General features: G+C 75.6%; 44 protein-coding genes. 18 read left to right on the top strand and 26 right to left on the bottom strand.

What is annotated here, in order from left to right; translation table 11 throughout:
• Window positions 1-250 precede the first annotated feature (250 nt).
• The 12 genes from tyrS to pheS form a co-directional block, all read right to left on the bottom strand.
• Window positions 251-1,534 carry a tyrosine--tRNA ligase gene (tyrS, locus tag MY520_RS21525; protein WP_436694614.1) on the bottom strand — a complete coding sequence of 428 codons (1,284 nt, stop codon included), beginning with the start codon at window positions 1,532-1,534 and terminating at the stop codon, window positions 251-253.
• 52 nt (window positions 1,535-1,586) lie between these two features.
• The gene (locus tag MY520_RS21520) at window positions 1,587-2,285 is read right to left on the bottom strand and encodes a DNA-3-methyladenine glycosylase (protein WP_436694613.1); all 699 of its coding nucleotides are present in this window, start codon (window positions 2,283-2,285) and stop codon (window positions 1,587-1,589) included.
• Window positions 2,249-3,685 (bottom strand): argininosuccinate lyase, encoded by a 1,437-nt coding sequence (argH, locus tag MY520_RS21515; RefSeq protein WP_436694612.1) that lies wholly within the window; start codon window positions 3,683-3,685, stop codon window positions 2,249-2,251. The genes MY520_RS21520 and argH overlap by 37 nt, the downstream gene beginning before the upstream one ends.
• Before the next feature lie 3 nt (window positions 3,686-3,688).
• A complete protein-coding gene (locus MY520_RS21510; protein WP_436694611.1) occupies window positions 3,689-4,219 on the bottom strand; it encodes an arginine repressor in 531 nt (176 codons plus the stop codon).
• Entirely contained in the window at window positions 4,216-5,157 is a 942-nt protein-coding gene (argF, locus tag MY520_RS21505) for an ornithine carbamoyltransferase (protein ID WP_436694610.1), read from the bottom strand. Before argF ends, MY520_RS21510 begins: the two co-directional genes overlap by 4 nt.
• Window positions 5,154-6,338, bottom strand: coding sequence for an acetylornithine transaminase (locus tag MY520_RS21500; protein WP_436694609.1), 1,185 nt, complete (start codon window positions 6,336-6,338; stop codon window positions 5,154-5,156). Before MY520_RS21500 ends, argF begins: the two co-directional genes overlap by 4 nt.
• Window positions 6,335-7,339 carry an acetylglutamate kinase gene (gene argB / locus MY520_RS21495; RefSeq protein ID WP_436694608.1) on the bottom strand — a complete coding sequence of 335 codons (1,005 nt, stop codon included), beginning with the start codon at window positions 7,337-7,339 and terminating at the stop codon, window positions 6,335-6,337. Before argB ends, MY520_RS21500 begins: the two co-directional genes overlap by 4 nt.
• A 23-nt stretch (window positions 7,340-7,362) precedes the next feature.
• Window positions 7,363-8,514 (bottom strand): bifunctional glutamate N-acetyltransferase/amino-acid acetyltransferase ArgJ, encoded by a 1,152-nt coding sequence (argJ, locus tag MY520_RS21490; protein WP_436694607.1) that lies wholly within the window; start codon window positions 8,512-8,514, stop codon window positions 7,363-7,365.
• A complete protein-coding gene (gene argC, locus MY520_RS21485) occupies window positions 8,511-9,551 on the bottom strand; it encodes an N-acetyl-gamma-glutamyl-phosphate reductase (protein ID WP_436694606.1) in 1,041 nt (346 codons plus the stop codon). Before argC ends, argJ begins: the two co-directional genes overlap by 4 nt.
• Window positions 9,552-9,683: 132 nt before the next feature.
• Entirely contained in the window at window positions 9,684-10,496 is an 813-nt protein-coding gene (locus MY520_RS21480; RefSeq protein WP_436694605.1) for an SDR family NAD(P)-dependent oxidoreductase, read from the bottom strand.
• Window positions 10,489-12,951, bottom strand: a complete 2,463-nt coding sequence (gene pheT, locus MY520_RS21475) for a phenylalanine--tRNA ligase subunit beta (protein ID WP_436694604.1) — start codon at window positions 12,949-12,951, stop codon at window positions 10,489-10,491. The genes MY520_RS21480 and pheT overlap by 8 nt, the downstream gene beginning before the upstream one ends.
• Window positions 12,948-14,015 (bottom strand): phenylalanine--tRNA ligase subunit alpha, encoded by a 1,068-nt coding sequence (gene pheS / locus MY520_RS21470; protein ID WP_436694603.1) that lies wholly within the window; start codon window positions 14,013-14,015, stop codon window positions 12,948-12,950. The genes pheT and pheS overlap by 4 nt, the downstream gene beginning before the upstream one ends.
• Window positions 14,016-14,197: 182 nt before the next feature.
• Between pheS and MY520_RS21465 the strand changes: the two genes are divergently transcribed.
• Together MY520_RS21465 and MY520_RS21460 are read left to right on the top strand one after the other, a co-directional pair.
• The gene (locus MY520_RS21465) at window positions 14,198-15,037 is read left to right on the top strand and encodes an EamA family transporter (protein ID WP_436694602.1); all 840 of its coding nucleotides are present in this window, start codon (window positions 14,198-14,200) and stop codon (window positions 15,035-15,037) included.
• Between the two features lie 72 nt (window positions 15,038-15,109).
• Window positions 15,110-16,855, top strand: a complete 1,746-nt coding sequence (locus tag MY520_RS21460) for an EAL domain-containing protein (RefSeq protein WP_436694601.1) — start codon at window positions 15,110-15,112, stop codon at window positions 16,853-16,855.
• Window positions 16,856-16,868: 13 nt separating this feature from the next.
• On the opposite strand, the gene MY520_RS21455 is transcribed toward MY520_RS21460, so the two are convergent.
• The 5 genes from MY520_RS21455 to MY520_RS21435 form a co-directional block, all read right to left on the bottom strand.
• Window positions 16,869-17,663: a TrmH family RNA methyltransferase gene (locus MY520_RS21455; protein ID WP_436694600.1), complete on the bottom strand. Its 795-nt coding sequence runs from the start codon at window positions 17,661-17,663 to the stop codon at window positions 16,869-16,871.
• An 85-nt stretch (window positions 17,664-17,748) separates the two neighbouring features.
• Window positions 17,749-18,132, bottom strand: coding sequence for a 50S ribosomal protein L20 (rplT, locus tag MY520_RS21450; RefSeq protein WP_091156068.1), 384 nt, complete (start codon window positions 18,130-18,132; stop codon window positions 17,749-17,751).
• A gap of 33 nt (window positions 18,133-18,165) precedes the next feature.
• Entirely contained in the window at window positions 18,166-18,360 is a 195-nt protein-coding gene (rpmI, locus tag MY520_RS21445) for a 50S ribosomal protein L35 (RefSeq protein ID WP_436694599.1), read from the bottom strand.
• A gap of 102 nt (window positions 18,361-18,462) precedes the next feature.
• A complete protein-coding gene (gene infC, locus MY520_RS21440; protein ID WP_436694598.1) occupies window positions 18,463-19,083 on the bottom strand; it encodes a translation initiation factor IF-3 in 621 nt (206 codons plus the stop codon).
• Window positions 19,084-19,344: 261 nt separating this feature from the next.
• Window positions 19,345-19,836, bottom strand: coding sequence for a PH domain-containing protein (locus MY520_RS21435; RefSeq protein WP_436694597.1), 492 nt, complete (start codon window positions 19,834-19,836; stop codon window positions 19,345-19,347).
• A 53-nt stretch (window positions 19,837-19,889) separates the two neighbouring features.
• Between MY520_RS21435 and MY520_RS21430 the strand changes: the two genes are divergently transcribed.
• The 3 genes from MY520_RS21430 (at window position 19,890) to MY520_RS21420 (ending at window position 22,729) form a co-directional block, all read left to right on the top strand.
• Window positions 19,890-20,939 (top strand): MBL fold metallo-hydrolase, encoded by a 1,050-nt coding sequence (locus MY520_RS21430; RefSeq protein WP_436694596.1) that lies wholly within the window; start codon window positions 19,890-19,892, stop codon window positions 20,937-20,939.
• Window positions 20,918-21,487: a uridine kinase family protein gene (locus MY520_RS21425; protein WP_436694595.1), complete on the top strand. Its 570-nt coding sequence runs from the start codon at window positions 20,918-20,920 to the stop codon at window positions 21,485-21,487. Before MY520_RS21430 ends, MY520_RS21425 begins: the two co-directional genes overlap by 22 nt.
• Window positions 21,488-21,607: 120 nt before the next feature.
• The gene (locus MY520_RS21420; RefSeq protein WP_436694594.1) at window positions 21,608-22,729 is read left to right on the top strand and encodes a uroporphyrinogen-III synthase; all 1,122 of its coding nucleotides are present in this window, start codon (window positions 21,608-21,610) and stop codon (window positions 22,727-22,729) included.
• Between the two features lie 104 nt (window positions 22,730-22,833).
• Here MY520_RS21420 and MY520_RS21415 read toward each other — a convergent pair whose 3' ends face one another.
• Window positions 22,834-24,222: a nitrate/nitrite transporter gene (locus MY520_RS21415; protein WP_436694593.1), complete on the bottom strand. Its 1,389-nt coding sequence runs from the start codon at window positions 24,220-24,222 to the stop codon at window positions 22,834-22,836.
• A gap of 146 nt (window positions 24,223-24,368) precedes the next feature.
• Here MY520_RS21415 and MY520_RS21410 point away from each other — a divergent pair, with 146 nt between their 5' ends.
• Window positions 24,369-25,157 carry a hypothetical protein gene (locus MY520_RS21410; RefSeq protein ID WP_436694592.1) on the top strand — a complete coding sequence of 263 codons (789 nt, stop codon included), beginning with the start codon at window positions 24,369-24,371 and terminating at the stop codon, window positions 25,155-25,157.
• Here MY520_RS21410 and MY520_RS21405 read toward each other — a convergent pair.
• Together MY520_RS21405 and MY520_RS21400 are read right to left on the bottom strand one after the other, a co-directional pair.
• Window positions 25,154-25,828, bottom strand: coding sequence for a class I SAM-dependent methyltransferase (locus MY520_RS21405; RefSeq protein ID WP_436694591.1), 675 nt, complete (start codon window positions 25,826-25,828; stop codon window positions 25,154-25,156). The two genes, MY520_RS21410 and MY520_RS21405, sit on opposite strands and share 4 nt — an antisense overlap.
• The gene (locus MY520_RS21400; protein WP_436694590.1) at window positions 25,825-26,784 is read right to left on the bottom strand and encodes an NAD(P)/FAD-dependent oxidoreductase; all 960 of its coding nucleotides are present in this window, start codon (window positions 26,782-26,784) and stop codon (window positions 25,825-25,827) included. Before MY520_RS21400 ends, MY520_RS21405 begins: the two co-directional genes overlap by 4 nt.
• 50 nt (window positions 26,785-26,834) lie before the next feature.
• On the opposite strand from MY520_RS21400, the gene MY520_RS21395 reads away from it, so the two are divergent.
• Both MY520_RS21395 and MY520_RS21390 read left to right on the top strand, forming a co-directional pair.
• Window positions 26,835-27,431 carry a helix-turn-helix domain-containing protein gene (locus MY520_RS21395; protein ID WP_436694589.1) on the top strand — a complete coding sequence of 199 codons (597 nt, stop codon included), beginning with the start codon at window positions 26,835-26,837 and terminating at the stop codon, window positions 27,429-27,431.
• A 45-nt stretch (window positions 27,432-27,476) separates the two neighbouring features.
• On the top strand, window positions 27,477-28,451 hold the full coding sequence (locus MY520_RS21390) for a methyltransferase (RefSeq protein ID WP_436694588.1): 975 nt from the start codon (window positions 27,477-27,479) through the stop codon (window positions 28,449-28,451).
• A 95-nt stretch (window positions 28,452-28,546) separates the two neighbouring features.
• On the opposite strand, the gene MY520_RS21385 is transcribed toward MY520_RS21390, so the two are convergent.
• The 3 genes from MY520_RS21385 to MY520_RS21375 are packed head-to-tail and all read right to left on the bottom strand — an operon-like array spanning window position 28,547 to window position 34,001.
• Window positions 28,547-28,873: a Rieske (2Fe-2S) protein gene (locus MY520_RS21385; RefSeq protein ID WP_436694587.1), complete on the bottom strand. Its 327-nt coding sequence runs from the start codon at window positions 28,871-28,873 to the stop codon at window positions 28,547-28,549.
• Window positions 28,870-31,401 (bottom strand): nitrite reductase large subunit NirB, encoded by a 2,532-nt coding sequence (gene nirB / locus MY520_RS21380; protein ID WP_436694586.1) that lies wholly within the window; start codon window positions 31,399-31,401, stop codon window positions 28,870-28,872. Before nirB ends, MY520_RS21385 begins: the two co-directional genes overlap by 4 nt.
• Window positions 31,401-34,001, bottom strand: a complete 2,601-nt coding sequence (locus tag MY520_RS21375) for a molybdopterin oxidoreductase family protein (protein WP_436694585.1) — start codon at window positions 33,999-34,001, stop codon at window positions 31,401-31,403. The genes nirB and MY520_RS21375 overlap by 1 nt, the downstream gene beginning before the upstream one ends.
• 181 nt (window positions 34,002-34,182) lie before the next feature.
• Between MY520_RS21375 and MY520_RS21370 the strand changes: the two genes are divergently transcribed.
• The 4 genes from MY520_RS21370 to MY520_RS21355 all read left to right on the top strand — a co-directional run bounded on the left by MY520_RS21370 (window position 34,183) and on the right by MY520_RS21355 (window position 37,530).
• The gene (locus MY520_RS21370) at window positions 34,183-35,112 is read left to right on the top strand and encodes an alpha/beta hydrolase (protein ID WP_436694584.1); all 930 of its coding nucleotides are present in this window, start codon (window positions 34,183-34,185) and stop codon (window positions 35,110-35,112) included.
• 67 nt (window positions 35,113-35,179) lie between these two features.
• Window positions 35,180-35,818 (top strand): GNAT family N-acetyltransferase, encoded by a 639-nt coding sequence (locus MY520_RS21365; protein ID WP_436694583.1) that lies wholly within the window; start codon window positions 35,180-35,182, stop codon window positions 35,816-35,818.
• 90 nt (window positions 35,819-35,908) lie between these two features.
• Window positions 35,909-36,277, top strand: coding sequence for a YciI family protein (locus MY520_RS21360; RefSeq protein WP_436694582.1), 369 nt, complete (start codon window positions 35,909-35,911; stop codon window positions 36,275-36,277).
• A complete protein-coding gene (locus MY520_RS21355; protein WP_436694581.1) occupies window positions 36,274-37,530 on the top strand; it encodes an RNA polymerase sigma factor in 1,257 nt (418 codons plus the stop codon). The genes MY520_RS21360 and MY520_RS21355 overlap by 4 nt, the downstream gene beginning before the upstream one ends.
• Here MY520_RS21355 and arfB read toward each other — a convergent pair.
• Window positions 37,502-37,942, bottom strand: coding sequence for an alternative ribosome rescue aminoacyl-tRNA hydrolase ArfB (arfB, locus tag MY520_RS21350; RefSeq protein ID WP_436694580.1), 441 nt, complete (start codon window positions 37,940-37,942; stop codon window positions 37,502-37,504). The two genes, MY520_RS21355 and arfB, sit on opposite strands and share 29 nt — an antisense overlap.
• 143 nt (window positions 37,943-38,085) lie before the next feature.
• On the opposite strand from arfB, the gene MY520_RS21345 reads away from it, so the two are divergent.
• On the top strand, window positions 38,086-38,718 hold the full coding sequence (locus tag MY520_RS21345; RefSeq protein ID WP_436694579.1) for a hypothetical protein: 633 nt from the start codon (window positions 38,086-38,088) through the stop codon (window positions 38,716-38,718).
• Window positions 38,715-39,629, top strand: coding sequence for a homocysteine S-methyltransferase (mmuM, locus tag MY520_RS21340; RefSeq protein ID WP_436694578.1), 915 nt, complete (start codon window positions 38,715-38,717; stop codon window positions 39,627-39,629). Before MY520_RS21345 ends, mmuM begins: the two co-directional genes overlap by 4 nt.
• A gap of 64 nt (window positions 39,630-39,693) precedes the next feature.
• On the opposite strand, the gene MY520_RS21335 is transcribed toward mmuM, so the two are convergent.
• Window positions 39,694-40,551, bottom strand: coding sequence for an SDR family oxidoreductase (locus MY520_RS21335; RefSeq protein WP_436694577.1), 858 nt, complete (start codon window positions 40,549-40,551; stop codon window positions 39,694-39,696).
• A 234-nt stretch (window positions 40,552-40,785) separates the two neighbouring features.
• Between MY520_RS21335 and MY520_RS21330 the strand changes: the two genes are divergently transcribed.
• The 4 genes from MY520_RS21330 to MY520_RS21315 all read left to right on the top strand — a co-directional run bounded on the left by MY520_RS21330 (window position 40,786) and on the right by MY520_RS21315 (window position 45,779).
• Entirely contained in the window at window positions 40,786-43,332 is a 2,547-nt protein-coding gene (locus tag MY520_RS21330; RefSeq protein WP_436694576.1) for a DEAD/DEAH box helicase, read from the top strand.
• 127 nt (window positions 43,333-43,459) lie between these two features.
• Window positions 43,460-44,227: a sulfite exporter TauE/SafE family protein gene (locus tag MY520_RS21325; protein ID WP_436694575.1), complete on the top strand. Its 768-nt coding sequence runs from the start codon at window positions 43,460-43,462 to the stop codon at window positions 44,225-44,227.
• Between the two features lie 47 nt (window positions 44,228-44,274).
• Window positions 44,275-45,015, top strand: a complete 741-nt coding sequence (locus MY520_RS21320) for a hypothetical protein (RefSeq protein ID WP_436694574.1) — start codon at window positions 44,275-44,277, stop codon at window positions 45,013-45,015.
• A complete protein-coding gene (locus tag MY520_RS21315) occupies window positions 45,012-45,779 on the top strand; it encodes a sulfite exporter TauE/SafE family protein (RefSeq protein WP_436694573.1) in 768 nt (255 codons plus the stop codon). Before MY520_RS21320 ends, MY520_RS21315 begins: the two co-directional genes overlap by 4 nt.
• A gap of 27 nt (window positions 45,780-45,806) precedes the next feature.
• On the opposite strand, the gene MY520_RS21310 is transcribed toward MY520_RS21315, so the two are convergent.
• Window positions 45,807-46,328: hypothetical protein (locus MY520_RS21310; protein ID WP_436694572.1), on the bottom strand; the 522-nt coding region annotated here is incomplete at its 5' end.

Here is a 46,328-nt window from a genome sequence, read left to right as displayed (position 1 = left end):
AAAGGGGTTGTTACTTGGCACTGACTTTCGGCACGCTGTTGAGTTCTCAAGGAGCGGACGCGCGGAGAACCAGGCCTCCCGGCCGTCGTCTTCGGCTTGTTGTGTCGCACTCTGGCGCCCGGGCCCGGCCTCGCGGTCGTTCCCGGCGCAGAGAGAAAGTTACGTGGGCCTGCTGGCCGTGTCAAACCAGTACCCGGTGACGCCGGACACCCCGCCGGAACCGGCATGTCACACGCCGTTCACATGCAGGTCAGGGCGTCGTGCCGCGCTGCACGCCGGCCACCGCGCGCTTGCCGCGCCGGAGCACCAGCCACCCGCCGGGCAGCCACGCGTCCTCCCCCGGCGCGGCGTCGGCGTCGGTCACCCGTTCGTTGTTCAGGTAGGCGCCGCCCTCCTTCACCGTCCGTCGGGCCTCGGAGAGGCTGCCCACGAGCCCGGTGAGCTGGAGCAGCTGGGCGACGGTGGGCGTGTCGCCGTCCACGGTGACGCTGCCGGCCTCCCGCAGGGCCGCACCGAGGGCCTGCTCGCCGAGGGCGGTGAGGTCCTCCCGGCCGAAGAGCGCGCGCCCGGCGGCCTCTGCCTGGCGCAGCTCGTCCGGCCCGTGCACGAGCAGGGTCAGCTCCTCGGCCAGTGCCCGCTGCGCCGTCCGCGCCGCCGGGCGTTCCACGCTCTCGGCGACCAGGGCGTCGACCTCCTCGGCCGGGCGCTCGGAGTACAGCGGCAACCAGGCGCGGACGTCGGCGTCCTCGGCGTTGAGCCAGAACTGGAAGAAGGCGTAGGGCGAGGTGAGTGCCGGGTCGAGCCAGACGGCACCACCCTCGGACTTGCCGAACTTGGTGCCGTCGGACTTCGTCACCAGCGGGGTCGACAGGGCGTGCACGCGGGCGCCCTCGGTGCGGCGCACGAGGTCGATGCCCGCGGTGAGGTTGCCCCACTGGTCGGAGCCACCGGTCTGCAGCGTCACCCCGTGCCGGCGGTGCAGCTCGCGGTAGTCGTTGGCCTGCAGGATCTGGTAGCTGAACTCGGTGTAGCTGATCCCGGCCTCGGAGTTGAGCCGGGCCGACACCGCCTCCTTGGCCAGCATCTGGCTGACCCGGAAGTGCTTGCCCAGGTCGCGCAGGAAGTCGATCGCGGAGACGGGCGCGGTCCACTCCAGGTTGTCGACGTAGATGGGGCCCTTGAGTCCCTCGGTCTCCGCAGGGACCTCGAGGAAGGGCGCCACCTGCTCGCGGATGCGGTCCACCCACGCGGCCACCGTGCCGCGGTCGTTGAGCTGGCGCTCGGCCGAGGGCCGCGGGTCACCGATGAGCCCGGTGGCCCCGCCGACGAGGACGACGGGCTGGTGCCCGGCACGCTGCAGCGCCCGCAGCACCATGAACTGGAGCAGGTGGCCGACGTGCAGGCTGGGCGCGGTCGGGTCGAAGCCCGCGTAGTAGGCGACCGGCCCCTCGGCCAGGTGCGCACGCAGCCCGTCCTCGTCGGTGCTCTGGGCGATCAGCCCACGGCGGTGCAGCTCGTCGATCACGTCGATCACGGCACCATCCTCGCTGGCGTCCTCGCGGTCCGTCCGCCCGGGCGGCCCGACGTCACGCGCGCGGTCCCGGGCCGCCGTCTCGCCCGGCCGCGCGGCGGCGGGGACGAGCACCCGGGCGGAACACGCTCACCGACTCCGCGCCGGTCTCCCAGAAGCGCCACGGCAGGTCCGTGGCCAGGCTGATGCCGACCCGCGGGCCCGCCGACACCTCCGCCGGCGGGTCGCCGCGGTGCAGCCGGACCAAGCTGTCCGGGGAGAGCAGGTCGGCGTCCTTGTCGTCGGGACCGATCGCCAGGGCCTGGGTCAGCCGGGCCGGCCCGCCGGCGAGGTCGCGCCCGGACCGGGCCGCCGGCCGGCGGCTGCGGGCCAGCTCCTCCCCCACCACGACCTCCCCGGCGCGCAGCAGCACCGCCGAGCCGTGCCCCTCGGGGCCCACGACGACGTTGGCGCACCAGTGCACGCCGTAGCTGAAGTAGACGTAGAGGCGCCCGGGCGGGCCGAACATGATCGCCGCGCGGGGCGTGGGCCCGCGGTGCGAGTGGGCCGCCGGGTCGGTGCCGTCGCCGGCGTAGGCCTCGACCTCGGTGAGCCGCAGCGCCACCCGGCCCACCGGGCGGTCGGTGACCAGCCAGCAGCCGAGCAGGGTGGGGGCCACGACGTCGGGCGGCCCGAGCAGCTCCTCGGCGGTGAGGAGCGGCCCGGGCGACGGCGAGCTCAGAGGGCGGCCGCCACGGGCGAGGACGACGCCCACTCGGTGTGCTGCCGCGCCTGCTCCGCCAGCGACGTCAGCTGCTCGGCGACCCGCTCGGGCGCCGTCCCGCCGCGGGTGTTGCGCGCGGCCAGGGCGCCGCGCACCGACAGCACCGATCGGACGTCGGGGGTCAGCCGCTCGTCGATGCCGGCCAGCTGGTCGTCGTCCAGCTCGTCGAGCTCGAGCCCGGCCCCCTCGCAGAACGCCACCATCTCGCCGCTGATCTCGTGTGCCGACCGGAACGGCACGCCCTGCCGGACCAACCACTCGGCGACGTCGGTGGCCAGGGCGAAGCCCTGCGGCGCCGCGGCCTCGAGCACGTCGGGGCGCAGCGTCAGCGTGGCGACCATCCCGGTGACCGCCGGCAGCAGGAGCAGCAGCTGCGACATCGAGTCGAAGACAGGCTCCTTGTCCTCCTGCAGGTCCCGGTCGTAGGCCAGCGGCAGGCCCTTGAGCATGGTCAGCAGCCCGGTCAGGTTGCCGACGAAGCGGCCGGACTTGCCGCGGGCCAGCTCGGCGATGTCGGGGTTCTTCTTCTGCGGCATGATCGACGACCCGGTCGCCCAGGCGTCGTCCAGCCGGGCCCAGCCGAACTCGGTCGACGTCCAGAGCACGACCTCCTCCCCCAGCCGGGAGAGGTGGACGCCGATCAGCGCCGCGGCGAAGCAGAACTCGGCGGCGAAGTCACGGTCGCTGACGCCGTCGATCGAGTTGTCCGAGGCGCGGTCGAAGCCGAGCTCCGCGGCGACGGCGTCCGGGTCCAGCGGCAGCGACGAGCCGGCCAGCGCGCCGGAGCCGTAGGGGCTGACGGCGGTCCGCCGGTCCCAGTCGCGCAGCCGGTCGACGTCGCGGGAGAGCGCGTGCGCGTGGGCCAGCAGCTGGTGGGCGATGAGCACCGGCTGGGCGTGCTGCAGGTGGGTCATGCCGGGCGCGGCGACGTCGGCGTACCGCTCGGCCAGCCCGACCAGCGCGTACTCCAGCGACGCCAGCTCGCCGACGAGGGTGCGGACGTGGTGGCGCAGGTAGAGCCGCAGGTCGGTGGCGATCTGGTCGTTGCGGCTGCGGCCGGCGCGCAGCTTGCCGCCCAGCGCACCGAGCTTCTCCGACAGTCCCCGCTCGAGTGCCTCGTGGACGTCCTCGTCGGACTCGACCGGGCCGAAGGTGCCCGCCGCCACCTCGGCGGAGAGCTCGGTGAGCGCCCCGACCATCCGGGCCAGCTCGTCGTCGGTCAGGAGTCCGGCCCGGTGCAGCACACGCGCGTGCGCCCGCGAGCCGGCCAGGTCGAACACGGCGAGCTGCCAGTCGAAGTGGGTCGACTTGCTCAGCGCGGCCATCGCCGGAGAGGGGCCGCCGCCGAAGCGGCCCCCCCACAGCCGGGTGTCCGAGGGTGCCGAGGTCACGGTTCAGCTCTCTCCCAGGTCTGAGTGCAGTTCGGGGTACACGGCCGGTGAACGCTCCGCGAGCGCGGTCAGGCGGGCGGCGAGGGCCGGGCCGCCGTCGGGCTCGCGGGAGACGACCAGGAGAGTGTCGTCCCCGGCGATCGTGCCCAGGACGTCGGGGAGGCCGACCTTGTCCAGGGCGGAGGCCAGGAACTGCGCGGCCCCCGGGGGCGTGCGCAGGACGGCCAGGTTGGCGCTGCCCTCGGCGCTGGTCAGCAGGTCGGCCAGCAGCCGGATCAGCCGGGCCGGTGCGGCCTGCGCCGGGCGCAGCGGGGCGTTCTCCGGCGGCAGCACGTAGGACGCCGGAGCGCCGTCCGAGCCGCGCATCTTGACCGCACCCAGCTCCTCGAGATCCCGCGACAGCGTCGCCTGGGTGACCTCGATGCCCGACTCGGCCAGCAGCGCCGCCAGCTGGCTCTGCGAGGTCACCGGCTGGGCCTCGATCAGCCGCCGGATGCGGGCCTGGCGGGCGGAGCGGGTCGGCGCGCCGGTCATCGGGACAGCAGCCAGGCCAGCAGCGCCTTCTGAGCGTGCAGCCGGTTCTCCGCCTCGTCCCAGACCGCGCTCTGCGGCCCGTCGATCACGCCCGCCGAGATCTCCTTGCCGCGGTAGGCCGGCAGGCAGTGCAGCACGACGGCGTCATCCGCGGCCCGGGCCAGCGCGGCGTCGTCCACCGCGTAGGGCAGGAACGGGGCGATCCGCGCCTCGTACTCCCCCTCCTGGCCCATCGAGACCCAGGTGTCGGTGGCCAGCACGTCGGCGCCGTCGGCGGCGGCCGCGGCGTCGGTGGTCCACCGCACCGAGCCGCCGGTCTCCGCCGCGATCTCCGCCGCCCGCTTCAGGATGCCGGGATCGGGCTGGAAGGACTCCGGCGAGCCGATCCGCACGTGCATGCCCGCCGTGGCGCCCCCGAGCAGGTAGGAGTGCGCCATGTTGTTCGCGCCGTCGCCGAGGTAGGTGAAGGTCAGCCCGGCCAGCCGGCCGCGGCGCTCGAGCACCGTCTGCAGGTCGGCCAGGATCTGGCACGGGTGGAACTCGTCGGTCAGCGCGTTGACCACCGGCACCCGGCTGACCGCGGCCATCGCCTCGATCCGCTCCTGGCCGAAGGTCCGCCAGACGATCGCGGCGGCCTGCCGGTCGAGCACGCGGGTGGTGTCCTCGATCGGCTCGCCGCGACCGAGCTGGCTGGACGCCGCGTCGATCACCAGCGGGTAGCCGCCGAGCTCGGCGATGCCGATCGAGAAGGACACCCGTGTGCGGGTGGACGGCTTGTCGAAGAGCACCGCGACCGCCCGGGGCACACCGTTCGGCGCGGCCAGGGGGGTCGGCGCCTGCGGGGTGTGCCGGGTCCGCTTGAGATCGGCGGCCAGCGCCAGCACCTCGGCCTGCTCGGCCGGGGTGAGGTCGTCGTCGCGGAGGAGGTGCCGGGTCACTGGCCGGCCGTCGCAGCCTCGACGGCCGCCGGCAGGGCGGCGACGAAGGCGTCGACCTGGGCGTCGGTCAGCACCAGGGACGGCGCCAGCCGCAGCACGTCGGGGGCGACGGCGTTGGTGAGGAAGCCGGCCTCCCGCAGCTGCGCCTCCAGGGCACCGGCCACCGGCGCGGTGAGGACGACGCCCAGCAGCGCGCCCTTCCCCCGCACGCCGCTGATCCCCGGGGCGCCCAGACCCTCGATGCCGGCGGTGAACCGGTGCTCGAGCTCCTTGGCCCGCTCCAGCAGCCCCTCGTCGCGGATCGTGTCCAGGACGGCGAGGGCGGCCGCGGCGGCGATCGGGTTGCCGCCGAAGGTCGACCCGTGCGAGCCCGCCGTCATGAGGTCGGCGGCCGCGCCGAAGGCCAGGGTGGCGCCGATCGGCAGCCCGCCGCCGAGCGCCTTGGCCACCGTGATCAGGTCGGGCTGCAGGCCGTCGGCCTGGTGGGCGAACCAGTGCCCGGTGCGGCCGGTGCCGGTCTGCACCTCGTCGACGGCGAACAGCGCCCCGGCCGCCGAGGCGGTCTGCGCGGCGGCGGCCAGGTAGCCGGCGGGCGCGGGCAGCACGCCGCCCTCGCCGAGCATCGGCTCGAGCAGCACCATCGCCGTCTGCTCGGAGACCGTGCCGGCCAGCTCGCCGGCGTCCCCGTAGGCCACGAACCGGACCCCGCCGGGCAGCGGGGCGAAGGCGTCGGCCTTCCCCGGCTGACCGGTGAGCGCGAGCGCCCCCATGGTCCGGCCGTGGAACGAGCCCACCGCGGTGACCACCTCAGGCCGCCCGGTCAGCCGGCTGATCTTGAAGGCCGCCTCGTTGGCCTCGGCCCCGGAGTTGCAGAAGAACACCCGCCCGGGCCGGCCGGCGAGCTCGAGCAGCCGCTCGGCGAGCAGCACGCCGGGCTCGTGCATCGCCAGGTTGGAGACGTGCCCGAGGGTCTGCGCCTGCCGGGTGATCGCCTCGACCACCTTGGGGTGGGCGTGGCCGAGGATCGTGGTGGCGATCCCGCCGAGCAGGTCGGTGTACTCACGGCCGTCGACGTCCCAGACGGTCGCCCCCGCACCGCGGGCCAGCGCCACCGGCGGGGTCTTGTAGTTGCTCATCATGACGGCCGACCAGCGGGTGGCCAGCTCCTCCGTGCGGGTCATGCCGGCTCCTTCCCGTTCTCGGCCGGGACGACCATCGTCCCGGTGCCCTCGGTGGTGAACATCTCCAGCAGCAGGGCGTGCGGCGAGCGGCCGTCGACGACGGTCGCCCGGTTCACCCCGCCGTTGACCGCCCGCAGGCAGGCGGCCATCTTCGGCAGCATCCCCGCGTCCAGCGTCGGCAGGATCTCGGCCAGCTCGGCGGCGTCGATCTGCTGCACCAGCGAGTCGCGGTCGGGCCAGTCGGCGAAGAGGCCCTCGACGTCGGTGAGGACGACGAGCTTCACCGCTCCCAGCGCGACGGCCAGTGCCGCCGCCGCGGTGTCGGCGTTGACGTTGTGCACCACGCCGTCGGCGTCCGGCGCGACGGTGGCGACCACCGGGATGTGCCCGGAGGCCAGCAGCGCGCTGACCGGGGTCGGGTCGACGGCGACGACGTCGCCGACCAGACCGACGTCGACCGGCCGGCCGTCGACCAGGGCGTGGGTGCGGGCCGCGGTGAACAGGCCGCCGTCCTCCCCGGACAGGCCGACGGCCAGTGGGCCGTGCTGGTTGATCAGCCCGACGACCTCGGGGGTGACCTGGCCGGTCAGCACCATCCGGACGACGTCGATCGTCTCCGGCGTGGTGACCCGCAGGCCGCCGCGGAACTCGCTCTCGACGCCGAGCCGGGCGAGCATCTCGGTGATCTGCGGCCCGCCGCCGTGCACGACGACCGGGTGGATGCCGCACGTCCGCAGGAACACCATGTCCTCGGCGAAGGCCCGGCGGCACTCCTCGTCGACCATCGCGTGCCCGCCGTACTTCACGACGACGACGTTGCCGTGGAACTCCTTGAGCCACGGCAGCGCGCCGGTGAGGACGGCGACCTTCAGCCGGTCGCCCTCGGGGTCGTCGGTGCGCATGACCCGGCGGGTGCCGACCTTCCGGGGCGGCCGGAGCTCGTCGACGCGGACGTCGGGCGGCGTGGGGTCCTGGGCGTTCGGGTCGTGCGCGGTGGTCACGTGGGGTTCCGGCTCGCTCTGGCTCATGTGGAGTACGCCGAGTTCTCGTGGACGTAGGCGATGGACAGGTCGTTGGTCCAGATCGTCGCCTGTTCCGTGCCGGCCCTCAGGTCGACGTCGATGGTGATGGCGCGGCCGGAGAGGTCCACGCCCTCCCGGGGGTCGCCGATCGCGCCGCCGCGGCAGACGGTGACGCCGTTGATGGTCACGTCGACCCGGTCGGACTCGAAGGCGGCGTCGGTGGTGCCGATCGCGGCCAGCACCCGGCCCCAGTTGGGGTCGTTGCCGAACAACGCCGTCTTGAGCAGGTTGTTGCGGGCGCAGGCCCGGCCGGCGGTCAGCGCGTCCTCGACGGTGGCGGCGTTGCGGACGGTGATCGCGATGTCCTTCGTCGAGCCCTCGGCGTCGGCCAGCAACTGCATGGCCAGGTCGGTGGCCGCCGCGGTGAGCGCCTCGGTGATCTTCTCGGCGCTCGGCGACACCCCACTGGCCCCGGACGCCATGACGATGACCGTGTCGTTGGTGGACAGGCAGCCGTCGGAGTCGACCCGCTCGAAGCTGACGCCGGTCGCCTCCTTGAGCGCCGTCTGCAGGGTGCCCGCGTCGACCACCGCGTCCGTGGTGAGGACGACGAGCATCGTGGCCAGGCTCGGCGCGAGCATGCCCGCACCCTTCGCCATGCCCCCGACGGTCCAGCCGTCGCGGGCCTGCACGGTCGTCTTGGGAACGCTGTCGGTGGTCATGATCGCCAGCGCGGCGTCCTGGCCACCGTCCTCGGCCAGCGCCCCGGCCGCGGCGGTGACCCCGGCGGTCAGCTTCTCCATCGGCAGCCGGACGCCGATCAGCCCGGTGGAGGCGACCGCGACGTCGATCGCGCCGATGCCGAGCTCGGCGGCGACGTGCTCGGCGGTGGCGTGGGTGTCCTGGAAGCCCTCGGGCCCGGTGCAGGCGTTGGCCCCGCCGGAGTTGAGCACGACCGCCCTGACCCGGCCGCCGCCGAGGACCTGCCGGCTCCACAGCACCGGAGCGGCCGGGAAGCGGTTGGTGGTGAAGACGGCCGCGGCGACGTCGTCCGGACCGTCGTTGACGACCAGCGCGACGTCGTTCGCGCCGGTGCTCTTGAGACCGGCGGCGACGCCCGCGGCCCGGAAGCCCTTCGGTGCGGTGGTGCTCACGGCGCGACCCCCACCACGGGCAGGCCGGTGGTCTCGGGCAGGCCGAGGGCGAGGTTGGCGCACTGGACCGCCGCTCCCCCGGTGCCCTTGGTGAGGTTGTCGACGGCCGCGATGACGACCAGCCGGCCGGCGTCCGGGTCGACCGCGACCTGCAGGGCGACGGTGTTCGCGCCGAGCACCTGGGCCGTCGTCGGCCATTGCCCCTCGGGGAGCAGGTGCACGAACGGCTCGTCGGCGTAGGCCTTCTCGAAGGCGGCCCGCGCGGCGGCGCCGTCCGTCCCGGAGGTCAGCGGCGCGGAGCAGGTGGCGAGGATGCCCCGGCTCATCGGCACCAGCGTCGGGGTGAAGCTGACGGTCACCGGTGCCCCGGCGGCCCGGGAGAGGTTCTGCACCATCTCGGGCGTGTGCCGGTGGACCCCGCCCACGCCGTAGGCGCTGACCGAGCCCATCACCTCGCTGCCCAGCAGGTGCGGCTTCGCGGACTTCCCCGCGCCGGAGGTGCCGCTGGCCGCTACCACGACGACGTCGGGCTCGACCAGCCCGGCGGCCAGCGCCGGCGCGAGGGCCAGCGTGACCGAGGTCGGGTAGCAGCCCGGGACGGCGATCCGCCGGGCACCGGCCAGCTGTTCGCGCTGGCCGGGCAGCTCGGGCAGGCCGTACGGCCAGGAGCCGGCGTGCTCGCCGCCGTACCACCGGGCCCAGGCCGCGGGGTCGTTGAGCCGGTGGTCGGCGCCGCAGTCGATGACCAGGGTGTCGGCCGGGAGCTGCGCGGCGATCGCGGCGCTCTCCCCGTGCGGCAGGGCCAGGACGACGACGTCGTAGCCGGCCAGGTCGGCCGCGCCGCTCGCCTTGACCTCCATGTCGGCGAAGGGCAGCAGGTGCGGCTGCAGCTCACCCAGGCGTCGGCCGGCGCTCGAGTTGGCGTGCACCCCGGCCAGCCGGAGGCTCGGGTGCCCGGCCAGCAGCCGGCACACCTCACCCCCCGCGTACCCGGTGGCGCCGGTGACCCCGACCGTCCACGTCTGCCCTGCCGTCATGCTGCATGACCATACACGACCATGCATGATTGTTCAGCCGGGTTCCCCACCCCGGCGCTTTCCGCGGAAACCGCCGCCGCCACCCCGACGATTTCCGCGGAAACCGACCAGAGACCCGGGGTCGCGGAGCGCTCAGCGGCGGAAGGTGTCTCCGTCGCCCCACGGCGAGAGGCGGAGGCGGCGGGCGTCCGCGTCGAGCGTGCGCACGCCCGCGAGGGCCTCGAGGTCGTCAGCGACCGTGTGGATGAACCGTCCCGACCACTGGTCGAGGCGCCCCTCGGCGATCGCGACGACCCAGCTCACCACCAGTTCGGGGTCGGTCCAGTCCGTCCTGCCCGCCCACATCGGCATGGAACGGGTCATGTCGGTGTCCACGACCCCCGGCGCGAGATCGAAGACCGTGACACCCGTACCGGTCAGTGATTCTGCCAGCGCCTCGGTGATCCGCATGAGGCCGCTCTTCGCCACCGAGTACGCCGAGTAGACCGGCTTGGCGCGCAGCCCCGTACCGCTGGCGAGGTTCACCACCCGTCCCCCGCCGCGCGTGACCATGCCGGGGACAACCGCCCGGCAGATCAGAAAGGCCCCGCGGATGTGGCTCTCGACGACCCGCCACCACTGCTCGGGGTCGGCCTCCCACAACGGCACCTCGGACGCGTCGATCAGGCCGGCGTTGTTGACCAGCAGGTCGACCCGGCCGAACGCCGCGGTGGCCTGCGCGACGGCGGCCTCCACCGCAGCCCGTTCGGTGACATCGGCGGCCAGGGCGAGGGTGCGCGCGCCGGTGGCCGCGGCGACGTCGTCCATCGCCGCGGCCAGCCGGTCGGCGCCGCGGGCCACCCCGACGACCATCGCGCCGCGGGCGGCCAGGCCGTGCACCAGGTGCCGGCCGATGCCGGTCGACGCGCCCGTGACGAGCGCGACGGTGCCGGACAGCTCAGCCACGGAGCTCGGCACCCGCCCGCTCGGCGGCCGCGGCGACCGCCGCGTCGCGGACCGCGGTCGCCTCCTCGCTGGTGAGTGTGCGGTCCGGTGCCCGCAGGGTCAGCGCGTAGGCCAGCGAGCGGAACCCGGCCGGCACCGGCGGCCCGGTGTAGACGTCGAACAGCCGCAGCGACTCCAGCAGCTCGCCCGCGCCCGCCCGGAGCGCGGCATCCACCTCGGCGGCCGGCACCTCGTCGCGGACCACGAGCGCGAGGTCCAGCAGCACCGGCGGGAAGGTGGAGACGGCCGGGCCGACCGGCACCGACGGGGCCGGCAGCGCGTCGAGGTCCAGCTCCATCACCGAGGTGCGGGCCGGCAGGTCCAGCGCGGTGCACACCCGCGGGTGCAGCTCACCGGCGTGACCGACGACCCGGTCACCCGCCAGCAGCTCGGCGCAGCGCCCGGGGTGCCAGGGCGCCCGCTCGCCCGCCCGGACGGTCAGCTCGACACCGGCGGCTGCGGCGACCTGGCGGGCGGCCTGCACCGCGTCGGCCCAGACCGCGGGACGGCCCGGCCCCCACCAGCCCCGCGGCTCCCGGTTGCCGGCCAGCGCCACGGCGACGTGCCAGGGCTGCTCCGGCACGGCGCCGAGCAGCGCGGCCAGCGTCTCGTCGTCCGGGCGCCGGTCGACGCCGGGCAGCGGGGCGGGACTCCGTTCGGCACCGGGGAAGACCGACCCGTGCTCGAAGAGCGCGAGGTCGCGCCGGCCGCGGGAGAGGTTGCGGGCCAGGGAGGCCAGCAGGCCGGGCAGCAGCGTGGTGCGCAGCGCCGGCTCCTCCTCCGACAGCGGGTTGCGGACGAGGACCACCGCACGCCGCGGGTCGTCGCCGGCCAGGCCGAGCGCGTCGAGGGCCTGCGTCCCGACGAAGGGGTAGGACGGCGCCTCGACGTAGCCGGCCTCGGCGAGGCTCCGGCCGATCGCCCGGCGGCGGCGCTGGTTCTCGGTGAGCCCGCGCCCGGGCGGCGTCGTCGGCAGCACCGAGGGGACGTCGTCGTAGCCCGCGAGCCGGACGACCTCCTCGACCAGGTCGGCGGGGTCGGTGAGGTCCGGTCGCCAGGACGGCGGGGTGACCGTCAGCGGGCCGCCCTCGCCGTCGACCGTGCAGCCGACCTTGGCCAGCAGCTCGACCACCTGGGCCGGCGCGTAGGGGACGCCGGCGACCCGCCCCGGCTGGGCGGCGTCCAGCGGGATGCCGGGGCGCGGGCCGCGGGTGTCGACGTCCACCGGCGTGCCGACGACGCGCGCGCCGCCGTACTCGCCGAGCAGCGCGGCCGCGCGAGCCAGCGCGACCATCGTCATCTCCGGGTCGACGCCGCGCTCGAAGCGCTTGGCCGCCTCGCTGGGCAGCCGGTGCCGGCGGGCGGTCCGGGCCACCCCGGTCGGCTCCCAGTGCGCGGCCTCGAGCAGCACGTTCCGCGTCCCGTCGCCGATCTCGGTGGACGCGCCGCCCATGACCGCGGCCAGGCCGATCGGGCCGGTGTCGTCGGTGATCAGCAGGTCGTCGGGATCCAGCCGGCGGTCGGCGCCGTCGAGGGTGGTGAGCCGCTCCCCCGTCCGGGCCCGCCGGACGACGATCGGCCCGGTCACCCGGTCCCGGTCGAAGGCGTGCATCGGCTGGCCGAGCTCGAGCATCACGTAGTTGGTGACGTCGACGGCCAGCGAGATGCTGCGGACGGCGGACTGCGCCAGCCGGCGGCGCATCCACCACGGGGTCGGCGCGGTCGGGTCCAGGCCCTCCAGCGCGATCATGGAGAAGCGGTCGCAGCGGGCGGGGTCCTCGACGGTGACCGTCCACGCCGGCTCGCCCGACCACGCCGGCGGGGTGGCCGCCCCCGGGTCGCGCCAGTCCACGCCCAGGCCGGTGCCCACCTCACGGGCGATGCCGCGCATCGACAGGCAGTAGCCGCGGTCGGGGGTGACGGCCAGCTCGATCACCACGTCGTCCAGCCCGACGACCGGGCCGGCCGGGGTGCCGGGTGCGGGGGCGTCGTCGCCCAGCACCAGGATCCCGGTGTGGTCCTCGCCGATGCCCAGCTCGCGGACCGAGCAGATCATCCCGTCCGAGAGGCGGTCGTAGGTGGTCCGCGAGGCGATCTCGAAGCCGCCGGGCAGCACCGCGCCGGGCAGCGCGACCACGACGGCGTCGCCGACGACGAAGTTGGTGGCGCCGCAGACGATCCCGCGCGGCTCGCCCTCACCGGTGTCGACCCGGCAGAACCGGATCGGCTTCTTGAACCCGGTCAGCTCCTGGATCTCCAGCACCCGGCCGACGACGAGCGGGCCGGTCACCTCCGCGGCCCGGTGGATCTCCTCCACCTCCAGCCCGAGCCGCACGAAGGCGGTGTCCAGGTCCTCGACGGTGACGCCCCCGGGGAGGTCGACGTGCTCGGCCAGCCAGCCGATGGGGACCCTCACTGCTCCACTCCGAACGCGGTCGTGAACCGGACGTCGCCCTCGACCATGTCGCGCATGTCGGGGACGCCGGAGCGGAACTGCACCGCCCGCTCGATGCCCAGGCCGAAGGCGAAGCCGCTGAACTCCTCGGGGTCGATGCCGCAGGCCACCAGCACCCGCGGGTTGACCATGCCGCAGCCGCCCCACTCGACCCAGCGCGGGCCGTCGCGGTGCTCCGGGAACCAGACGTCGAACTCCGCCGAGGGCTCGGTGAACGGGAAGTACGACGGCCGCCAGCGGGTGATCGCCTCGGCGCCGAACAGCAGCCGGGCCAGGTGGTCCAGCGTGCCCCGCAGGTGCGCCATCGTCAGCCCGCGGTCGACGGCCAGGCCCTCGACCTGGTGGAAGACCGGGGTGTGCGTCGCGTCCAGCTCGTCGGTCCGGTACACCCGGCCGGGCGCGACGACGTAGATCGGCGGCGTGCGGGAGAGCATCGTCCGGGCCTGCACCGGGCTGGTGTGCGTGCGCAGCACCAGGCCGGAGCCCTCGGGGGCGACGAAGAAGGTGTCCATCATCGTGCGCGCCGGGTGGTCGCGGCCGATGTTGAGCGCGTCGAAGTTGAGCCACTCCGCCTCGAGCTCCGGGCCGTCGGCGACCTCGTAGCCCATGCCCACGAAGATGTCGGCGATCCGGTCGGTGAGCGTGGTCAGCGGGTGCCGGGCGCCGCGGGGGGTGCGGTCCCAGGGCAGGGTGACGTCGACCCGCTCCTCGGCGAGCACCCGGGCGTCGCGCTCGGCCTCCAGTTCGGCCAGGCGGGCCGCGTGGGCCTCGGTGACGGCGACCCGCGCGGCGTTGACCCGCTTGCCGGCGTCCGACCGCGCGGCCGGCGGCAGCGCGCCCAGCTCGCGGCGAGCCAGCAGCACCGGCGCGCGGTCACCGAGGTGCGCCGGGCGGACCGCGGCCAGCGCCTCGAGGTCAGCCGCCGCGGCGAAGGCCGCCAGCGCGTCGGCGACGGCGGCGCCGAGCGCCTCGGCCGAGAGGGCGGCGACCTGTTTGGGGTCGTAGGGGTCGTTGGCGCCAGACACGGGAGGCCATTCTGCCCGCCCGGCAGCGGCGGCCGCGCCCGGGTTCCGGCCCGCGGCCGCCGGGATCCCGCCATCCACCGGCGCACGTCGGCCAACCCGCCCGGCGCCGCGGTACCGGCCGGAGCCCGGGTGCTAGACACGGAGGAGGGGCACGCGCCGGGCGTGCCGGCTCGGGGGTGGGCGTGGCGGTCCTGCTGGCGCTGGCCAGCGCGGTGGTCTACGGCATGGCCGACTTCTGCGGCGGCCTGGCCACCCGCCGGGCGACGGCGTTCGCGGTGGTGGCCCTCTCCCAGGCCGCCGGGCTGGCCGCGCTGCTGGTCCTGCTGCCCTGGCTCGGCGGCGACCCGGTCGCGGCCGACCTGCTCTGGGGCGCCGCCGCGGGCGTGGCCGGGGCGGCCGGGCTGGTGCTCTTCTACCGGGCGCTCGCCGAGGGCGTGATGAGCGTCGTCGCTCCCGTGACGGCGGTGTCGGCCGCCGCGCTCCCGGTCGTGGTCGGCCTGGGGCTCGGCGAGCGGATGGCGTGGTGGGCGGTGGTCGGCATCGGGCTGGCGCTGGTCGCCGTCGTCCTCGTGGCCGCGGAGGACGGGCTGGGCTCGCTGCGCACCGCCCGGCCGGCGAGCGTGGTGCCGGCGCTGGCCGCCGGCGCCGGGTTCGGGCTGTTCTTCGTGCTGCTCGACCGCACCCGGGAGGCCTCCGAGCTCAGCCCGCTGGTCGGCGCGCGGGTGGTGTCGGTGACGCTGGTCGTCGTCCTGGCCCTGGTGTCACGGCAGTCGTTGCGCATCCCCCGGACCGTGCTGCCGATCGTGCTGGTCGCCGGCCTCGGCGACATGGTGGCCAACGCCCTCTTCCTGCTGGCGGCCCAGCAGGGGCAGCTGGCGATCACCGGGGTGCTGGCCTCGCTCTACCCCGTGAGCACCGTCGTCCTCGCGCAGGTCGTGCTGCGGGAGCGCCTGGCCGGCACCCAGGTGGCCGGGCTGGCCGCCGCGGGCGCCGCCGTCGTGCTCATCACGCTGCCGGCCTGACCTCCCCCGTCCGGGCGAGGACGAACGGCCCGGCTCACCTCCGCGGCCGGAGCTGCCGATGTACCGGCCGTGGTGACCTCCGTTCCCTCGATCGACGACGTCCTGCGCACCGGGACGGTGCGCAGCGTCTTCCAGTCGATCGTCGAGCTCGACACCGGGCGCGTCGTGGCCTACGAGGCGCTCGCGCGCGGCCCGGAGGGGCCGCTGGAGCGACCCGACGCCCTCTTCGCCGCCGCCCGCGCCGCCGGCCGGCTCGCCGACCTGGACGCCGCCTGCCGCGGCGCCGCCCTGCGCGGCGCGGTCCAGCAGGGCCTGCGGGCCCCGATGACCCTGTTCGTCAACGTCGAGCCCGAGGTGCTCGACCGCGCCCCGCTGGCCGACCTGCTCGCCATCGCCTCGGCCGCCCCCGGTGGCCTGCGGGTCGTCCTGGAGATCACCGAGCGGGCGCTGGCCACCCGCCCGGCCGAGCTGCTGCGCACCGTCGAGCGGGTGCGCGCGGTCGGATGGGGGGTGGCGGTGGACGACGTCGGCGCGGAGGCGCTGTCGCTGGCGTTCATGCCGCTGCTGCGCCCCGACGTCGTCAAGCTCGACCTGCGGCTGGTGCAGGAGCGGCCCGGGCCGGCGATCGCCGAGATCATGAACGCGGTGAACGCGCACGCCGAGCGGACCGGTGCGGTCGTGCTCGCCGAGGGCATCGAGCACGCCGGGCACCTGCAGACGGCCCGCGCGCTGGGCGCCACGCTGGGGCAGGGGTGGCTGTTCGGCCGCCCCGGACCCGGTCCGGTGGCCGGCGCCGAGACCGCCGCGCTGACGCTGCCGTCGCAGCGTCCGGACACGCTCACCGACGACGCCGACCGCTCCCCCTTCGGGTGCCTGCCGACCGGCGCCGCGCTGCGCTCGGCCCCCAAGGCGCTGCTGATCGAGCTGTCCAAGCAGCTGGAGCGGGAGGCGCTGCGGCTGGGGCCGGCCTCGGTCGTCGCCGCGACCTTCCAGGAGGCCCGCCACTTCACGCCGTCCACCGTCGCGCGCTACCGGGACCTGGTGGAGCGCACCGGCTTCGTCTGCGCGCTGGGCGAGGGCCTGCCGGTCGAACCGCTCCCTGGCCTCCGCGGCGCCGCGCTCGCGGTCGGCGACCCGGTCCGCGGCGAGTGGGACGTCGCTGTCCTCGGCCCGCACTTCGCCGCCGCCCTGCTCGCCCGGGACCTCGGCGACGGCGGCCCCGACCTCGAGCGCCGGTTCGAGTACGCGCTGACCTACGACCGCGAGACCGTCGTCCGGGCTGCGGCGGCGCTGCTCGCCCGGGTCGCGCCCCGGCCGCCGGCCCCGGTGGAGGCCGGGCTCCCCGTCCCGGCCCCGCGCACCGCCGCCGGGCCGGCCGCCCCGGCCGCTCCGCCGGTCGCCGATCCCGTCTGGCAGCACGCGGTGGCCGCACTCCCCAGCGGGGTCTGCGTGGTGGACCTGCGGCTGCCCGACCAGCCGCTGGTGTACGTCAACCCGGCCTTCGAACGGCTCGCCGGCCTGCCGCGCGCGGAGCTCCTGGGCCGCAACTGCCGCTTCCTGCAGGGACCGGACACCGACCCGGTCGCGGCCGCCGCCGTCCGGCACGCGGTGGCGGCCGGCGAGGAGTGCCGGGTGACGCTGCTCAACCACCGCGGTCCCGAGCGGACGCCGTGGTGGAACGAGCTGCACCTGACGCCGGTTCCCGGCCCGGACGGCGCGGTCGCGCAGTACATCGGTGTGCAGGTCGACGTCACCGCCCGGGTGGAGGCCGAGCGGGCACTGGCGCGGGAACGCGACCGGGCCCGCGTCCCCGCCTGACCCGGGCCCGGCCTCAGCGCTGGGCGAGCTGGGTCGTGTACAGGCAGATGGCCGCCGCGGCGGCCAGGTTGAGGCTCTCGGCCCGCCCGCGCATCGGGATGCGCACCCGCGCGTCGGCCAGCCCGGCCAGCCCGGCCGGCACGCCGCGCGCCTCGTTGCCGAACAGCCACACCACCGGCCCGGCCAGCCGGCCGTCGGCGGCCACCTCGTCGAGGGCGGCCGCACCCCCGCCGTCGGCGGCCAGGACCGTGGCGCCGGCGGCCTGCAGCCGCGGCAGCAGGTCCGGCAGCGGCGCCCCGCGGACGACGTCGACGTGGAAGAGGCTGCCGGCGCTGGAACGCACCGCCTTCCCGCCGTAGGGGTCGGCCGAGCCGGCGCCGAAGACGACCGCCCCGGCGCCGCAGGCGTCGGCGGTGCGGAGCACGGTGCCCGCGTTGCCCGGGTCGGCGAGCTCGGCCAGCGCCACCGCCAGCCGCGGCGGCGCCGTCACCAGGGCGTCGGCGGGCACGTCGCGCAGCGCGCAGACCGCGACCAGGCCCTGCGGGGTCACCGTCTCCGAGAGGGAGGCGGCCGCCTTCTCGGTGACCGGCCGCACCGGCACGGGAGTGGCGGCCAGCAGGCCGGCGTGCGCGGCGGCGGCGGCCTCGGTGGCGAACACCTCCCGGACCCCGGTGGGGTCGGCCAGCGCCTCGGCGACGGCCTGCCGGCCCTCGGCGAGGAAGAGGCCGGCGGCGTCGCGGCCGCTGCGCCTGGTCAGCTTGCGCGCGGCCACGATCCGCGCCGACCGCTCGGTGAGCGGCTCGCTCATCGCCGTCCCTCTCCAGACGCCGACGCCGCCGGTGCCGGTCCACGCGGGACCGGCACCGGCGGCGTCGGGGTGGTGCGGTGCCTGCTCAGGCGGCCTGGCCGCCGGCCGGGGCGGCGGCGACCGCGGCGCGCGCGGTCTCCACCAGGGCGGCGAAGGCGGCCGGCTCGTTGACGGCCAGCTCGGCCAGCACGCGGCGGTCGAGCTCGATGCCGGCCAGCTTGAGGCCCTGCATGAACCGGTTGTAGGTCATGTCGTTCTGGCGCGCCGCGGCGTTGATGCGGGTGATCCACAGCTTGCGGAAGTCACCCTTGCGCACCTTGCGGTCGCGGTACTGGTAGGTGGCCGAGTGGAGGATCTGCTCCTTGGCCTTGCGGTAGAGCCGGGACCGCTGGCCCCGGTAGCCACTGGCGGCCTCGAGGGTCGTCCGGCGCTTCTTCTGGGCGTTGACCGCCCGCTTCACGCGTGCCACGTGAGTGCTCCTGTCTTCTCGTTAGGGGGGCGCTCAGAGGCCCAGCAGCTTCTTGATGTTCCTGGTGTCGGCCGGCGAGATGAGCTGGTCGGAGTCCAGCCGGCGCTTGCGACGCGAGGACTTGTGCTCGAACTTGTGCTGGTTGTTGGCCTGCTCACGCATGAGCTTCCCGGTGCCCGTGACGCGGATCCGCTTCACGGTGCCCTTGTGGGTCTTCTGCTTCGGCATGTCCTCGGTCCTCGCTCGTGTGTGTCGGCGCCGCGCGGCAGCGCTCAGCTGCCGCGACGGCGCCGGCCGTCTCGGTGGTGCGGTCCTGCGGTGGCGCCCGGTTCAGGCCTGCGGGGCCTGCTCCTCGGCTGCCTGCTTCTCCGCCTTCGCCGTGCGGCGCGCGGTGTCGGTGGCCGCCTGGTTCCGGTGCGGGGCGATCACCATGACCATGTTGCGGCCGTCCTGCTTGGGGTTGGACTCGACGACGCCGAGCTCGGCGACGTCGGCGGCCAGCCGCTGCAGCAGCCGGTAGCCCATCTCCGGACGGGACTGCTCCCGGCCGCGGAACATCACGGTGATCTTGACCTTGTCGCCGCTCCGCAGGAAGCGCTCGACGTGGCCCTTCTTGGTCTCGTAGTCGTGCGGGTCGATCTTCAGGCGCAGCCGCATCTCCTTGATGACGGTGAGCGCCTGGTTCCGCCGGGCCTCGCGGGCCTTCTGGGCGGACTCGTACTTGAACTTCCCGTAGTCCATGAGCTTCGCAACCGGCGGCCGGGCCATGGGCGCGACCTCGACGAGGTCGAGCTCGGAGTCCTGGGCCAGGCGCAGCGCCTCGCCGATCGGCACGATGCCGACCTGCTCGCCCTCCGGACCGACCAGGCGGACCTCGGGGACGCGGATACGGTCGTTGATGCGGGGCTCGGTGATGGCCTCTCCTCTGCTGTTGCACGGGAGGAGCTGCACCCGACCGGATTCCGGAGAGAACGAAGGCCCCGTGAGCGTCTGCTCACGGGGCCCACTCGCCGGGGTGCGCGAGCCGTCGGGCTCGCGCGCGCCGCGGCAGACCAGCCGGTCTGCCGCGATCCGGGAACCTGGGCGTCTTGACGACGCCAGGTGGGAGCGGGCTCCTCTTGGTCAGCGGCCCGGGGCGGGGCCGCTGGGTGGTTCGCGCGCCTCGGTGTAGCGGGGAGGCACGCCCATGCTACAGCGATGCGGCGGGCCGGGTCATTCCCAGGGGTCGTGCAGCAGCGGCGGCGGGGCCGGCTGCGCGGCGAGGGCGGCCGCGTGCAGGGCCCGCAGCCCCTCGACCGCGACCGCCGCACGCTCGCCGTCGGCCGCCTGGATCGCCAGCACGGCGAACTCGTCGTCGTTGGTGAGCCGCAGCGTCGCCCACCGGAACCGCTCGTCGAAGCGGACCGCGCGGACCGCGGTCCAGGGCAGGGTGCGCTCCCCCAGGACGTTGCGCACGCGGATGCCGTCGGCGTCTGCGTCGACCCGGGGCCGGCCCAGGGCGAGCAGGCCCGCGCCCAGGACCACGCCGAGGCCGACCACCGCCCACCGGTCGGCGGTCGTGTAGAAGACGACGCCGGAGTCCGACGCCGGCAGCGTCAGCCCGACGTAGGCCAGGACGGCGACGACGACGGCGGCCGCGACGGCGCAGGCCAGCCGCCAGCGACGCGGGACGGCGGAGACGGCGGGCGGGGCGGGCGACGGCACGCGCCCATGGTCCCAGGCCGCGCCCGCCGGGCGGGCTGGCAGAGTGCCTCGACGTGGAGGTCACCGGCACCGCGCAGCACCAGGCCTGGCAGGACCGGACGTTGCCGCCGGTCGAGGAGGTCGGCCCGGGGCTGTGGTCGATCCCCGTCCCCATCCCGGACAACCCGCTCCGCTACGTCACCAGCTACGTCTTCGCCCTGGCCGGCGGCGGGCTCGGGATGCTCGACACCGGCTGGGACAGCGAGGAGGGCTGGACGGCGCTGTGCGCCGGGCTGGCCGCCATCGGCGGCGCGGTCACCGACGTCCGGGGCGTGCTGGTCAGCCACATGCACTTCGACCACATCGGCCAGGCCGCGCGGGTGCGGGCGGCCTCCGGCGCCTGGGTCGCGCTGCACCCCGCCGACGCCGCGGCCGTGGAGCACCTGACCCAGGGCGACGCCGCGGAGCTCGTGGCCAACGAGGTGGCGTTCCTGGTGTCCCTCGGCGCCGATCGGGAGGAGGCGCGGTCCGACGTCGGCACGCCCGAGGCCATGTCGAGGTACTCCACCGCCGCGCGCCCCGACCGGCTGCTGGAGGACGGCGACCTGGCCGACCTGCCGGGGTGGTCGCTGCGCGCGGTCCACACACCGGGGCACACACCCGGTCACCTCTGCTTCGCCGAGGAGCGCACCGGGCTGTTCTTCTCCGGCGACCACGTGCTGCCCCGGATCAGCCCCAACGTGTCCTCGACGTCGGGCGGCCTGGCCGACCCGCTGCGGGACTACCTGCGCTCGCTGGAGGCCGTCGGGGAACGGGAGGTCGCCGAGGTGCTGCCCGCGCACGAGTGGCGCTTCCGCGGGCTGGCCGACCGGACCCTCCAGCTGCGCGAGCACCACGAGCACCGGCTGGCCGAGCTGCTGGCCGCCGTCCGGGACCACCCGCACAGCACGCCGTGGCAGCTGGCCGGCCTCCTCACCTGGTCGCGGCCGTGGGACCAGTACGCCCGGCGGATGCGGATCTTCGCGGTCACCGAGACCGACGCCCACCTGCGGCTGCTGGCCAGCCGGGGCCTCGTCGTCGGGTCCGGCGGTGCGGTGCCGACGTGGACCGCGTCGGCCCGCTGAGCGCCGTCCCGGCGATCGCCGCGCGGGTGCGGGCCGCCGGCCCCCGGCTCGGGCGGACCCGGCTGGTCTGCGTGGACGGGCCGGCCGGGTCGGGCAAGACCACGCTGGCCGGCCGGCTGGCGGCCGAGCTCGGCGGCACCGTCGTCCACATGGACGACCTGTACGCCGACTGGTCGCTCACCGGCGCCTTCGCCCGCCTCGCCGCGGGCGTGCTGCGCCCGCTGGCCGGGGACTCCCCCGGCGCCTACCACCGCTACGACTGGGCCGCCGGCCGCTTCGAGGCCGAGCCGACGACCGTCCCGCCCGGCGGGGTGCTCGTCGTCGAGGGCTGCGGCAGCTGCCCGCGCGCGGTCGACCCGTGGGCGGTGCTGCGGATCTGGGTGGAGGCGCCGGCCGACGTGCGGCTGGCCCGCGGCCTGGCCCGGGACGGCGCCGCGTTCGCGCCGGAGTGGCGAAGCTGGCAGGGCACCGAGGCGACCGCGTTCGCCGCGGAGTGCACCCGGGAACGTGCCGACATCCGCCTCGACGGCACCGCCGGACCGGGCTGAACGGCCCCCACGCGCCGCCGTACCTGGGACGACACATGCCCGCAACGAGGACGACGCACCATGGGGGGCGCCGGCCGGCACGCGGACCGGCCGTGCAGACGTACGACCAGGGGGATGCCCGTGAGTGAGACCGCGCCCGAGGCCGACGGCGAGCTGTTGCCGCTGGCCGGCTACACCGTCGCGGTCACTGCTGCCCGCCGTCGCGAGGAGCTCGGCGCGCTGCTGGCCCGCCGTGGCGCCCGGGTGGTGTACGCACCGGCGATCCGGATCGTCCCGCTCGCCGACGACACCGAGCTGGTGGCCGCGACCCGCCAGGTCCTCGAGCGGCCGGTCGACCTCGTCGTCGCCACCACCGGCGTCGGGTTTCGCGGCTGGCTGGAGGCCGCCGACGCCTGGGACCTCCCCCTCGTCGCGCACCTGACCGGCACCCGGGTGCTGGCCCGTGGTCCCAAGGCCCGCGGGGCGATCCGCGGCGGCGGGCTGATCGACGCCTGGTCGCCGGCGTCCGAGTCGTCGGCGGAGGTGCTCGAGCACCTGCTGTCGGGCGCGGAGGGTCCGCTGGCCGGTCGGCGGATCGCCGTCCAGCTGCACGGCGACCCGCTGCCGGAGTTCGTCGACGCGCTGCGGGCCGCGGGCGCGGACGTGCTGACCGTGCCGGTCTACCGCTGGGTGCTGCCCGAGGACGTCGGCCCGGTGCGCCGGCTGGTGGGCGCGATCGTCGCCGGCGGGATCGACGCGGTGACCTTCACCAGCGCGCCGGCCGCGGCCAGCCTGCTGACCGTCGCCGAGGAGCTGGGGCAGCGGGAGGACCTGGTGGCCGCGCTGAGCGGCGGCGTCCTCGCGGTGGCGGTGGGTCCGGTGACCGCCGGGCCGCTGGAGTCGGTGGGGATCCCGTCGGTGCAGCCGGAGCGCTCGCGGCTGGGCGCGCTGGCGCGGGAGGTGGTCGCCCGGCTGCCGGAGCGCGACCCGGTCCTGCGGGTCGGGGAGCACGACGTCCAGGTGCGCGGCCACGCGGTGGTCGTGGACGGCCGGCTGGTGGAGCTCGCGCCCGGTCCGATGGCGGTACTCCGGGCGCTGGCCGCGCGGCCGGGTGCGGTGGTGTCCCGCCCGGAGCTGGTGCGGGGGCTGCCCGGCGGCGGCGACGGGCACGCGGTGGAGATGGCCGTGACCCGGCTGCGTGCCGCGCTGTGTGCGCCGCTGGTCGAGACCGTCGTGAAGCGCGGCTACCGGCTGAAGCTCTGAGCCCGCTGCCTGCGCCCGCGCTCCCCCGTTGATCATGGGGTTGTTCCCGGCGACACGCGAGGACACGCCGCGCGGGCCGGCAACAACCCCATGATCACGGCGGCTCAGACGCCGGCCATCGGGGCGCGCGGGCGCAGGTAGACCACCCAGGTGACGACCAGGCACGCGACGTAGAAGGCGATGAACACCAGGTAGGCGGAGTCGCCGGTGCCGGTGGTCAGGAACGACTGGCGGAAGGCCAGGTTGACCAGCACGCCGCCGAAGGCACCGACCGCGCCGGCGATCCCGATCAGCGCGCCCGACATCCGCAGCGCGTGCCGGTCGGCGGCCGCGCCGTCCCCGCCGTCGGCCACCTGCTGCTGCGCCTGGGTCCGGAAGATCGCCGGGATCATCTTGTAGGTCGAGCCGTTGCCGATGCCGCTGAGCACGAACAGCGTGACGAAGCCGACGACGAACAGCGGCAGCGACTCCAGCTGGCTCGCCGTCCACACGGTCGCGGCGCCGAGGGCCATGGCGACGAAGTTCCAGAAGGTGATGCGGGCGCCGCCGAAGCGGTCGGCCAGCGAGCCGCCGAGCGGGCGGATCAGCGAGCCCAGCAGCGGGCCCAGCCAGGTGAGGGCGGCCGCGGCCAGCGGGGTGGCGAAGTCGGCGGTGAACTGGTTCTGCAGCACCTGGCCGAAGGCGAACCCGAAACCGATGAACGAGCCGAAGGAGCCGATGTAGAGGAACGACATGATCCAGGTGTGCGGCTCGCGGGTCGCCTCCCGCATCGCGCGGGGCTGGTTGCGCGCCGTCGTCAGGTTGTCCATGAGCAGCGCCGCGCCGATGGCGGCGGCCACGATCAGCGGGATGTAGACGAGCAGCACCAGCCGCGGGTACTGGGCGCCGACGGTGGCCAGCACGAGCAGGCCGACGAGCTGGATCACCGGGACGCCGAGGTTCCCGCCGCCGGCGTTGAGGCCGAGCGCCCAGCCCTTGAGCCGGTCGGGGTAGAAGGCGTTGATGTTGGCCATCGAGCTGGCGAAGTTGCCGCCGCCCACACCGGCCAGGCAGCTGACCACCAGCAGCGTCGTGTAGGAGACGCCGGGCTCCAGGACGACGGCGGTCGCGATCGTCGGCACGAGCAGCAGCGAGGCGCTGACGATGGTCCAGTTGCGCCCGCCGAACCGGGCGACGGCGAAGGTGTACGGCAGCCGGACGAAGGCGCCCAGAGCGGTCGGCAGCGTGGTCAGCAGGAACTTCCCGGCCGGGTCGATGCCGTACACCGCCTCGGGCAGGAACAGCACGAGCACCGACCACAGGCTCCAGATGGAGAAGCCGATGTGCTCGGAGAAGACGGAGAAGAACAGGTTGCGGCGGGCGACCGGCTTGCCGGTGGACTCCCAGAAGGCGGGGTCCTCCGGGCGCCAGTCGTCGATCCAGCGGCCCGACGAGCGGGCCGGGGCGGCGACCGGCGCGGTCGTCGGCGGAGCGGTGGGGGTGGGGGCGGCCATGGCACCGACGGTGGCTGCCGGTCGTTCCCCGGCCGTTGCTGCCGGGATGAACTCGTGTTCCGTTGTGCTCACCGTCGCTGACCCGCTGTGGTGAGGGCGCCGTCCACCGGGTGCACGGGCGGCACCGGACCGGCGAAGATCACCGCGTGACCGCCACCGAGGACTCCCCCGCCACCGGCCGTGCCCTGCTGGAGGCCGGCGCGGTGGTCGCCGGCTCGATGAGCCGGGCCGCGGCCGCGGTGGTCTTCCCCGGCTCGGGGCCGGCGACGGCGGTCCGCCTGGACGACCGGCTGGCCGGCACCCTCCGGACGGCGGCCGAGGGGGCCGCGGCGCTGGCACTGCCGCGCGAGCGCGCCCGCGCCGGCGCCGCCCTGGCCTTCGCCGTCGAGCACGGCGCGTCGCTGGCGCAGGGCGGCCGGCGGCTGCGCGACGACGACTTCTTCACCCCGCGGGCCGGCGGGCGGTCCCCGGCCGACGAGGTGGCCGAGGCGGTCGTCGCCGCGGCCTGCCGGTCGGTCGAGGAGCGCCGGGTGCGGCACCTGGGCTACCTGCTGGCCGAGGTGGCCGCCTCGCCCGACCTCGACGTCGCGCTGGTGGACCGCGCGCTGCGGCTGGCCGCCGGGCTGTCCTGGCGGCAACTGACCCTGCTGGCCGGCGTCGGCCGAAGCGACCGGCTGCCGCTGCCGATGACCCCGCTGGCCGACGACCCGCGGGCGTGGACGGCCTGGGGCGCCCGGGAGGACGTGGCCGACCTGCAGCGCGCCGGCCTGGTCGACCCGCCCCCGGCCCAGCCTCGGCCCGGCGGCGCGGCGCTGCCCCGGCTGCGCCCGGCCGACCTGCGGCTGACCCGCCGGGGCGTGCTGGTGCACCGGCTGCTGGCCCTGGGCTTCGTGCGGGACGACGAGGTCGCCGCCGCGCTGGCCGACCTCGGCTAGCGCCCTCCTGACCTCCGTCGCGCCACGAGCACGGTGTCCGGCACCGCGTTGCCGGTCCGCTCGGCGGCCTCCGGGTCGCGGTCGCGGGTCTCGGTGACGACGTCGGTCCACTCCGCGGGGTCGAGGACCGCCGCGACGTCCTCGGCGGTGTAGAACGCGTCGGGGTCGTGCTGGTGCAGGTGTCCCTGGCCGCGCTCGCCGTCGTCCCCGTGCTCGCCATGGCCGTGGCCGGCGCCCTCGTCGAGCAGGTGGCCGACGACGAGGAGGGTCCCGCCCGGCGCGACGGCGGCGGCGAGCCGCCGGAACAGCGCCGAGCGCTCGGCTCCGCTCGAGTGCAGGTAGTGCGCCGTGACCAGGTCGAACCCCGCCTCGGGCGGCGTCCAGGCGCCCAGATCGGCGTGCAGCCACTCGATCCGGTTGCCGAGGCCACGGGCGGCGGCCAGCGCAGCGGCGCGCTCCAGCGCGACGGTCGAGAAGTCGACCGCGGTGACCCGCCAGCCCCGCTCGGCGAGCCACTGGGCGTCGCCGCCCTCCCCGGAGCCGGCGTCCATCGCCGCGCCGGGCCGCAGCTCGCTCGCCTCGACGACGAGCTGGCGGTTCGGGCGGCCGCTCCACAGCGCCGGAGCCGAGCGGTAGAGCTCGTCGTACGACTCGCGGTCGGACGCCCTCATGCCGCCACGCTCCGGTGCGCCGCGACGGCCGAGCGGGCGTCCTCGGCCACGAGATCCGCGTTGATCATGGCGCCGGCCCGCATCCCGGCGGCGGCGGCGACCACGACCTGCGCGCTGAGATCGGAGACGTTGCCCGCCACCCACACGCCCGGCACGGAGGTCGCTCCGGTGGGGTCCGCCGGCACGGCGCTGCCGACGACGGAGCCGCCCATCTCCTGGTCCACCGCCGAGGCGCCCAGGGACTCCAGCACGCCGGCGCGTGCGGTGAAGCGCGGTGCCACGACCAACGCCGAGCGCGGAACCACCTCACCGGTGACGAGCCGGACGCCGGTGAGCCGGTCGTCGGTCACCTCGATCCCGGTCACCTCGCCGTCGACCATCCGGACGCCCCGGGCAGCCAACTGCTCGGCCTGCTCCGGTGCGAGCCCGGGCCCGGTGTGCCGGAAGAAGACGACGTCCTCACTGAGCTGCCGGAACAGCAGCGCCTGGTGCACCGCGTTCGGACCGGTTGCCAGGATGCCGACGGCCTGGTCGCGCACCTCCCAGCCGTGGCAGAACGGACAGTGCAGCACGTCGCGCCCCCACCGCTCGGCCAGCCCGGGTAGCTCGGGCAACTCGTCGACGAGGCCGGTCGTGACCAGCAGCCGACGTGCCGACACCTCCCGATCGCCGTCGAGGGCCACGCGGAACGTCCCGTCGTCCTCCCGCCGCGCGGCGGTGACCACGCCGTCGACGACCACCCCTCCGTAGCCGACCAGTTCAGCCCGTCCGTCGGCGAGCAGGTCGGCGGGGCGAGCGCCCTCCCGGCCCAGGTAGTTGTGCACGCCGGACGCCGGCGCGTTCCGCGGTTGCCCCGCGTCGACGACCAGCACCGTGCGCCGCGACCGCGCCAGGGCCACGGCTCCGCTCAGCCCTGCGGCGCCACCACCGATCACCACGACGTCGTATCCACTCATGCCACCACGGTGCACCGCCCGTAGCTGCTCCGACAACTAGCCTTGCTGACATGGCAAAGACGGCGGACCTCCCCCTCGACGACGTCCTCGACTCGGTCGGTCCGCGGCTGCGGTCGCTGCGCACGGAGCACGGCATGACGCTGGCCGCGGTCTCGAGCGCCACCGGCATCTCGGTGAGCACCCTCTCTCGGCTGGAGGCCGGGCAGCGCAAGCCGACGCTGGAACTGCTGCTCCCCCTGGCGCGGGCGTTCCAGGTGGGGCTCGACGAGCTGGTCGACGCCCCGGCCGCCGGCGACCCCCGCGTGCACCAGAGCCCGTTCGAACACGACGGCGTGACCATGGTGCCGCTGACCCGGCAGAGCGGCGGGCTGCAGGCCTACAAGCAGACGTTCCCGCCGAAGTCGCGGGTCGGGGACGTGGAACAGAAGACGCACGAGGGGTTCGAGTGGATGTACGTGCTCTCCGGGCGACTGCGGCTGCTGCTCGGCCGCCGGGACTTCGTGCTCTCCGCGGGCGAGGTGGTCGAGTTCGACACCCGCGTGCCGCACTCCTTCTCCAACCCGTTCCCGGAGCCGGCCGAGGTGCTCACCCTGTTCGGCCCACAAGGGGAACGCATGCACGTGCGGGCCCGGCCCGCGGGGCGCTGACCCGGGCACGTTGTCCACCTCCGGGCGCCGTGCCAGCATGCGGCTGTGCCCGGCTCCGCAGCCGCCCGGCTGGCCCGGCTCGCCGACGGCTACCTGGTCACCCAGCTGCTGCACGTCTGCGTCGCCCTGGGCGTGCCGGACGCCCTGGCCGCCGGCCCCCGCAGCGCCGACGAGCTCGCCGGCGAGGTCGGGGCCGTGCCCGGGCCGCTGCACCGGGTCCTGCGCGGGCTGGCCGCCGAGGAGGTGCTCGACGAGCTCCCCGACGGCCGGTTCGCCCTGACGGAGACCGGCGCGTGGCTGCGCAGCGGGACGCCGGACTCGCTGCGCGGGGCGGTGACCGCGCGCGCCGAGCTGTACTACGAGGCGGCCGCCGGGCTGCTCGCCGCCGTCCGGGACGGCGGCACGCCCTTCGACGCCGTCCACGGCCGGTCGTTCTTCGAGCACCTGGCCGCCGCACCCGAGCGGCTGGCGGCCTTCCGGGCGTCGATGGCCGACCGGTCCGCGCGGGAGGCCGGCGCGGTGGTCGCCGCCTACGACGTGACCCCGTTCGCGTCGGTCGTCGACGTCGGCGGCGGCAGCGGGACCCTGCTGCGCGCCATCCGCGAGCGGATCCCGGCCGCCGACGTTGTGCTGTTCGACCAGCCCGGCGTGGTGGCGGACTCCGACCTGCCCGCGGTCGGTGGCGACTTCTTCACCGCGGTGCCCGGCGGAGCCGACGCCTACGTCCTGTCCCGCGTGCTGCACGACTGGGACGACGACGACGCGCGGCGCGTGCTGCGGACCTGCCGCGCGGCCATGCGACCGGACTCGGTGCTGCTCGTCGTCGAGGCCGTGCTGCCCGGGCGCGCCGTCGACGACCCGGCCGCGGTGCGCATGGACCTGCACATGCTGGTCCTGCTGCACGGCCGGGAGCGGACCGCGGCCGAGTACGCCGCCCTGCTCGACGCGGCGGGGCTGCGCCTCACGCGCGACGTCCCGACCGGCGCCGGGGTGCACGTGCTCGAGGCGCGGCCCGCCTGACGACCGTCCCCCGCGTGATCATGGGTTGTCGACGCCGACACAGGCGGACACTCCGCGGAGGGCGGCGACGACCCCATGATCACGAGCGGTCGCCGCTACACCTCGACGACCAGGAGCCCGTCGACCTCGCGGACCGGGTACACCCGCACCGCGGCGGCGCCGGACGTCGCGGCGCCGTCGGACCACCGGTAGGCGTACAGGTGCAGCGGGCAGACCAGCACGTCGACGTCGGTCTGCCCGTCGGCGAGCGGTCCGCCGGCGTGCGGGCAGGCCGCCTGGGTGGCGTGCAGCGAGCCGTCGCGCAGCCGGAACACGGCGACCTGCACCTCCCCGGCGACGAACGCCCGGCCCTCCCCCGGCGGCACCTCCTCGACGCGGCCCACGGCGTGCTCGGTCGTCGTGCGCATGTCGGTGAGGCTCATCGGACCGGCACCTTCGGCAGCGGGATCAGCGGGAGGGACGGGCGGAACTGGCCGGGCGTGGCCGGCTCGGCGGCGTCCTGGCCCCACGGGTCGGTGTAGGCGTCGATCGACCGCTGCATGTTCGCGTCCAGCTCGGCGACGATGCCCTCGCTGTCCTCCAGCAGCACCTGCTTGATCTTCTCCAGCCCGATGCGGGGCACGAAGTCGTAGGTGCGCTCGAGCCAGTTGGCGTTCTCCCGGTAGTACTGCATGAACCGGCCGGCGAGGGTCACCACCGCCTCCGGGGAGTCCACGGTGGCCAGCAGGTCGCCCTTGCGGACGGTGGCCCCGGCGGCGCCGCCGACGTAGACCTCCCACTTCCCGTTGCCGACCGCCACGACGCCGACGTCCTTGACGTAGGCCTCGGCGCAGTTGCGGGGGCAGCCGACGACGGCGAGCTTCATCTTCGCCGGGCTCTCGATGCCCTGGAACCGGCTCTCCAGGTCGATGCCGAGCTGGGTGGAGTCACCGAGGCCGAACCGGCAGAAGTCGCTGCCCACGCAGGTCTTCACCGTGCGCATGCTCTTGCCGTAGGCGTACCCCGACGGCATGCCGAGGTCCGACCACATCGCCGGCAGGTCCTCCTTGCGGACGCCGAGCAGGTCGATCCGCTGGCCGCCGGTCACCTTGACCATCGGCACCTCGTACTTCTCGGCGACGTCGGCGATCCGGCGCAGCTGGGCCGGGGTGGTGACGCCGCCCTTCATCTGCGGGACGACGGAGAACGTGCCGTCGCGCTGGATGTTGGCGTGCACCCGGTCGTTGATGAACTCGCCGTCCTTCTCGGGCACGAAGTCGTGCCCCCACAGCATCTTCAGCAGCGAGGTCAGGCCCATCTTCGACTTCGCGTCGTCCTTGCCGCCGGGGGCGAGCGCGGCGAAGACGGCCGAGACGCTGCGGAGGTCCTGCTCCCGGATGGCGGCGATGAGCTCGGGCTTGGCCAGCGGGATGCCCGGGACGTACCAGGACGCCGACGGGTCCTCGGTCAGGTCGCCGTCGGCGGCCCACTCCACGATCTGCTTGACCAGCGACTTGCAGGAGCCGCAGCCCTTGCCGGCGCGGGTGCGGTCCATGACCCCGCCGAGCGCGGTGCACCCGTCGGCGACGACGTCGCAGATCGCGCCCTTCGTGACGCCGTTGCAGTTGCACACCTGGGTGGTGGCCGGCATCTCGGCGACGCCGACCTCCTCGGCCCCGTCGGAGAGGTCGACCAGCAGCCGGATCCGCTCCTCGGGCAGCGGCGCCCCGCGGTCGAAGGCCTGGGTGAGGAACGCGACCTTGCGGGTGTCCCCGAGCAGCGTGGCGCCGACCAGCTTGTCGTCGCGGATGACCACCGACAGGTGCACCCCGCGCTTGGGCTCGGAGATCACCAGGAACTCGTCGTCGTCCCGCTCGGGGGTGTTGATGCCCATGACCGCGACGTCGACGCCGGCCACCTTGAGCTTCGTCGCCGTCCGGCTGCCGTGGTACTCGGCGTCGGGGTCGGTGCCGGTGAGGACGTCGGCCAGCACCTTCGCGTGCTCCCAGGCCGGGGCCACGAGGCCGTAGACCTCGCCGCGGTGCTGGGCGCACTCGCCGATCGCGTACACGTCCGGGTCGTCGGTGCGCAGCTGGTCGTCGACGACGATGCCGCGCTCCACCTCCAGACCGGAGCGGACGCCGATGTCGGTGCTCGGCCGCACGCCGGCGGCCACGACGAGCAGGTCGGCGTCGATCCGCCGTCCGTCGGCGAGCCCCACCCCCTCGACGTGGCCGGCGCCGAACACCTCGGTGGCGAAGACGTCGAGGTGGACGCTGATCCCGAGTGACTCCACGCTCTTCTTGAGGATGGCGCCGGCCTCAGCGTCGAGCTGCATGTTCATCAGGTACGGCATCGCGTGCACGAGGTCGACCTGCAGCCCGTGGCCCTGCAGGGCGCGGGCGGCCTCCAGCCCCAGAAGGCCGCCGCCCATGACCACGGCCTTCCGGCACCGGCCGACGGCGTCGAGCATCGCGCGGGTCTCGTCGATGGTGCGGAACCCGTAGACGCCGGGCAGCAGCTCGCCGTCCTCGGCCCGGACACCCTTCATCGGCGGGATGAACGAGTAGCTCCCGGTGGCCAGCACGAGGTGGTCGTAGGGCGTGAGCGTGCCGTCGGCGGCGTGGACGACCTTGGCGGCGGTGTCGATCCGCTCGGCGCGGACGCCCGCCCGCAGGGTGACGCCGTTGTCGGCGTACCAGTCGTGGCTGTTGAGGACGATGTCGTCCTCGTGCTCCTCGCCGGCCAGCACAGGCGACAGCATGATCCGGTTGTAGTTGCCGTGCGGCTCGTCGCCGAAGACGGTGATCCGGAACTGCTCGCCGCCGCCCCGCTCGAGCACCTCCTCCACGAAGCGGGCGCCGGCCATGCCGTTGCCGACGACGACCAGCGAGGCGCGGTCGTCGAACTCGTCGACGTCGAACCGGAACGAGGTCAGCCCCTCCGGGCGACCGCCGAGGACGGCCGTCATCAGACCTCCACCAGCCCGAGGTCGACCACGAGCTCGCCGGTGACGCCGACCGGCGCGGCGGCGTGCAGCTCGACCAGCGTGCCGCCGGGCAGGTCCTCGACCACCCGGAGCGGGACGTGCACGTCGCCCTTGGCGCCGATCGGGAACCACCGCATCGGGACCCCGTCGCGCAGGAGGAGCGCGTAGACCAGCTGGTCGGTGGAGTTGCCCCCGCGGAAGTACAGCGCCTGCGCGCTGGCGCCGTTGGGCACGGTGTAGCGCAGCGCGGGGTCGACCGGGCCGGGCTTGGCCAGGCCCTCGCCGGTGATCGGGTAGACGCCTTGCAGGAAGCGTGGGGTGCTCTTCACGCGGGGGGTCCTCCTTCGGGACGGTTGCCGTGGTTCCGGCGTCGGGGACAGCTCGTGGGGGCGGGTCTCGGGCTGGGTGGCGGCGTCGGGGGCGGGCAGGCTCTCGACGGGCCCGGCGACGCGGGTGACCGCGACCGCGCAGACCTTGAAGGCGGGCATCCGGCTGACCGGGTCGAGTGCCGGGTCGGTGAGCGCGTTGGCCGACGACGCACCGCCCCAGTGGAAGGGCGCGAAGACGACGTCGGGCCGGATGTCGTCGGTCAGGTGCGCCGAGAAGCGGGCGCGGCCGCGGCGGGTGGCCAGCTCGACGACGTCGTCCGGGCCGATGCCGAGCCGGCGGGCCAGGTCGCGGTGCAGCTCGGCGCGCGGCAGCGGCGCGATCAGGTTCAGGCTCCGGGAGCGGCGGGTCTGGGTGCCCGACTGGTACTGCGCGAGCACCCGGCCGGTGGTGAGCACGTACGGGTACTCGGCGTCGGGGCGCTCGTGCGCCTCGACGTGCTCCACCCGCAGGAACCGCGCGCGGCCGTCGGGGGTGGCGAACCGCTCGGCGAACAGCCGCGGGGTGCCGGGGTGCCGGGGGCCGTCGCCGGCCGGCGCCGGGCAGGGCCAGAAGACGCCTTGCTCCTCGTCGATCCGGCGGTAGCTGATGCCGGAGTAGTCGGCCGCTCCCCCGGCGCTGGCCCGGCCGAGCTCGGCGAAGACCGTCTCCGGGTCGGCGGAGAACTTGTCGCCCGCACCCAGCCGCGCCGCCAGCTCGGCGAGCAGCTGCAGGTCGTCGCGGACGCCGGCGGGCGGGTCGAGGGCGCGACGACGGCGGATGACCCGCCCCTCGAGGTTGGTCATGGTGCCGTCCTCCTCGGCCCACATGGCGCTGGGCAGGACGACGTCGGCGAGCTCGGCGGTCTCGGAGAGGAAGAAGTCGCTGACGGCGAGGAAGTCCAGGTCGCGCAGCCGGCTGACGACCCGGCGGGCGTCAGGGGCGGAGACCGCGACGTTGGAGGCGAGCACCAGCATCGTCCGCACCCCGCCCTCGGTGCCGAGCGCGTCGAGCAGCTCGAAGGCGCTGCGCCCGGGTGCGGGGATGTCGTCGGGGTCGACGCCCCAGACCGCCGCCACGTGGGCGCGGGCCGCGGGGTCGGTGATCTTCCGGTACCCGGGCAGCTGGTCGGCCTTCTGCCCGTGCTCCCGGCCGCCCTGCCCGTTGCCCTGGCCGGTGACCGTGGCCCAGCCGCTGCCCTCCCGGCCGGGCAGACCGAGGGCCAGCGCCAGGTTGATCCACGCCTGGGCGGTGTCGGTGCCGCTGCGGTGCTGCTCGGCGCCGCGGGCGGTGAGCACGATCGCCCGCTCGGCGCGGGCCAGGGCGAAGACGGTGCGCCGCTGGTCCTTGACCGGGACACCGGTCAGCCGCTCCACGCGGTCCGGCCAGTACGCGGCCACCCCGGCGCGGACGTCGTCGAACCCGGTGGTGCGCGCGGCCACGTAGGCCTCGTCGACCAGGCCCTCGGCGATCGCGATGTGCAGCAACCCGTTGGCCAGGGCCAGGTCGGTGCCGGGGAGCGCCTGCAGGTGCAGGGCGGCGTTGCGGGCGGTCGCCGTCCGCCGGGGGTCGACGACGACGTGCTGCGCCCCGCGGGCCCGCCCCTCGTCGAAGTACTGCATCGCCGGCGGCATCGTGTCGGCGGGGTTGGAGCCGACCAGCACGACGACGTCGGCGGCGGCGATGTCGGCCAGCGGGAACGGCATCCCGCGGTCCAGGCCGAACGCGCGGAGCGCCGCGCCCGCCGCCGACGACATGCAGAACCGGCCGTTGTAGTCGATGGCGGAGGTGCGCAGCGCGACCCGGGCGAACTTGCCGAACTGGTAGGCCTGCTCGTTGGTCAGCCCACCCCCGCCGAAGCAGCCGACGGCGTCGCGGCCGTGCGTCGCCTGGGTCCGCTCGATCGCGGCCACCACGCGGCCGAGCGCCTCGTCCCAGGTCGACTCCACGAGCGGGCTGGTGCGGTCGCCGGGCACGGCGCGGACCAGCGGGCGGGTCAGTCGCTCCGGGTGGTCGAGCAGCTCGGTCGCCGACCAGCCCTTGGAGCACAGGCCGCCGCGGTTGGTCGGGAAGTCGGCCGGCTGGAGGGTGGCTGGGCGGTCGCCGGCGGTCATCGTGATCCCGCACTGCAGCGAGCAGTAGGGGCAGTGCGTCTGGGTGGTGCGGGTGCGCGGGCCCACTCCTGCCAGGACTCCGGGGAGAGCGGTCGCGGTCACGGGACGAGCGTCGGCGACCCCCGTTTCCCGTCGGCGGCACCGGCGTCAAGCCTGGGTTCCGGGGCCCTCACACCCTCCGGCGGCGGCGTGTGCGGTCTGGCCTCCGGTGCGTGACCTGCGTTACAAAGCCGTGTCCCGTCCGTGGGTGACGGGACGCCCGACACCGAGGTCAGGAGAGACCATGCCCGTCGACCCCCAGGTCCAGGCCCTGCTCGCCGCCATGGAGGCGCAGGGCGCCCCGGACATCTCGCAGCTGTCGGTGTCCCAGGCGCGGGACATGGCCAACTCGTTCCGCGAGATGCAGGGCGACCTCGTGCAGGTGGCCGCGGTGGGCGACCGCACCGTTCCGGGGCCCGCCGGGTCGCTGCCCGTCCGCATCTACCGGCCGAACGGCTCCCCGCGGGGCGCGATCGTCTACTTCCACGGCGGCGGCTGGGTGATCGGCAACATCGAGGTGGTCGACGCCCCGTGCCGGGCGCTGGCCGACGCCACCGGCTGCGTGGTCGTCTCCGCGCAGTACCGGCTGGCGCCGGAGTCGGCCTACCCGGCGGCCGCCGACGACTGCTACGCGGTGACCGCGTGGGTCGCCGAGCACATCGACGAACTGGGCACCGAGCCCCCCGGCCTGGTCGTCGCGGGCGACAGCGCCGGCGGCAACCTGGCCGCCGTCGTCGCGCTGATGGCCCGGGACAGGGGCGGCCCGGCGATCGCGCTGCAGGCGCTGATCTACCCGGTCACCGACCTGGCGTCGATGGAGACCGACTCCTACCGGGACAACGGCGAGGGCTACCTGCTGACCGCCGACACGATGCGCTGGTTCCGCGACCACTACGTCCCCGACGAGGCCCGGCGCAGCGAGCCCTACGCCTCCCCCGCCCGCGCCGAGGACCTCTCCGGCCTGCCGCCCGCGTTCGTCGCCACCATGGAGTTCGACCCGCTGCGCGACGAGGGCGAGCGGTACGCCGAGCTGCTGCAGAAGGCCGGCGGGACGGCCACCGTCCGCCGCTACGACGGGCAGATCCACGGGCTGTTCTGGCTGGGTGGCATGTGCGACCGCTACAGCGGGCTGATCGAGGACCTCGCGAAGGAGGTCAAGGCGGCGCTCGGCTGACCCGCTCCCGGGCGGCCGGCGCGGTCCCGTCGGCCGCCCGGGGCGGGCCGGGTGGTGGGATGAGCGGGTGACCGGACCGGGGACGACCGTGCAGATCGGGGCCCCGTCGGTCCGCCCCGCCGAGCAGCGCGACGTGCCGCGGATCGCCGCCACGCTCACCGTCGCCCTCGCCGACTCGCGGTGGGCCCGGTGGGCGCTGCCGGATGACGGGCGGGTGCAGCGGCTCACCCGGCTGCACGAGCTCGACGCCGGCCACCGCGCCGTCTCGGCCGGCACCGGCTGGGTCACCGAGGACGTCACCGCCGTGGCCGCCTGGGAGGCCCCGGCCGGCGCGGCCGGCACCCGGCCGGTGCCCGCCGACGTCCGCGCCGCGCTGGCCCGCGAGCTCCCGCACATCACCGGTCCGTGCGCCGACCGGGTGGCGCGCACCCGCGAGCTGCTCGACGCCGCCCGCCCGGCCGGGCCGCACTGGTGGCTGGCCCACCTGGGCACCCGGCCCAGCAGCCGGCGCCGCGGCTACGGCGGCGCGCTGCTGGCGCCGGTGCTCGAGCGCTGCGACGCCGAGGGGACGCCGGCCGCGGCCGCGGTCTGGACCTGGGCCGGCGTGCGGTTCCTGCGGAAGTCCGGCTTCGACGTCGACCGCGAGCTGCAGACGGCCGACGGGGCGCTGCGGATCTGGCTGGTCGTCCGCCCCCCGGCGACCTGACCGGGAGGCGGGTGTCGATCCGGGGCTCCCCCGTTCGTACAGGGGGTGAGCGGCCGGCGAGGGGCCGGCCGCCGACCCGAGGAGGGCGTCATGCCGCAGTACCTGCTCACGATCTACCAGCCCGACGGCGAGGTGCCCCCGCCCGAGTTCCTGGAGCCGGTCATGCGGGACCTCGCGGTGCTCAACCGGGAGATGCAGGACGCCGGCGCGTGGGTCTTCGCGGGCGGGCTGCACCCGCCGGAGACCGCGACGGTGCTGCGCACCACCGGGGACGACGTGCTGATGACCGACGGCCCGTACGTGGAGGCCAAGGAGCACGTCGGCGGGTTCACCGTGATCGAGGCCGCCGACCTCGACGCGGCCCTGGAGTGGGGGCGCAGGCTGGCGCGGGTCCTGGCGCCGCTGCCGATCGAGGTCCGACCCTTCCAGGACAGCCCCGGGCCGGCCGCCGCGTCGTGACCGGGGAGCCGGAGACCGCCGGGACGCCGCTCACGGCGGTCGAGCAGGTCTTCCGCGAGAGCTCCGGCCGCGCGGTCGCCGTCCTCACCCGCCTCCTCGGCGACATCGACGCCGCCGAGGAGGCGGTGCAGGACGCGTTCACCACCGCGGTCGCGCGGTGGCCGGCCGAGGGCGTGCCGCCGAGCCCGGCCGGCTGGATCGTCACCACCGCGCGCAACCGGGCCATCGACCGGCTGCGGCGCGAGTCCTCCCGCGACGTCCGCCACCGCGCCGCGGCCCTGCTGCACGACCCCGACCCGCCGCCCGAGGAGGGCGCCGTGCGCGACGACCGGCTGCGGATGCTCTTCACCTGCTGCCACCCCGCCCTGGCCCCGGCCGCCCGGGTGGCGCTGACCCTGCGGCTGGTCGGCGGGCTGACCACCGCGGAGATCGCGCACGCCTTCCTCGTGCCCGAGGCGACGATGGCGCAGCGGCTGGTCCGGGCCAAGACCAAGATCCGGGCCGCCCGGATCCCCTACCGGGTGCCGGCCGAGGCCGACCTGCCCGACCGGCTGGGCGGCGTCCTGGCCGTCGTCTACCTGGTCTTCACCGAGGGGCACACGGCCTCGACCGGCGACCGGCTGGTGCGCCCCGACCTCTGCGCCGAGGCCGTCCGGCTGGGCCGGGAGCTGGCCGAGCTGATGCCCGACGAGCCGGAGGTGCTGGGGCTGCTGGCGCTGATGCTGCTGGTCGAGTCCCGGCACCCGGCCCGGACCACCCCCGAGGGCGAGCTGGTGCCGCTGGCCGAGCAGGACCGCCGCCGGTGGGACACCGCACTCGTGGCCGAGGGACAGGACCTGGTCCGCCGCTGCCTGCGCCGGGGCGCACCCGGGCCCTACCAGGTGCAGGCGGCGATCCAGGCGGTCCACAGCGACGCCCCGACGGCCGCGGACACCGACTGGCGGCAGGTGCTGGCCCTCTACGACCAGTTGCTGGTGCTGACGCCGAGCCCCGTGGTCGCGCTCAACCGGGCGGTCGCGGTGGGCGAGGTCGAGGGCCCGGCGGCGGCGCTGGCGCTGGTCGAGGAGCTCGACCTCCCCCGTCACCACCTGCGGGCGGCCGTCCGGGCCGACCTGCTGCGGCGGCTGGGCCGGCCGGAGGCAGCTGCGGCCGCCTACGGCGAGGCGATCGAGCTCGCCGGCAACGCCACCGAGCGGGCGTTCCTCGAGCGCCGGCGGGCGGCGGTCAGTCCCAGGAGCGGCGCTGCTTCTTGAGCTGCCCGCGCTCCTTCTTGGCCTGGATCCGCCGTTCCTGGGAGCCCTTCGTCGGCCTCGTCCGGCGGCGGGCCGGAGGCGGCGCGGCGAGCGCGGCGCGCAGGACGGCGGCCAGCCGCTCGCGGGCCGCCTGCCGGTTGCGCAGTTGCTGGCGGTGCTCGCTCGCGGCCACCGTCAGGACGCCGTCCACCAGCCGGCCGCCGAGCCGCTCGGCCAGCCGCTGCCGCTGCGTCGCGGTCAGTCCCGGCAGTTCCAGCGGGGCGACCGACAGCTCGACCCGGGAGTCGGCGGTGTTGACGCCCTGCCCGCCGGGACCCGAGGACCGGGAGAACCGCCAGCCGAGCGCGGCGGCGGGCACGACGACGGAACCGGTGACCGCGAGGTCGCCGGCGGCGTCGTCCGCGGCAGGCACGTGATCATCCTGGCGCAGCGTGCCGCCCGCCGCCGCCGCGGCGTGCGGTCCGCGACCGGTTCGGGTGCCGCCGCGCTGATCCCGTGTCCCGGGCGACGGGCCCGGGGCGCGCGGAACGCCGTCCGCGTGCCACGCTGCCGCGCATGACCGCGGCCGACCCGGCCTCCCGGGTCCGCTCCCCCCTCGTCCTCGCCCGGGCGGCGGCCCTCCTCACCGTCGCCGCCTGCGTCTCGGCGGCCCGGGGGTGGCCGCTGCCGAGCCGCACGGCCTCGGGGTGGCACGTCGCCCACGTCGCGCACTCGCTGCTCGCCCTGGTGACCGGCGCGGCCCTCGTGTGCCTGGGCGCGGCCACCGGCCTGGTGCGCCCCGACCGGCTCGGGTCCCGCACGGCCGCGGGCGTCTGGGTGGTGCTGACCGCCGTCGCCGCGGTGCTGCTCGGCTGGCACGACCTGCTGGTCGGCGCCCTCGGCGACACCGGGGCGACCGGCGTGCCCGACGTCGACGGACTGCTGACCTTCGCCGCGGCGCTGGGTGCGGGCCTGGCGACGCGCCGGCTCGGCTGGCCGGCGCAGCTGTCCGCCGTCCTGGGCACCGCAGTGGTCACGCTGCCGCTGATCGGACTCGGCTGGTCGCTCAGCGACGGGACGACGGGGGTGCTCACCGCGCTGAGCGGCGGGCTCTACGCGGTCACCGTGTTCGGGGTGCTGCCGGTGATGGTGGCGGTGGCGCTCAGCCGCGCCGCCGTTCCGCGGTCGGCACCCCCGCCGCGGTCATGACGGCGACGGAGTCCCTCCCCCTGGCCGCCGCCCTGGCCGCCGGCCCGGTCGTGCTCGACGGCGGGCTGGCCACCCAGCTGGAGGCGCAGGGCCACGACCTGTCCTCGGCGCTGTGGTCGGCCCGGCTGCTGCGCGACGACCCGGCAGCGGTGGTCGCGGCGCACGCCGCCTTCGCCGCGGCCGGGGCGCAGGTCGCGACGACGGCCAGCTACCAGGCCTCCGTCGAGGGGTTCGAGGCCGCCGGGGTGGACGCGCGCCGGGCGCGGCGGCTGATCGCGTCGTCGGTCGCCCTGGCCCGGGAGGGGCAGGGCGGGGGCTGGGTCGCGGGGTCGGTCGGCCCGTACGGCGCGGTGCTGGCCGACGGGTCGGAGTACACCGGCGCCTACGTGGCCGAGCTGGACGTGGCCGCGTTGCGCGCCTTCCACCGGCCGCGGATGCGGCTGCTCGCCGAGGCCGGGGCCGACGTGTTGGCCTGCGAGACCGTGCCCGCGGCCGCCGAGGCGGGCGCCCTGGTCGCCGAGGCGGTGCGCCTCGGGGTGCCCATCTGGCTGTCGCTGACCACGGTGCTCGACGCCGACGGCGTGCCGCGCACTCGGCGGGGCGAGCCGGCCGCCGACGTGTACGCGCTGGTGGCCGGCGTCGACGAGGTGGTCGCCGTCGGGGTCAACTGCACCGCGCCGTCCGCCGTCGGGCCCACGCTGGCCGCCGCGGCCGCGGCCGGCAAGCCGCTGGTGGCCTACCCCAACAGCGGCGAGGCCTGGGACGCCGCGGCCCGCCGCTGGACCGGCTCGCCCGGGATCGACGCCGCCGCGGTGCCGGGCTGGGTGGCCGCCGGCGCGCGGCTGGTCGGCGGCTGCTGCCGCGTCCGCCCCGCCGACATCGCCCGGCTCGCCTCCGCCCTGGCGACGTGATGGAGCGCCCCGGTGCAGGGTCCCGCCGCGAGCCTGCGAGCGGAGGGGGGCACCGGGGTCCTCGTCAGAGGATCGGCTTGCCGCCGGTGACCGCGACCCGGGCGCCGGAGACGTAGGAGGCCTCGTCGCCGGCCAGCATCACGTAGACCGGGGCCAGCTCGGCGGGCTGGGCGGCGCGGCCGATCGGCACCTGCTCCCCGAAGCTCTCCACCTTCTCCTCGGGCATGGTCGCCGGGATCAGCGGCGTCCAGACCGGGCCCGGAGCGACGCTGTTGGCCCGGATGCCCTTCTCCGCGAGCATCTGGGCCAGCGAGGCGGTGAAGTTGGCGATGCCGGCCTTGGTCATGGCGTAGGCGATCAGGTGCGGGCTGGGCTGGTCGGAGTTCACCGACGACGAGTTGATGATCGAGGCCCCCGGCTGCATGTGCGGGACGGCGTCCTTGCACAGGGTGAACATCGCCGAGAGGTTGAGCGCGAGGGTGTGGTCCCACTCCTCGTCGGAGATCTCCTCGATCGACTCGTGGCTCATCTGGAACGCGGCGTTGTTGACCAGGACGTCGATCTTCCCGAACGCCTCCACCGCCGTGGGCACGATCGTCTTGGCGTGCGCCCGGTCGGCGAGGTCGCCGGCGACGAGCACGCACTTCCGGCCGGCCTGCTCCACGTACGTCGCCGTGTCCTGCGCGTCCTCGTGCTCGTTCAGGTAGGAGATGAGCACGTCGGCGCCCTCGCGGGCGAAGGCGATGGCGACCGCCCGGCCGATGCCGCTGTCGCCGCCGGTGATCACCGCCGCCTTGCCGGCCAGCCGGCCCGACCCGCGGTAGCTCTCCTCGCCGTGGTCGGGCCTGGGGGTCATCTCCCCGAGCGTGCCGGGGACGTCCTGCTGCTGGGCGGGCTGGGACTCGGGTCGGGGTGACGACATGGCGCTCCTCCGGCGGATCAGCGTGCGCCGGGGCCCCGTCGGCCCGGCGTCCTCCCCGCCGCCTACCCGGCGCACGCCGCGCGGAACCCGACCTCGGGCCGCCCGCGGGACCGACGCCCGCGCGGGGAGCGCGACCGGGAGCTGCCGGCGCATCACCAGGCGCCGCCGTCCGGTGCCGTCCGCCCGGGGTGGCGCCCGGGAAGGTCTCCGCGATCGGGCACGCTGTCCCCCACGATGACCGCGACCGCCCCGCCCCTCCTCGACGACTCCGCCGACCTCACCGCCCTGCGCGCGCTGGGCGCCGACCCCGACGACCTGTTCACCCAGTTCGCCGCCTGGGCCGAGGCCGGCGGCACGCCGCTGTACCCGGCGCAGGAGGAGGCGCTGATCGAGCTGGTCAGCGGCGCGAACGTCGTCCTGGCCACACCGACCGGCTCCGGCAAGTCGCTGGTCGCCACCGGGGCGCAGTACGCGGCGCTCGCCGCGGGACGGCGCAGCTGGTACACCGCGCCGATCAAGGCGCTGGTCAGCGAGAAGTTCTTCGCCCTCTGCGGGGTGTTCGGAGCGGCCAACGTCGGCATGCTCACCGGCGACGCGAGCGTCAACGCCGGGGCGCCGATCATCGCCTGCACCGCCGAGGTGCTGGCCAACACCGCGCTGCGCGAGGGTGCGGACGCCGACGTCGGCCTCGTGGTCATGGACGAGTTCCACTTCTACGGCGACCCCGACCGCGGCTGGGCCTGGCAGGTGCCGCTGCTGGAGCTGCCCAGGGCGCAGTTCCTGCTGATGAGCGCCACGCTCGGCGACGTCACCGCGCTGCGCGAGGACCTCACCCGCCGGACCGGGCGGCCGACCGCGCTGGTGGCCAACGCCGAGCGGCCGGTGCCGCTGCACCACTACTACGCGACCACGCCGATGCACGAGACGATCCAGGAGCTCCTGGACACCCGGCAGGCGCCGGTCTACGTCGTCCACTTCACCCAGGCCTCGGCGCTGGAGCGGGCGCAGGCGCTGATGAGCGTCAACGTGTGCACCAAGGAGGAGAAGGCGGCGATCGCCGAGACGATCGGCGGCTTCCGGTTCACGTCCGCCTTCGGGACGACGCTGTCGCGGCTGGTCCGCCACGGGATCGGCGTCCACCACGCCGGGATGCTGCCCAAGTACCGGCGGCTGGTGGAGCAGCTGGCCCAGGCCGGCCTGCTCAAGGTCATCTGCGGGACCGACACCCTCGGCGTCGGCATCAACGTGCCGATCCGGACCGTCGTCTTCTCCGCGCTGTCCAAGTACGACGGCACCCGTACCCGGCTGCTCAACGCCCGCGAGTTCCACCAGATCGCCGGCCGGGCGGGGCGGGCGGGCTACGACACCGCCGGCACCGTCGTCGTCCAGGCGCCCGAGCACGAGGTGGAGAACCTCAAGCAGTTCGCCAAGGTCGCCGACGACCCGAAGAAGCGCCGCAAGCTGGTCCGGCGCAAGGTGCCCGAGGGCATGGTGCCGTGGTCGGAGGCCACCATGAAGCGGCTGGTGGAGGCCGACCCCGAGCCGCTCACCAGCAACATGCGGGTGTCGACGGCGATGGTCCTCGACGTCGTCGACCGCCCGGGCGACCCGTTCGTCGCCATGAGGCGGCTGCTCACCGACAACCACGAGCCGCGCAAGCGCCAGCTGCGGCACATCCGCGAGGCCGTCGGCATCGCCCGCTCGCTGCTGCAGGCCGGCGTCCTGGAGCGGCTCGAGCACCCGGACGCCGACGGCCGCCGGTACCGGCTGACGGTCGACCTGCCGCCGGACTTCGCGCTCAACCAGCCCCTGTCGACCTTCGCGCTGGCCGCCATCGAGCTGCTGGACCCGGCCGGCGACACCTATCTGCTGGACGTCGTCAGCGTCATCGAGGCCACGCTCGACGACCCGCGGCAGATCCTGGCCGCGCAGCTGAACAAGGCGCGCGGTGAGGCCGTGGCGCAGATGAAGGCCGAGGGCGTCGAGTACGACGAGCGGATCGAGCTGCTCGACGACGTCACCTACCCCAAGCCGCTCGAGGAACTGCTCGAGCACGCCTTCGAGGTGTACGTGCGCAGCAACCCGTGGGCCGCCGACGCGCACCTCTCGCCGAAGTCCGTCGTCCGGGAGATGTGGGAGCGGGCGTTCACCTTCCGCGAGTTCGTCAACACCTACGGGCTGACCCGCGCGGAGGGCGCGGTGCTGCGCTACCTCTCCGACGCGTTCAAGGCGCTGCGCTCCGGCGTCCCGGCGGCCGCCCGCACCGAGGAGGTCACCGACCTCGTGGAGTGGCTGGGCGAGCTGGTGCGGCAGGTGGACTCCAGCCTGCTCGACGAGTGGGAGCAGCTGACCAGCTCCGACCAGCCGCTGGACGAGCCGGTCGCGGTGCCGGTCCGGCCGCGGCCGCTCACCGGCAACGAGCGGGCGTTCACCGCGATGGTGCGCAACGCGCTGTTCCGCCGGGTCGAGCTCTGGGCGCGCCGCCGGTGGTACGACCTCGGTGAGCTCGACGCCGGCTCGGGCTGGGACGCCGACCGCTGGGGCGAGGTGGTGCAGGCCTACTTCGCCGAGCACGCGGAGGTGAACACCGGCGCGGACGCCCGCGGGCCCGCGCTGCTGATCTGGGACAAGAGCGGACCCGGCGTCTGGCGGGTCCGGCAGATCGTCGACGACCCGGCCGGCGACCACGACTGGGGCCTCGACGTGGAGGTCGACCTCGACGCCTCCGACGAGGAGGGCGTCGTCGTGCTGCGCCTGGTGGACGCCGGCCGGAAGGACTGAGGAGGGATCCGTCGCCCGGGTAGTACGCCCGGGTCGTAGGCCCGGGTCGTAGGCCGTCGCCGGGCATGAGGCGGGTCACACCCCCGTTCGCGTCGGCGGCGCCGCGTGTCGTGCCAGGCTCGAGGCGATGACCGGCTGGGAGATGCTCGCCGTCGCCGCCGCGGGGATGGCGGCCGGCGGCATCAACGCCGTCGTCGGCTCCGGCACCCTTGTCACCTTCCCGGTGCTGCTGGCCGTCGGGCTGCCGCCGGTGACCGCCACGATCACCAACTCCCTCGGCCTGGTGCCGGGCAACCTCACCGGCTCGATCGGCTACCGGCGCGGGCAGCGCGGCCTGCTGCTGCGGCTGCTGCCGGCCTCGGTCCTGGGCGCGCTCACCGGCGCCTTCCTCCTGCTGCACCTGCCGGCCTCGGCGTTCGAGGCGGTGGTCCCGGTGCTGGTCGGGCTGGCGGTCGTGCTGGTCGCCGTCCAGCCGCCGCTCCAGCGGGCGCTGGCCCGGCGCCGGGCCGACGACGACGGATCGCCGCCCGGCCGCGGCCGGCTGGCCGCGCTGTTCGCCGGCGCCTACGCCACGGGCAGCTACGGCGGCTACTTCGCCGCCAGCCAGGGCGTGCTGCAGATCGGCATCTTCGGCCTGCTGCTGCACGAGTCGCTGCAGCGGCTCAACGCGCTCAAGAACGTGCTGACCCTGGCCGTGAACGCGGTGGCCGCGGCGGCCTACGTGGTCGTCGCCACCGACCGGGTCGACTGGCCCGCGGCCGGGCTGGTGGCCGCCGGGGCGCTGCTCGGCGGGTACCTCGGGGCGCGGTTCGGCCGGCGGCTGCCCTCGGCGGTCCTGCGGACGGCGATCGTCGTCCTCGGCTGCGTCGCCATCGCCGTCCTGCTGAGCCGGTGACCGGCCCGGTCCGCCACCCGCGCCGGGCGGGCGGCAAGCTGGAACCCGTGACGGCAGCCGAGCGCTTCGACGACGCCCTCCGGACCGCGCCCCCCGAGCTGGCCGCACCCGCGCTGCTGCCCGCCCGGCTGGCCCGCGCCTGCGCGGGTGCCCTCGGGGTCGACGGCGCCGGGCTGAGCCTGCACGTCGGCGCGCTGCGGACCCCGATCGGCGCCAGCGACGAGGTCACCGCGCACGCCGAGCGCCAGCAGTTCACCCTCGGCGACGGCCCCTGCCTGCGGGCGCACGACGACGGCTCGACCATCGCCTTCGACGAGGACGACATCGCCCGCAACTGGCCCGAGCTGTGGCGCTCGATCGTCGCGGACACGCCCTACCGGGCGGTGCTCTCGGTGCCGCTGCCACCGCCGCTGGGCCCGCTCCTGGTGCTCGACCTCTATGTGCGCAACCCCTCGGCGCTGCCCCGGCTGGACCGCTCCGACGTCGCCACCGTCGCCGCGCGGACCACCCACGAGCTCGCGCTCACCGTCAGCGGGCCGGAGTTCCCCGACGACGGCAGCGGCTGGCTCGACGGGCCGGACGCCCGGCGGCGGGCCCGGGTGTGGCAGGCGATGGGGCTGGTCGGCGTCGAGTTCGACCTCGACGGCCCCGACGCCATCGCGGTCATGCAGGCGGCGGCGCTCGCCTCCGGCCGGGTCGTGGACGACGTCGCCGACGACCTGGTGGCCGGCCGGCTGACCCCGGCCGAGCTCTGGCCCGAACAGGTCGCCGAGGACGACGCCGGGTGAGCCCACCGGAGTTCGCGTTCCTCCTCCTCGCCGGCATCGGGGCGGGCCTCACCGGCAGCATCGCCGGCCTCGCGTCGCTGATCAGCTACCCCGCGCTGCTGGCCACCGGGATCCCGCCGGTGACGGCCAACGTCACCAACACCGTCTCGCTGGTGCTCAACAGCGTCGGCTCGGTCAGCGCCTCGCGTCCGGAGCTGCGCGGCCAGGGCCGGCGGCTGCTCCGGCTGTCCGCGGGCGCGCTGCTCGGCGGCGGCGCCGGCGCCGCCCTCCTGCTGCTGACGCCGTCGGAGGCGTTCGAGCGGATCGTGCCGTGGCTGATCGCCGGGGCGTCGATCGCCCTCCTGGTCCAGCGGCCGCCCCGCGAGCTGGCCGCCGAGGGCGCCCGCACCCACCCCACCCACCAGGACCCCTGGTGGCTGCCGCTGGGCACGTTCGCGGTCGCCGTCTACGGCGGCTACTTCGGCGCCGCGGCCGGCGTCATGATGCTGGCGATGTACCTGCTCTCGACCGGCGAGGGCCTGCCCACCGGGAACGCGCTGAAGAACGTGCTGCTCGGCATGGCCAACGCCGTGGCGGCGGTCGGCTTCATCGTCCTCGCGCCGGTCGCGTGGTCGGCGGCGATCCCGCTGGCCATCGGCCTGTTCGTCGGCGGCCGGCTCGGCCCGCGGGTGGTCCGCCGGGCTCCGCAGACGGCCCTGCGCCGGCTGATCGCCGTCGCCGGCCTCGGGCTGGCCGCGACCCTGGCGGTGCAGGCCTACGCCTGAGCCGCGGTGCGGCGCGGCGGCGGCCGGTCAGCTGACGAAGGCGGCGAGGAAGAGGACGAAGGAGGCGGCCAGCAGGAGCAGCCGGGCCGGCGTCAGGCCGTTGATCAGGTTGGCCGTCGCCTCGACCCACGCCGGGCGGATGCCCGCCTCGCGGGCGCCCCGGCGGACCAGCCGGACCTCGTCGGCGAGCAGGGCACCGGCCGCGCCCAGCATGGCCAGGCCGACGGTGAGGAAGACCAGCGCCAGCCGCTCGGCGAACGCCTCGGCCACCCCGGCCAGCAGGAAGACGCTGACCAGCCCGGCGACCAGGCCCAGCACCGCGCCGAACGCCGGCGCCCACGGCCCCATCCGGGTCAGCGGGCCCGGCCGGCGCGGGCCCACCCGTGGTCGCGGCGGCACCGGGACGGTGGGCTGGGGGGCGGAGGTCGGCTCCGCACGGTCACCCGCCGGCGCCGGCCGGTCGGGGGCCGGCGCCGGCGGGGTGGCGACGGGGATGGGCCCGGTGGCCGCGGGCCCGGGCTGTGCGGGCCCGGGCTGAGCGGGCGCGGG

Source organism: Geodermatophilus sp. CPCC 205506 (assembly GCF_051383635.1).
Lineage (GTDB): Bacteria > Actinomycetota > Actinomycetes > Mycobacteriales > Geodermatophilaceae > Geodermatophilus.
Note: the sequence above shows the minus strand (reverse complement) of the source record. Positions and strands in the feature narration are given on the sequence as shown.

Coding starts and splice junctions, on each gene's coding strand:
- MY520_RS21335 (WP_436694577.1), bottom strand. CDS start 40,551: ATGTCGTCACCCCGACCCGAGTCCCAGCCCGCCCAGCAGCAGGACGTC.
- MY520_RS21510 (WP_436694611.1), bottom strand. CDS start 4,219: ATGACCGGCGCGCCGACCCGCTCCGCCCGCCAGGCCCGCATCCGGCGG.
- MY520_RS21370 (WP_436694584.1), top strand. CDS start 34,183: ATGCCCGTCGACCCCCAGGTCCAGGCCCTGCTCGCCGCCATGGAGGCG.
- MY520_RS21345 (WP_436694579.1), top strand. CDS start 38,086: ATGACCGCGGCCGACCCGGCCTCCCGGGTCCGCTCCCCCCTCGTCCTC.
- MY520_RS21325 (WP_436694575.1), top strand. CDS start 43,460: ATGACCGGCTGGGAGATGCTCGCCGTCGCCGCCGCGGGGATGGCGGCC.
- MY520_RS21400 (WP_436694590.1), bottom strand. CDS start 26,784: ATGAGTGGATACGACGTCGTGGTGATCGGTGGTGGCGCCGCAGGGCTG.
- MY520_RS21360 (WP_436694582.1), top strand. CDS start 35,909: ATGCCGCAGTACCTGCTCACGATCTACCAGCCCGACGGCGAGGTGCCC.
- MY520_RS21395 (WP_436694589.1), top strand. CDS start 26,835: ATGGCAAAGACGGCGGACCTCCCCCTCGACGACGTCCTCGACTCGGTC.
- MY520_RS21455 (WP_436694600.1), bottom strand. CDS start 17,663: ATGAGCGAGCCGCTCACCGAGCGGTCGGCGCGGATCGTGGCCGCGCGC.
- MY520_RS21330 (WP_436694576.1), top strand. CDS start 40,786: ATGACCGCGACCGCCCCGCCCCTCCTCGACGACTCCGCCGACCTCACC.
- rpmI (WP_436694599.1), bottom strand. CDS start 18,360: ATGCCGAAGCAGAAGACCCACAAGGGCACCGTGAAGCGGATCCGCGTC.
- MY520_RS21415 (WP_436694593.1), bottom strand. CDS start 24,222: ATGGCCGCCCCCACCCCCACCGCTCCGCCGACGACCGCGCCGGTCGCC.
- MY520_RS21405 (WP_436694591.1), bottom strand. CDS start 25,828: ATGAGGGCGTCCGACCGCGAGTCGTACGACGAGCTCTACCGCTCGGCT.
- nirB (WP_436694586.1), bottom strand. CDS start 31,401: ATGACGGCCGTCCTCGGCGGTCGCCCGGAGGGGCTGACCTCGTTCCGG.
- MY520_RS21500 (WP_436694609.1), bottom strand. CDS start 6,338: ATGACCCGCACGGAGGAGCTGGCCACCCGCTGGTCGGCCGTCATGATG.
- MY520_RS21385 (WP_436694587.1), bottom strand. CDS start 28,873: ATGAGCCTCACCGACATGCGCACGACGACCGAGCACGCCGTGGGCCGC.
- mmuM (WP_436694578.1), top strand. CDS start 38,715: ATGACGGCGACGGAGTCCCTCCCCCTGGCCGCCGCCCTGGCCGCCGGC.
- argC (WP_436694606.1), bottom strand. CDS start 9,551: ATGACGGCAGGGCAGACGTGGACGGTCGGGGTCACCGGCGCCACCGGG.